General features: G+C 70.4%; 51 protein-coding genes (2 of these 51 only partly in view). 27 read left to right on the forward strand and 24 right to left on the reverse strand.

The window, feature by feature from the left end; genetic code table 11:
• Both AX018_RS06565 and AX018_RS06570 read left to right on the forward strand, forming a co-directional pair.
• Window positions 1-981: the 3' portion of a tannase/feruloyl esterase family alpha/beta hydrolase gene (locus AX018_RS06565; protein ID WP_111876503.1), read on the forward strand. It extends 789 nt beyond the left edge of the window; only the last 981 of its 1,770 coding nucleotides appear in the window; its start codon lies off the left edge, out of view; the stop codon is at window positions 979-981.
• A gap of 26 nt (window positions 982-1,007) precedes the next feature.
• Window positions 1,008-1,583, forward strand: coding sequence for a DUF3237 domain-containing protein (locus tag AX018_RS06570; protein WP_245951459.1), 576 nt, complete (start codon window positions 1,008-1,010; stop codon window positions 1,581-1,583).
• A 64-nt stretch (window positions 1,584-1,647) separates the two neighbouring features.
• Here AX018_RS06570 and AX018_RS06575 read toward each other — a convergent pair whose 3' ends face one another.
• From AX018_RS06575 to AX018_RS06590, 4 genes are read right to left on the reverse strand one after another with little or no spacing between them, the layout of a single operon-like run.
• A complete protein-coding gene (locus AX018_RS06575) occupies window positions 1,648-2,811 on the reverse strand; it encodes a BMP family ABC transporter substrate-binding protein (RefSeq protein WP_111876505.1) in 1,164 nt (387 codons plus the stop codon).
• Window positions 2,812-2,863: 52 nt separating this feature from the next.
• A complete protein-coding gene (locus AX018_RS06580) occupies window positions 2,864-3,784 on the reverse strand; it encodes an ABC transporter permease (RefSeq protein WP_111876506.1) in 921 nt (306 codons plus the stop codon).
• Window positions 3,784-4,863 (reverse strand): ABC transporter permease, encoded by a 1,080-nt coding sequence (locus AX018_RS06585; protein WP_111876507.1) that lies wholly within the window; start codon window positions 4,861-4,863, stop codon window positions 3,784-3,786. Before AX018_RS06585 ends, AX018_RS06580 begins: the two co-directional genes overlap by 1 nt.
• Entirely contained in the window at window positions 4,850-6,442 is a 1,593-nt protein-coding gene (locus tag AX018_RS06590; RefSeq protein ID WP_111876508.1) for an ABC transporter ATP-binding protein, read from the reverse strand. Before AX018_RS06590 ends, AX018_RS06585 begins: the two co-directional genes overlap by 14 nt.
• 218 nt (window positions 6,443-6,660) lie before the next feature.
• Between AX018_RS06590 and xdhA the strand changes: the two genes are divergently transcribed.
• The gene (gene xdhA / locus AX018_RS06595; RefSeq protein WP_111876509.1) at window positions 6,661-8,199 is read left to right on the forward strand and encodes a xanthine dehydrogenase small subunit; all 1,539 of its coding nucleotides are present in this window, start codon (window positions 6,661-6,663) and stop codon (window positions 8,197-8,199) included.
• Window positions 8,196-10,559, forward strand: coding sequence for a xanthine dehydrogenase molybdopterin binding subunit (xdhB, locus tag AX018_RS06600; protein WP_111876510.1), 2,364 nt, complete (start codon window positions 8,196-8,198; stop codon window positions 10,557-10,559). Before xdhA ends, xdhB begins: the two co-directional genes overlap by 4 nt.
• Window positions 10,560-10,998: 439 nt before the next feature.
• Here xdhB and AX018_RS06605 read toward each other — a convergent pair whose 3' ends face one another.
• The 3 genes from AX018_RS06605 to AX018_RS24670 all read right to left on the reverse strand — a co-directional run bounded on the left by AX018_RS06605 (window position 10,999) and on the right by AX018_RS24670 (window position 12,188).
• Complete coding sequence (locus AX018_RS06605) at window positions 10,999-11,598, reverse strand: TetR/AcrR family transcriptional regulator (RefSeq protein ID WP_245951460.1); 600 nt, start codon at window positions 11,596-11,598, stop codon at window positions 10,999-11,001.
• A gap of 30 nt (window positions 11,599-11,628) precedes the next feature.
• Complete coding sequence (locus tag AX018_RS24665) at window positions 11,629-11,913, reverse strand: hypothetical protein (protein WP_146749244.1); 285 nt, start codon at window positions 11,911-11,913, stop codon at window positions 11,629-11,631.
• 83 nt (window positions 11,914-11,996) lie between these two features.
• Complete coding sequence (locus tag AX018_RS24670; protein ID WP_146749245.1) at window positions 11,997-12,188, reverse strand: hypothetical protein; 192 nt, start codon at window positions 12,186-12,188, stop codon at window positions 11,997-11,999.
• A 50-nt stretch (window positions 12,189-12,238) separates the two neighbouring features.
• On the opposite strand from AX018_RS24670, the gene AX018_RS06610 reads away from it, so the two are divergent.
• Window positions 12,239-12,988, forward strand: coding sequence for an SDR family NAD(P)-dependent oxidoreductase (locus AX018_RS06610; RefSeq protein WP_111876566.1), 750 nt, complete (start codon window positions 12,239-12,241; stop codon window positions 12,986-12,988).
• Window positions 12,989-13,154: 166 nt separating this feature from the next.
• Here the strand turns inward: AX018_RS06610 and AX018_RS06615 are convergent, their stop codons facing one another.
• The 3 genes from AX018_RS06615 to AX018_RS06625 form a co-directional block, all read right to left on the reverse strand.
• Window positions 13,155-13,445 (reverse strand): hypothetical protein, encoded by a 291-nt coding sequence (locus AX018_RS06615; protein WP_211322384.1) that lies wholly within the window; start codon window positions 13,443-13,445, stop codon window positions 13,155-13,157.
• Window positions 13,446-13,717: 272 nt separating this feature from the next.
• Window positions 13,718-15,898 carry a sensor domain-containing diguanylate cyclase gene (locus AX018_RS06620; protein ID WP_111876512.1) on the reverse strand — a complete coding sequence of 727 codons (2,181 nt, stop codon included), beginning with the start codon at window positions 15,896-15,898 and terminating at the stop codon, window positions 13,718-13,720.
• 442 nt (window positions 15,899-16,340) lie between these two features.
• Window positions 16,341-16,964 carry a Crp/Fnr family transcriptional regulator gene (locus AX018_RS06625; protein ID WP_111876567.1) on the reverse strand — a complete coding sequence of 208 codons (624 nt, stop codon included), beginning with the start codon at window positions 16,962-16,964 and terminating at the stop codon, window positions 16,341-16,343.
• 261 nt (window positions 16,965-17,225) lie between these two features.
• Between AX018_RS06625 and AX018_RS06630 the strand changes: the two genes are divergently transcribed.
• Together AX018_RS06630 and AX018_RS06635 are read left to right on the forward strand one after the other, a co-directional pair.
• Window positions 17,226-18,251 (forward strand): porin, encoded by a 1,026-nt coding sequence (locus AX018_RS06630; protein WP_111876513.1) that lies wholly within the window; start codon window positions 17,226-17,228, stop codon window positions 18,249-18,251.
• Window positions 18,252-18,342: 91 nt separating this feature from the next.
• Window positions 18,343-20,253 (forward strand): EAL domain-containing protein, encoded by a 1,911-nt coding sequence (locus tag AX018_RS06635; protein ID WP_111876514.1) that lies wholly within the window; start codon window positions 18,343-18,345, stop codon window positions 20,251-20,253.
• A gap of 17 nt (window positions 20,254-20,270) precedes the next feature.
• On the opposite strand, the gene AX018_RS06640 is transcribed toward AX018_RS06635, so the two are convergent.
• Both AX018_RS06640 and xdhC read right to left on the reverse strand, forming a co-directional pair.
• Complete coding sequence (locus AX018_RS06640) at window positions 20,271-21,506, reverse strand: urate hydroxylase PuuD (protein ID WP_111876515.1); 1,236 nt, start codon at window positions 21,504-21,506, stop codon at window positions 20,271-20,273.
• Between the two features lie 240 nt (window positions 21,507-21,746).
• Window positions 21,747-22,574: a xanthine dehydrogenase accessory protein XdhC gene (xdhC, locus tag AX018_RS06645; RefSeq protein ID WP_111876516.1), complete on the reverse strand. Its 828-nt coding sequence runs from the start codon at window positions 22,572-22,574 to the stop codon at window positions 21,747-21,749.
• A gap of 143 nt (window positions 22,575-22,717) precedes the next feature.
• Between xdhC and AX018_RS06650 the strand changes: the two genes are divergently transcribed.
• Window positions 22,718-23,194 (forward strand): hypothetical protein, encoded by a 477-nt coding sequence (locus AX018_RS06650; protein ID WP_111876568.1) that lies wholly within the window; start codon window positions 22,718-22,720, stop codon window positions 23,192-23,194.
• Between the two features lie 40 nt (window positions 23,195-23,234).
• Here AX018_RS06650 and uraH read toward each other — a convergent pair whose 3' ends face one another.
• Window positions 23,235-23,585 (reverse strand): hydroxyisourate hydrolase, encoded by a 351-nt coding sequence (gene uraH, locus AX018_RS06655; protein ID WP_111876517.1) that lies wholly within the window; start codon window positions 23,583-23,585, stop codon window positions 23,235-23,237.
• 239 nt (window positions 23,586-23,824) lie between these two features.
• Between uraH and ggt the strand changes: the two genes are divergently transcribed.
• Window positions 23,825-25,642 carry a gamma-glutamyltransferase gene (gene ggt, locus AX018_RS06660; RefSeq protein WP_111876518.1) on the forward strand — a complete coding sequence of 606 codons (1,818 nt, stop codon included), beginning with the start codon at window positions 23,825-23,827 and terminating at the stop codon, window positions 25,640-25,642.
• A 254-nt stretch (window positions 25,643-25,896) separates the two neighbouring features.
• On the opposite strand, the gene AX018_RS06665 is transcribed toward ggt, so the two are convergent.
• Window positions 25,897-27,249: a glycerate kinase type-2 family protein gene (locus AX018_RS06665; protein ID WP_111876519.1), complete on the reverse strand. Its 1,353-nt coding sequence runs from the start codon at window positions 27,247-27,249 to the stop codon at window positions 25,897-25,899.
• Between the two features lie 230 nt (window positions 27,250-27,479).
• On the opposite strand from AX018_RS06665, the gene AX018_RS06670 reads away from it, so the two are divergent.
• From AX018_RS06670 to AX018_RS06710, 9 genes are all read left to right on the forward strand, one after another.
• Entirely contained in the window at window positions 27,480-27,950 is a 471-nt protein-coding gene (locus tag AX018_RS06670) for a hypothetical protein (RefSeq protein ID WP_245951461.1), read from the forward strand.
• On the forward strand, window positions 27,947-28,135 hold the full coding sequence (locus AX018_RS06675) for a hypothetical protein (protein WP_111876520.1): 189 nt from the start codon (window positions 27,947-27,949) through the stop codon (window positions 28,133-28,135). Before AX018_RS06670 ends, AX018_RS06675 begins: the two co-directional genes overlap by 4 nt.
• 109 nt (window positions 28,136-28,244) lie before the next feature.
• The gene (locus AX018_RS06680; RefSeq protein WP_111876521.1) at window positions 28,245-28,910 is read left to right on the forward strand and encodes a GntR family transcriptional regulator; all 666 of its coding nucleotides are present in this window, start codon (window positions 28,245-28,247) and stop codon (window positions 28,908-28,910) included.
• 25 nt (window positions 28,911-28,935) lie between these two features.
• Entirely contained in the window at window positions 28,936-29,895 is a 960-nt protein-coding gene (gene puuE / locus AX018_RS06685; RefSeq protein ID WP_111876522.1) for an allantoinase PuuE, read from the forward strand.
• A gap of 4 nt (window positions 29,896-29,899) precedes the next feature.
• Window positions 29,900-31,678, forward strand: coding sequence for a 2-oxo-4-hydroxy-4-carboxy-5-ureidoimidazoline decarboxylase (uraD, locus tag AX018_RS06690; protein WP_111876523.1), 1,779 nt, complete (start codon window positions 29,900-29,902; stop codon window positions 31,676-31,678).
• Entirely contained in the window at window positions 31,675-32,901 is a 1,227-nt protein-coding gene (locus AX018_RS06695) for a M20 family metallopeptidase (RefSeq protein ID WP_111876524.1), read from the forward strand. The genes uraD and AX018_RS06695 overlap by 4 nt, the downstream gene beginning before the upstream one ends.
• 156 nt (window positions 32,902-33,057) lie before the next feature.
• Window positions 33,058-34,335, forward strand: coding sequence for a C4-dicarboxylate transporter DctA (locus AX018_RS06700; protein WP_111876525.1), 1,278 nt, complete (start codon window positions 33,058-33,060; stop codon window positions 34,333-34,335).
• Window positions 34,336-34,420: 85 nt separating this feature from the next.
• A complete protein-coding gene (locus AX018_RS06705) occupies window positions 34,421-36,262 on the forward strand; it encodes a methyl-accepting chemotaxis protein (protein WP_111876526.1) in 1,842 nt (613 codons plus the stop codon).
• A 330-nt stretch (window positions 36,263-36,592) separates the two neighbouring features.
• On the forward strand, window positions 36,593-38,890 hold the full coding sequence (locus AX018_RS06710; RefSeq protein ID WP_111876527.1) for an NADP-dependent malic enzyme: 2,298 nt from the start codon (window positions 36,593-36,595) through the stop codon (window positions 38,888-38,890).
• A gap of 389 nt (window positions 38,891-39,279) precedes the next feature.
• Here the strand turns inward: AX018_RS06710 and AX018_RS06715 are convergent, their stop codons facing one another.
• From AX018_RS06715 to AX018_RS06745, 7 genes are all read right to left on the reverse strand, one after another.
• Window positions 39,280-40,110, reverse strand: a complete 831-nt coding sequence (locus tag AX018_RS06715) for an oxidoreductase (protein ID WP_111876528.1) — start codon at window positions 40,108-40,110, stop codon at window positions 39,280-39,282.
• A 115-nt stretch (window positions 40,111-40,225) separates the two neighbouring features.
• Complete coding sequence (locus AX018_RS06720) at window positions 40,226-40,840, reverse strand: START domain-containing protein (RefSeq protein ID WP_111876529.1); 615 nt, start codon at window positions 40,838-40,840, stop codon at window positions 40,226-40,228.
• Between the two features lie 378 nt (window positions 40,841-41,218).
• Window positions 41,219-41,755: a hypothetical protein gene (locus tag AX018_RS06730; protein WP_211322385.1), complete on the reverse strand. Its 537-nt coding sequence runs from the start codon at window positions 41,753-41,755 to the stop codon at window positions 41,219-41,221.
• An 84-nt stretch (window positions 41,756-41,839) separates the two neighbouring features.
• Window positions 41,840-42,814 carry a patatin-like phospholipase family protein gene (locus tag AX018_RS06735; RefSeq protein WP_111876531.1) on the reverse strand — a complete coding sequence of 325 codons (975 nt, stop codon included), beginning with the start codon at window positions 42,812-42,814 and terminating at the stop codon, window positions 41,840-41,842.
• Window position 42,815: 1 nt separating this feature from the next.
• Entirely contained in the window at window positions 42,816-42,965 is a 150-nt protein-coding gene (locus AX018_RS25170; RefSeq protein WP_170146198.1) for a hypothetical protein, read from the reverse strand.
• A gap of 12 nt (window positions 42,966-42,977) precedes the next feature.
• Window positions 42,978-43,988 (reverse strand): AraC family transcriptional regulator, encoded by a 1,011-nt coding sequence (locus AX018_RS06740; RefSeq protein ID WP_111876532.1) that lies wholly within the window; start codon window positions 43,986-43,988, stop codon window positions 42,978-42,980.
• A gap of 405 nt (window positions 43,989-44,393) precedes the next feature.
• A complete protein-coding gene (locus tag AX018_RS06745; RefSeq protein WP_111876533.1) occupies window positions 44,394-45,212 on the reverse strand; it encodes an HDOD domain-containing protein in 819 nt (272 codons plus the stop codon).
• A gap of 229 nt (window positions 45,213-45,441) precedes the next feature.
• Here AX018_RS06745 and AX018_RS06750 point away from each other — a divergent pair, with 229 nt between their 5' ends.
• The 7 genes from AX018_RS06750 to AX018_RS06780 all read left to right on the forward strand — a co-directional run bounded on the left by AX018_RS06750 (window position 45,442) and on the right by AX018_RS06780 (window position 51,810).
• Window positions 45,442-46,626, forward strand: a complete 1,185-nt coding sequence (locus tag AX018_RS06750) for an L-dopachrome tautomerase-related protein (RefSeq protein ID WP_111876534.1) — start codon at window positions 45,442-45,444, stop codon at window positions 46,624-46,626.
• 239 nt (window positions 46,627-46,865) lie between these two features.
• Window positions 46,866-47,909 carry an ABC transporter substrate-binding protein gene (locus tag AX018_RS06755; protein ID WP_111876535.1) on the forward strand — a complete coding sequence of 348 codons (1,044 nt, stop codon included), beginning with the start codon at window positions 46,866-46,868 and terminating at the stop codon, window positions 47,907-47,909.
• Window positions 47,910-48,034: 125 nt separating this feature from the next.
• Window positions 48,035-48,859: an ABC transporter ATP-binding protein gene (locus AX018_RS06760; RefSeq protein ID WP_111876536.1), complete on the forward strand. Its 825-nt coding sequence runs from the start codon at window positions 48,035-48,037 to the stop codon at window positions 48,857-48,859.
• Window positions 48,856-49,632: an ABC transporter permease gene (locus AX018_RS06765; protein WP_111876537.1), complete on the forward strand. Its 777-nt coding sequence runs from the start codon at window positions 48,856-48,858 to the stop codon at window positions 49,630-49,632. The genes AX018_RS06760 and AX018_RS06765 overlap by 4 nt, the downstream gene beginning before the upstream one ends.
• Before the next feature lie 61 nt (window positions 49,633-49,693).
• Window positions 49,694-50,506 (forward strand): 2-oxo-tetronate isomerase, encoded by an 813-nt coding sequence (gene otnI, locus AX018_RS06770; RefSeq protein ID WP_111876538.1) that lies wholly within the window; start codon window positions 49,694-49,696, stop codon window positions 50,504-50,506.
• A gap of 91 nt (window positions 50,507-50,597) precedes the next feature.
• Window positions 50,598-51,221, forward strand: coding sequence for a helix-turn-helix domain-containing protein (locus AX018_RS06775; RefSeq protein WP_415842114.1), 624 nt, complete (start codon window positions 50,598-50,600; stop codon window positions 51,219-51,221).
• A gap of 37 nt (window positions 51,222-51,258) precedes the next feature.
• Window positions 51,259-51,810 (forward strand): GNAT family N-acetyltransferase, encoded by a 552-nt coding sequence (locus AX018_RS06780; protein WP_111876540.1) that lies wholly within the window; start codon window positions 51,259-51,261, stop codon window positions 51,808-51,810.
• Window positions 51,811-51,879: 69 nt separating this feature from the next.
• Here the strand turns inward: AX018_RS06780 and AX018_RS06785 are convergent, their stop codons facing one another.
• Window positions 51,880-52,092 (reverse strand): hypothetical protein, encoded by a 213-nt coding sequence (locus AX018_RS06785; protein ID WP_111876541.1) that lies wholly within the window; start codon window positions 52,090-52,092, stop codon window positions 51,880-51,882.
• Window positions 52,093-52,457: 365 nt separating this feature from the next.
• Here AX018_RS06785 and AX018_RS06790 point away from each other — a divergent pair, with 365 nt between their 5' ends.
• Both AX018_RS06790 and AX018_RS06795 read left to right on the forward strand, forming a co-directional pair.
• The gene (locus AX018_RS06790) at window positions 52,458-53,288 is read left to right on the forward strand and encodes an urease accessory protein UreD (RefSeq protein WP_111876542.1); all 831 of its coding nucleotides are present in this window, start codon (window positions 52,458-52,460) and stop codon (window positions 53,286-53,288) included.
• A 360-nt stretch (window positions 53,289-53,648) separates the two neighbouring features.
• Window positions 53,649-54,728, forward strand: coding sequence for a 2-oxoglutarate and iron-dependent oxygenase domain-containing protein (locus AX018_RS06795; RefSeq protein ID WP_111876543.1), 1,080 nt, complete (start codon window positions 53,649-53,651; stop codon window positions 54,726-54,728).
• A gap of 60 nt (window positions 54,729-54,788) precedes the next feature.
• Here the strand turns inward: AX018_RS06795 and AX018_RS06800 are convergent, their stop codons facing one another.
• Window positions 54,789-55,619, reverse strand: coding sequence for an SDR family oxidoreductase (locus AX018_RS06800; RefSeq protein ID WP_111876544.1), 831 nt, complete (start codon window positions 55,617-55,619; stop codon window positions 54,789-54,791).
• 167 nt (window positions 55,620-55,786) lie between these two features.
• On the reverse strand, window positions 55,787-56,373 hold the 3' portion of the coding sequence (locus AX018_RS06805) for a DMT family transporter (protein WP_245951462.1). Its footprint extends 346 nt past the window's final position; only the last 587 of its 933 coding nucleotides appear in the window; the start codon falls outside the window, past its right edge; it ends in the stop codon at window positions 55,787-55,789.

Raw genomic sequence — 56,373 nt, forward strand, 5'->3', positions numbered from 1 at the left:
GCGCGCATCGCCCCGCTCGGCGCGCAGCAGCGGCCCGACCTGCAGGCCGCCCTGCCGCCGGCCGCGCTGGCCGCCGTGGCCGAGCGGGTGCTGGAGCGCTGCGATGCCCTCGACGGCCTGCGCGATGGCCTGGTGCACGACGTGGCGGGCTGCCAGCAGGCCTTCGATCCGCGGCGCGACCTGCCCGTGTGCGGCCCCTCCACGCAGGGCGCCTGCGTGAGCGCCGCGCAGCGCGACACGCTGGCCGCGCTGTTCGCCGGGCCCGCCACCCGCGACGGGCGGCGCTTCTACAGCGACTGGGCCTGGGACGCGGGCGTGCGCGGCAACGACTGGCGCACCTGGCGCTTCGTGCACAGCGTGGGCCAGCGCGACGCCGTGGCCGTGGCCTTCGTGTTCCAGACGCCGCCGGCCTCCCCCGCCGTGCTCACGGGCGAGGGCACCAGCCTCCTGGACTTCGCGCTGGGGTTCGACCTGGACCGCGACGGCCCGCGCATCGGCGCCCGCGACGGCACCTACCGCGAGTCGGCCCTGGAATTCATGCTGCCGCCGGACGCCGACCGCATGGACGCGTTCACGGCCCGGGGCGGCAAGCTGCTGCTGGCCCACGGCACGAGCGACCCGGTCTTCTCGGCCCTGGACACGGTGCGCTGGCTGGACGCCTTCCGCGCCCGCCACGGGCCGCAGACCGACGACATCGCGCGCCTGTACCTCGTGCCCGGCATGAACCACAGCTGGGGCGGCCCGGCCACCGACCAGTTCGATCTGGTCGATGCGATGGTGCGGTGGGTGGAACAGGGGCAGCGGCCCGAAGGGATCGTGGCCGCCGCGCGCGGCCCCGGCAGCAACCTGCCCAACCCCGAGGTGCCCGCCGACTGGTCGCCCCGCCGCACGCGGCTGCTGTGCCCGCACCCGCAGGTGGCCCGCTACGCCGGCCAGGGCGACCCCGAACAGGCCGCGAGCTTCCGCTGCACCGCCCCATGACCCCCCAGGACACGGAGACCCCCGCCATGCCACGCCTCGCCCGCCGCCGCCTGCTCGCCGCCCTACCGGCGGCCCTGGCCCTGGACCCGCTGCGGGCCTGGGCGGACAGCCCCGCCGCCGCTGCCGCTGCCGACGCCCCTCCCGCCAGCGCGGCCGCCGCGGCGGCCGCGGGCGCGCCCCGCACCGAATGGGTGTACGACGCCACCGTGGACATCGACCCCTCGCAGCGGCTGGGCGACGGCCCCCTGGGTGAGCGGCGCATCGTGCCCATCACGGGCGGCACGTTCGAGGGCCCCCGGCTCAAGGGCACGGTGCTGGCCGGCGGCGCCGACCGCCAGACCGTGCGCAAGGACGGCATCGTGCAGCTAGACGCCCTCTACGAGATGAAGACGCACGACGGCGCGGTGATCACCGTCCACAACCAGGTGCTGGTGGACAACAGCCCGCCCGGCGGCGGGCCGCGCTATGCGTTCTCGCACATCCGCCTCGTCGCGCCCACCGGCCCCTACGACTGGCTGAACCGCGCCGTGTTCGTGGGCACACTCACCAGCCTGCGCCCGCAGCGGCAGGCCGTGCTGATCCGCGCCTACCGGCTGGGCTGAAGCAAGCGGCGCCATGAAAAAGGGCCGCGCGGTGCGGCCCTGCCGAAACGATCGCGGGGGAGGCTTACTTGCCGCCGCCCGGCACCGTGCCCTCCACGCCCTTGACGTAGAAGCTGATGCCCGAGAGGAACTTGTCGTCGGCCACCACGTCCTTGGCGAGCACCTCCTTGCCGTCCTGGCCGACGATGGGGCCCTTCCAGATCGAGAACGAGCCGTCGCGCAGCCCGGCCTTGACCTGCTCGACCTTCGCCTTGGTCTCGGCGGGCACGTCCTCGGCGATGGAGACGAGGTCGATCGCGCCCTCCTTCACGCCCCACCAGCTCTGGCCGGTGGTCCACTTGCCTTCGAGCACGTCGCGCGTGGCCTTGACGTAGTACGGGCCCCAGTGGATGACGGCCGAGGCCAGGTGGGCCTTGGGGCCGTAGGCGGTCATGTCGGAATCCCAGCCGAAGGCGCGCTTGCCCTTTTCTTCCGCGGTCTTGAGCACGGCCGCCGAGTCGGTGTTCTGGAACAGCACGTCGGCCCCGCCGTTGATCAGCGAGGTGGCGGCCTCGGTCTCCTTGGGCGGGCTGAACCACTCGTTCACCCACACCACCTTGGTCTTGATCTTCGGATTGACCGACTGCGCGCCCAGCGTGAAGCTGTTGATGTTGCGGATCACCTCGGGGATCGGCACCGAGCCCACCACGCCCAGCGTATGGGTCTTGGTCATGGCGCCCGCGATGACGCCGGCCATGTAGGCGCCTTCGTAGGTGCGGCTGTCGTAGGTGCGCACGTTCTCGGCGGTCTTGTAGCCGGTGGCGTGCTCGAACTTCACGTCCTTGAACTCGGGCGCGAGCTTCTGGAGGGTCTCCATGTAGCCGAAGGTGGTGCCGAAGATCAGCTTGTTGCCCTGGGCCGCCATGTCGCGCAGCACGCGCTCGGCGTCGGCCGATTCGGGCACGCTCTCGACGAAGCTGGTCTGCACCTTGTCGCCGAACTCCTTCTCGATGGCCTTGCGGCCGTTGTCGTGCGCGAAGGACCAGCCACCGTCGCCCACCGGGCCCACGTAGGCGAACGCGATCTTCAACGGCTCGGGCTTGGGCGCCGGGGCCACGGCGGCGGGTGCCGGGGCCGGTGCCGGGGCGGGCGCGGGCTCGTCCTTCTTGCCGCAGCCCGCGAGCGCGGCGGCGGCCATGGCGGAGAGCGCGGCCGCCTTCAGCAGCGAGCGTTTGTGCAGATCGGTCATGTCGGGATTCCTTCCTGGGAAAGGGTGGGTGGGGGTCGAAACGGAGATGATGTCACGCGCCGGGGTGGAACGGCTTGCCCAGCGAGGCCGGCATGTTCGCGCGGATCCACGCCGGATTGCGCGAGATCAGCGCCAGCACCACGATGGTGGCCACGTAGGGCAGCATGCTGAGCAACTGGCTGGCCACCTGCACGCCCGTGGCCTGCAGGTGGAACTGCAGCATCGTCACGCCGCCGAACAGGTAGGCCCCAAGCAACACCCGTGCCGGCCGCCACGTGGCGAAGGTGGTGAGCGCCAGCGCGATCCAGCCGCGCCCGGCCACCATGCCCTCGACCCAGAGCGGCGTATAGACGGTGGAGATGTAGGCGCCCGAGAGCCCGCACAGCGCCCCGCCCACCACCACGGCCGCGAGGCGGATGCGGCGCACCGGATATCCGAGCGCATGCGCCGAGTCGGGCGATTCGCCCACCGAGCGCAGCACCAGGCCCGCGCGCGAGCGGTAGAGGAACCATGACAGCCAGCCCGTGAGCAGCATCGCCAGGTACACCAGCGGGTGCTGGCGGAACAGCGCCGGCCCGAGCAGCGGCAGCTCGCCCAGCACCGGCACGGCGTATTGCGGCAGCGCGGGCAGCTTGGCCTGCACGTACTGGATGCCCGCGAAGGCCGAGAAGCCCGCGCCGAAGAGGCTCAAAGCGAGGCCGGTGGCGTACTGGTTGGTGTTCAGCCAGATCACCAGCACGCCGAACACGGCCGCCAGCAGCGCGCCGGCCCCCATGCCGGCCGCGAAGCCCAGCCAGGTGCTGCCCGTGTGCACGGTGGTGGCGAAGCCCGCGATGGCCGCGCAGAGCATCATGCCCTCGGCGCCCAGGTTCACCACCCCGGCCTTTTCGTTGATGAGCAGCCCCAGCGCGGCCAGCGCCAGCACGGTGCCGGCGCTCAGCGTGGAGCCCAGGAGCAGTGCGTACGACTCCATCACGCGGCCTCCTTGCGCGGCACCGCGCCCGTCCAGCGCACGCGGTAGGCGATCAGCGTGTCGCAGGCCAGCAGCGTGAAGAGCAGCAGCCCCTGGAACACGCCCGTGAGCGACTTGGGCAGCCCCAGGCGCGACTGCGCCAGCTCGCCGCCGATGTAGAACATGCTCATGAGAACGGCCGAGAACACCATGCCCACGGGATGCAGCCGCCCCACGAAGGCCACGATGATGGCCGCGAAGCCGTAGCCCGCCGGCACGTAGGGCGTGAGCTGGCCCAGGGGCCCGGCCACTTCCAGCGCGCCCGCGAGGCCCGCCGCGCCGCCCGAGACCAGCAGCGCCGTCCACAGCGCGCGCCGCGACGAGAAGCCCGCATAGCGCGCCGCCGCCGGCGCGAGGCCGCCCACCTGCTGCGCGAAGCCCGCGCGCGTGCGGAACAGGAACACCCAGAGCGCCGCCGCCGCCGCGAGCGCGATCGGCAGCCCGATGGTCATGCGCGAGCCCTGCACCAGGCGCGGGATCTGCGTCACGCGCTCGAAGGTCCGCGTCTGCGGGAAGTTGTAGCCCATCGGGTCCTTCCAGGGGCCGTAGACGAGGTAGCCCAGCACCAGCGTGGCCACGTAGACCAGCATCAGGCTCACCAGGATCTCGTTGGCGTTGAAGCGGTCGCGCAGCAGCGCCGTGATGCCGGCCCAGCACATGCCGCCCAGCATGCCGGCCAGCAGGATGGCGGGCACGATCCACGGCCCCGTGCCCGGGCCGGCCAGCAGCGCGGTGCCGCCGGCAGCCACCGCGCCGATGACGAACTGGCCCTCCGCGCCGATGTTCCACACGTTGGAGCGGAAGCACACGGCCAGCCCCAGTGCGATCAGCAGCAGCGGCGTGGCCTTGACCATGAGTTCGCCCAGCGCGTAGGCGCTCTTGACGGGCTCCCAGAAGAAGACCTGCAGGCCGCGCACGGGGTCCTTGCCCATGGCGCCGAACAGCAGCACGCCGAGCAGCACGGTGATGGCCAGCGCGAGCAGCGGCGAGCCGAAGGTCCACAGGCGCGAGGCCTGCGGACGGGGTTCAAGCTTGAGCATGCGCGCCCTCCGGGTGGTCCTGGCGGCCCAGATGGGCCTGCACGCCGGCATGCCAGAGGCCGCTCATCCATTCGCCGATGCGCTCCACGGTGGCATCGGCCCGGTCGATGGCGGGCGAGAGGTGCCCCCGGGCGATCACGTGCAGGCGGTCGGCGATCTCGAACAGCTCGTCCAGCTCCTCGCTGAGCACCAGCACCGCGCAGCCCGCGTCGCGCAGCGCGAGGATCTCGCCGCGGATCTGCGCGGCCGCGCCCACGTCCACGCCCCAGGTGGGCTGCGAGACGATGAGCAGCTTCGGGCGCGCGTCGATCTCGCGGCCCACGATGAACTTCTGCAGGTTGCCGCCCGAGAGCGAGCGCGCGGCCGCGTGCGGCCCGCCGGCCTTCACCTGGAAGCGCTCGATGATGCGCCGCGCCTGCGCGGCCAGCGCGCCGGTGCGCACCCAGCCGCCCGCGCCCACGCAGTCCGAGCGCGTGAGCAGCAGGTTGTGCGCCAGCCCCATGGAGGGCACGGCGCCGCGCCCCAGGCGCTCCTCGGGCACGAAATGCAGGCCCAGCGCGCGGCGCCCGCGCGGGCCCAGGCGGCCGGCCTCGCGCCCCGCCACGCGCACCATGGCGGGCGCGGCGCGCGTGTCCTCGCCCGAGAGCGCGTAGAGCAGCTCCTTCTGGCCGTTGCCCGACACGCCCGCGATGCCCACCACCTCGCCCGCGCGCACCTCGAAGCCGACATCGGCCAGGTCCACGCCGAACGGCTCGGCGCGCGGCAGGCTCAGCGCCTCCACCCGCAGCACGGCATCGCCCGTGCGCGCGGGGCGGTGCTCCAGGGCCGGCGGCTCCGCGCCGATCATGAGGCGCGAGAGCGAGGCGTTCGACTCCTCGGCCGGGTTGCACACGCCCGTCACCTCGCCGCCGCGCAGCACCGTGCAGGCGGTGCACAGCGCGCGGATCTCGTGCAGCTTGTGGCTGATGTAGAGGATGCTGCAGCCCTCGGCACTGAGCTGGCGCAGCACCACGAAAAGCTTCTCGACCGCCTGGGGCGTGAGCACCGAGGTGGGCTCGTCCAGGATCAGCAGGCGCGGCGCGGTGAGCAGCGCGCGGATGATCTCCACGCGCTGCATCTCGCCCACCGAGAGCGTGTGCACGGGGCGCTGCGGATCGATGTCCAGCCCGTACCGCGCGGCGGTGCCCTGGATGCGGCGCGCGACCTCGGCGAGCGCCAGGCCCTTGTCCAGCCCCAGCCACACGTTCTCGGCCACGGTGAGCGTGTCGAACAGGCTGAAATGCTGGAACACCATGGCGATGCCGAGCTGGCGCGCCTCCTGCGGGTTGCGGATGTGCACGGGCCGGCCGTCGAACCACAGGGCGCCCTCGTCGGGCTTGACCGATCCGTAGATGATCTTCATCAGCGTGGACTTGCCGGCACCGTTCTCGCCGAGCACCGCGTGCACCTCGCCGGGCTGCACGGAGAGCGACACGCCGCGGTTGGCCACCACGGACGGATAGCGCTTGGTGATGCCCGCGAGCCGCAGGCGCGGCGGCGCGCCGGCGGGGGCTGGGCGGGTGGGAGGGGCCTCATTCATGCGGGCAATTGTCCATGGGTTTGGAAGGCCGGCGCCGGAGGGCGCCCGCCGCGCGCAGCCGCATGCAAGCCCCGTGCCGTGCCCTCGGCCACCGCCACGGCGCATGGCACCGAATTTGCGATGGCAAAGGGCAGGTGGACGCGATACCCTCATGTCCACGGCGCCCCGCCCGCCCCTCCTCCCGGAGGCCGGGCCCAGCCCCCACGAAAGCCCCACGCATGACCCCTTCCCGCCCGATCCGCTTCATCCGCCGGGGCCAGCCCGTGGCGCTGGACTCCGTGCCGCCCGACCGCATGCTGCTGGAGGTGCTGCGCGAGGACCTGGGCGACTGCGGCACCAAGGAAGGGTGCGGCGAGGGCGACTGCGGCGCGTGCACGGTGGTGCTGGGCTCGGCCGGCGAGGACGGCCGCGTGCGCTTCCAGGCCGTGAACAGCTGCATCCGCCTCGCGCACTCCATCGACGGCATGGCGCTGTGGACCGTGGAAGACCTGGCGCACGACCCGCTCATCGCCCCCGCCCCCGCGCCGGACGCGGGCCTGCACCCGGCGCAGGAGGCCCTGGTGCGCTGCCATGGCTCGCAGTGCGGCTTCTGCACGCCGGGCTTCGTCATGAGCCTCTTCGGCATGTACCAGAACCACGCCTGCCGGGGCCGCGCCATCACGCGCGAGCTGGCGGCCGAGGAGCTGTCGGGCAACCTCTGCCGCTGCACCGGCTACCGGCCCATCCTGGAGGCCGCCCAGCGCATGGCCGAGCTGCCGCCACGGCCGGTGGACGAACCCCTTCTGCTACAAAAACTAGAGCAAATTGCCCAGAAAACACGGCGACCTGGGGCCGATTCACCCCCGGAAACCGACGAAGAGGGTTACTGGGCGCCCCCCACGCTGGCCGGGTTGCTGGCCGCCCGCGCCGCCCTCCCCGGCGCGCAGGTGGTGGCCGGCGCCACCGACGTGGGCCTGTGGATCACCAAGCAGCACCGCCGCTTCGCGCAGGTACTGGACGTGACCCGCGCGCAAGAGCTGCGCCGCATCGCCACCGAGCCCGGCCACCTCGCGATCGGCGCGGCCGCCACGCTCGCCGATGCCTTCGCGGCGCTCGCCGCGCACTGGCCGGTGCTGCGGCGCTTCGCGGCGCGCTTCGCGGGCCTGCCGGTGCGCAACTCGGGCACGCTGGGCGGCAACATCGCCAACGGCTCGCCCATCGGCGATTCGATGCCGGTGCTGATCGCGCTGGGCGCGCGCCTCGTGCTGGCCAGCGTGCGCGGCGAGCGCACGCTGGCGCTGGAGGATTTCTACACCGGCTACCGCCGCAACCTGCTGGCGCCCGACGAGATCGTGGCGGGCGTGCGGGTGCCGCTGCCCGCGCCCGGCGGGCGGCTGGCGGCCTGGAAGGTGTCCAAGCGCTTCGACGACGACATCTCGGCCGTGTGCCTGGCCGTGCACCTGTCGCTGCGGGACGGCGTGGTGCAGTCGGCGCGCATCGGCGCGGGCGGCGTGGCCGCCGTGCCGGCGCGCGCGCGGGCCGCCGAGGCCGCCCTGGCCGGCCAGCCCTGGAGCGAGGCCACGGCGCTGCGCGCGGGCGAGGCGCTGCAGGCGGAGTTCTCGCCCATCTCGGACATGCGCGCGAGCGGCGCCTACCGCCGCGAGGTGCTGGCCGCGCTGCTGCGCCGCTGCTGGCTCGAAAGCCCCGAGGCGGGCGACGACCGGCCCACCCCGCTCGACCAGCTGGCCCCGCTGTCCTGGGCGGAGGTCCGGCCATGAACCAGCGCGACGACCTCCCCCCGGTCCGCGCTGCGGAGGCCCCCGTGGCCGACCGGGGCGCGCCGCGCGCCGTGGGCGCATCGCACGCCCACGAGAGCGCCCGCGCCCAGGTGACCGGCACGGCCCACTACATCGACGACCTGCCCGAGGCACGGGGCACGCTGCACGCCGCGCCCATCCTCTCGCCCGTGGCCCACGGGCGCCTGCGGGGCGTGGATGCCGATGCCGCGCTCGCCCTGCCCGGCGTGCGCGCCGTGGTGCTCGCGCGGGACGTGCCCGGCGACCCGGTGCTGGCGGCCTTCGCGCGCGACGAGCCGGTGTTCGCGCAGGACACGGTGCAGTTCGCGGGCCAGGTGGTCGGCCTCGTGGTGGCCGGCACCGCGATGCAGGCGCGGCGCGCGGCGCGGCAGGTGCGGCTGGACATCGAGCCGCTGCCGCCCGTGCTCACCGTGGAGGACGCGCTCGCGCAAGAAAGCTACGTGCTGCCGCCGGTCTTCGTGCGCCGGGGCGATGCGGCCGCCGCCCTCGCCGCCGCGCCGCACCGGCTGCGCGGCACGCTGGAGGTGGGCGGCCAGGAGCACTTCTACCTCGAAGGCCAGATCGCCTACGCCCTGCCGCAGGAGCAGCGCCAGTGGCTCATCCATTCGAGCACCCAGCACCCCGGCGAGGTGCAGCACTGGGTGGCGCACGCGCTCGGCATCGACAGCCACGCCGTCACCGTGGCCTGCCGGCGCATGGGCGGCGGCTTCGGCGGCAAGGAGACGCAGGCCGGCCACCTCGCGGTATGGGCCGCCGTGGCCGCGCACAAGACCGGCCGGCCGGTGAAACTGCGCCTGGACCGCGACGACGACTTTCTCATCACCGGCAAGCGCCACCCCTTCGCCTACGACTGGGAGGTGGGCTTCGACGGCGCGGGCCGCCTCCACGGGCTGCGGCTGCGCATGGCCGTGAACTGCGGCTTCTCGGCGGACCTCTCGGGCCCCGTGGCCGACCGCGCGGTGTTCCACTGCGACAACGCCTACTTCCTGGAAGACGTCGAGATCGCCTCGTACCGCTGCCGCACGAACACGCAGAGCCACACCGCGTTCCGGGGCTTCGGCGGGCCGCAGGGCGTGATCGCCATCGAAACCATCCTGGGCGACATCGCCCGCGCGCTGGGCCGCGACCCGCTGGACGTGCGCCTGGCCAACCTCTACGGCACCACGGAGCGCAACACCACCCACTACCAGATGGCGGTGGAGGACAACATCCTCCACGATTTGCTACCAAAACTAGAGCAAACTTCGCAGTATCGACGGCGACATGCGGCCATTTCTGCCTGGAATTCGGCCCACGCGACGCTCAAGCGCGGCCTGGCGCTCACGCCCGTGAAGTTCGGCATCAGCTTCACCGCCACGCTGTTCAACCAGGCCGGCGCGCTGGTGCACGTCTATACCGATGGCAGCGTGCAGGTGAACCACGGCGGCACCGAGATGGGCCAGGGCCTGCACACCAAGGTGGCGCAGATCGTGGCCGACGAGCTGGGCGTGCCGCTGGCGCGCGTGCTGGTCACCGCCAGCGACACCAGCAAGGTGCCCAACGCCAGCGCCACGGCGGCCTCCAGCGGCACCGACCTCAACGGCCGCGCCGCGCAGTTCGCCGCGCGCCACGTGCGCGACAACCTCGCCGCCTTCGTCGGCGGCCTGGACGGCTGCGGCGCGGGCGCGGTCCGCTTCGAGGATGGCGAGGTCGTCTCCCCGAAGGCCACGCGCCCCTGGGCCGAGGTGGTGAGGGCGGCCTACGCCAACCGCATCCAGCTCTGGAGCGACGGCTTCTACCGCACGCCCAAGATCCACTACGACAAGGCCACGCTCACGGGCCGGCCGTTCTACTACTTCGCCTACGGCGCGGCCTGCACCGAGGTGGCCATCGACACCCTGACCGGCGAGAGCCGCGTGCTGGCCGTGGACATCCTCCACGACGTGGGCCGCAGCATCAACCCGGCCATCGACGTGGGCCAGATCGAGGGCGGCTTCGTGCAGGGCATGGGCTGGCTCACCACCGAGCAGCTCGTGTGGGACGGCCAGGGCCGGCTCGCCACCCACGCGCCCAGCACCTACAAGATCCCGGCCACGGGCGACATCCCCGCGCACTTCCGCGTGGCGCTCTGGCACGAGGCCAATCGCGAGGACAACGTGGGCGGCAGCAAGGCCGTGGGCGAGCCGCCGTTCATGCTGGCGATCAGCGTGTACGAGGCGCTGCGCGATGCCGTGGCGGCGGCGCGGCCGGATGGCGGGGCCAGCGGCCCGGTCCGCCTCGCCGCCCCGGCCACGGCCGAGAACGTGCTGCGCGCACTGGGTCGCGTGCGCGAGAGCCCGTAGCCGGCGCGGGACCCGAGCCCTGATGGGCCGCGGGGCCGCGCTATGGGTTCAGGCTCCGGGAGAGCGCTTCCAGATCATTTTGCTGTACCGGGAATGCGTCTCCAACGGCGCTGCCCGGTGGAGGCGGGTTCAGCAGTTCCTGCCTGCACAGATCCATGTTGCGCAAGATGGCCGTACGGGGGGCAGCGGGAACCGGATGCCGGTCTTCCTGCGCGAAACAGAGGCAGTTGGACAGCGTGAAATGCGCGCACTGCGTCAGCCGGGGAAGCCGTGCTCCGGCCTTGTCGATCTGGATGTGCAGATTCCAGTCCTCTTGAACGTGCGATGACGCGCTGGGCGGTCATGTGCCCCGTGCATCGGGGCTTTGCAGCCCCAATGGATTACCACAAGCACCGGACCTGTTCCATCAGCGGCCACAGGATCGTGCGGGATGCGGCAGCTAGCGACTCGCGCCGTAGCGTAGTCCGTCGATGAAGAGAGCCACCATCCTGCGGGGGTCGGGCTGTTCAGCATATTCAGAAGGAGTGCAGAGGGCCCCCACACCGCATAGGAGTTCCTCCGACTTGATCCCCTCACGAATTTGGCCCGAAGCCATCGCCGCATCCAAAAGGTCTTGAACGACAGGGCGGAGCCTTTCCTGGAAATGTGGGGCCAACGCTTTGAAAGCAGGATCGTCCGAACTCAGGGAGGCTGCAAGCCCGCGCCTGGCTGTTACAAATTCAACATAGCATTCGACCCATTGAACCAGTGCCTCACCCGGCTTGTACTGGGCGGCAAGTTCAATTCCAGCGTTTGCACAGGCATCCACCTCGTTGCAGAGTACCGCCGCGATCAAATCCGAACGTCTTGGGAAGTGGCGATAAATCGTACCGACCCCCACGCCCGCTTTCTGAGCGATCTCACGTACCGGCGCATCCACTCCAGAAGCGTCAAACACCTCTAGCGCGGTTCGCAAAAGCGTATCGAGGTTGCGTTGTGCATCGGCTCGCATGGGACGGGGAGCATTTTCCTTGATGGTCTTGTTGTTCTTGCTATTCAATTCGACTCCTCTCTGAGATCCAATTTCCAATCATTTGGATTCCATGAACACCCTGTCACGCCCCCGGCCTGGTATGCAATCAGCCTGAAGCGGGGCCGGCGATCGAAGCAGCAGACGGGGTCGTGCAGAACTTGCCCCGGCACCCCGCACGCCGCCCCAGGCGCGCTGGTTGCACTCGCCTTCAACATCATTGATCTCCCACGCCTGCGCCGCGAAGTCCACAGGATCGGCCACGTTGCACAGCGCTTCACCGATCTTGTCGAGCCCGCTTTCGGGTGACTGCGCTGCAAACAGGCGGGCCTTGATCACCACCATGCTCTCGCCACGTCATGCACCCAGGTCATGCCCCGCGGCTGGCTGGGCCTCGGGCCGTTCGAGGGCCCCCTGACCAACCAACCTCAGAACGTGTTCACGATCTCAGGGCCCTCGACGTTGTCTTTTTTTGACAGCGCACCCCAGGAACCCGCGAGCACGGTCAGCGATAGGGCTTGAAAAACGGAACAACGTTCCGCATAATTCAAAAGCGGATCGATGTTCCAGTTAAATTCTAGCCTGAGCACGCTGGTTCCATCTACCGCTTCAAGGGCCACTTGTCGCTCACCAGTTCACATCAAACACGCTCACCGCGTTGGAGAAGATTATGGGTAAATTGGATGGTAAGGTCGCTGTCATCACTGGCGGCAGCGATGGAATGGGGCTGGCAACAGCCAGGCTGTTCGCCCGCGAAGGCGCCAAGGTCGTCATCACCGGCCGCGATCAGGCAAGGCTGGATGCCGCAGTTCAAAGCATCGGAAATGGTGTCGACGCGATCGGCTGCGATATTTCCAAGATGGCGGATATTGAGAGACTGCGCGAATTCGCCAAGCGAAAATACGGCCGCGTCGATATCCTTTTTGCCAATGCGGGTGCGGCGCGACCGAACATGTTCGAATACATGTCGGAGGAAGAATTCGACTTCACGATCGCTTGCACATTCAAGGGAACGTACTTCACGGTGCAAAAGCTCCTGCCGCTGATGGCTTCTGGCGGCTCGATCATCCTCAATACCACGACGCTGACAACAAAAGGTCTTCCCTATGTCAGCGTTTATTCGGCGGGGAAAGCGGCCATTCGCTCGCTGGCCCGATCACTCGCGGCGGAACTCACCCACAAGGGCATCAGGGTGAACGCCATGGCACCCGGCTACATCGATACGGACCAAGCGCGCAAATCGGGCGTAAGCGAGGAAATGATCGAGCAGACGAAGGCCCATGTACACACCCAAATTCCGATGCACCGCAGCGGCACCGTCGATGAAATCGCGAGTGTCGTCCTATTTCTCGCCTCCGACGATTCGTCCTACATGACGGGTAGCGAACTGTGCGTCGATGGTGGCTGGAATCAGGTCTAGCATGCAGAACGCTTCTCGTGAGTGAGATAGCCCGCTGATTCCCCGGCCCCGTCCTGTCACTTTTATCTTTAGAGATAGGAACAGGGCCGTGCACATGGCCAGGCATGCAGAGTCAATAGGGGCACCTCTCAAAATCCCGAACTCGGCCGTTCGGCATCCTTGGGAATCAATAGGTTATGGTGCCGAGAAGTGCGAATCCGGAGGTTTTGAGAGGTTCCCAGATATCCGGGAATCCCTTTTTTCTTAGGCCGGAAAGGTATGGCACCTTGTCTCCAGGCTGAATCAGGATGGTCTTTTTTCGAACCGGATCGACCGTGGCGATCTTGCCGACGGGTCTTTGGAGTTCATCCCGCCCCGGGAAAACCAGCTTCGGCCACCCTTTCCCCGGCCCGTATTGAATCCGCCCATCCTCGATGGGCTCCGCAGATCCCTCCCGGAACCAGGGGGCAAGTGGCATTTTTCTTTTCTTCCTGAGCCATGCACGGGATGGCGGCCTCGTTGCCGCCCGCCTCGGGCGCCGGTCCGCAGGGGCCCGGCGCGGCACGCACTGTGCATGAAGCGGCCGGCTTTTCGGGCCCACCCGCCGCCTCCGCTCCATCGAACAGCATGTTTCCATGCAGCCTGTGGACAAGAGCGGCTTTGCTGTTCGCTTCCCATGCCCGCGGCCATTGCCGGCCCCGTTGCGGGCGGGGGCCTCCGTCAGACCTCCGGGATGTTCCCGCCACCCCCTCACGGCGTGCCGGAGCCCTCGCCGCGCGCCAGCGCGCGCACCTCGACCCGGTCGCGGCCAGCGCGCTTGGCCTCGTAGCAGGCCATGTCGGCCGCGTGCAGCACGGCCGTGACGTCGTACACGTGGCCGTCGAGCGGCACCATACCGATGCTCACGCCCAGCGTGTAGCTGCGTCCCTGGTACCACGGCTCCCAGGCGCGGATGGCGGCGCACAGCTGCTCGGCGATGGCCCGGCCGCGCGCGATCGTGCAACTGGGCAGCACCACGGCGAACTCGTCCCCGCCCAGCCGCGCCGCCCAGCCCACATGGCGGACCTGGTTCTCGATGAGCCGCCCCACGTGGCGCAGCACGTCGTCGCCCGCGTCGTGCCCGGCGATGGCATTCACCACCGTGAAATGGTCGAGGTCGAGGAACAGCATCACGCCCTCGGCGGGCTCGCCGGCATGGGCCGGGTCCTGCGCGTCCGGCGCCGGCGCGGGCGCCCCGTCCTGGTGCCCCGGCGGCGCCCCGAAGGGGCGCTGCGCGCGGTCCGCGAGCAGCGTGTGCAACCGCTGCTGGAAGGCCTCGCGGTTGGCCAGCTGGGTGAGCGGGTCGTGCCCGGCCGGCCAGTTCTGCTGCCGCCGCGCCTCGCGCGCGGCCGTGAGGTCCTCCAGCATCCAGACCGTGCTCGCCGCGTCCGGCGGCGCGCCGTCGCGCAGCGCGCGGCCCAGCACCCGCGCCCAGATGGCACCGCCGTCCTTGCGCACGAAGCACACGTCGCCGTCGAAGGCACCATGGGCCTCGAACTCCGCGCGCACGCGGCGGCCCACGTGCGCATAGGCCGCGTCGCTCGCGTAGAGCATGCGCGCGGGCTGACCCAGCAGCTCGTGAGGCTCGTAGCCCAGCATGCGGCAGGCCTCCAGCCCCACCACCTCCAGGCCGCCGGCGCGCGTAATGACGATGCCCGCAGGCGCATGGTCGAGCACGGCCTGGAAGTGGTCCTGCAGCACGTCGGCGCGCCGCTGGACGCGGCGGCGCTCATCGATGAGGCTGCGGCAGGCGTGGGCGAGCGCATCCACCTCGCCCCGGCCGCTCGGCCAGGGTGCGTCGTCGGGCATGCCCGGGCCGGCGGCGCGGGCCGCGCGGCGGCACAGCCGCGCCAGGGGCTGCGCCAGCAGCGCGATCCCGGCGGCGGCCAGCAGCGCCACCAGCGTGGCGGCGGCGGCGGCTCGCCATGCGCCGACCTGCCGCGCGCCCGCGAGCGGCTGCAGCGCCGAGCGCGAATCGCTCACCCGCGCCACCAGCCACTGCGGCAGCGGCAGGCCCGCCACGCTGACCACGTGCTCCGGCAGCACCTCCGAGAACCCGCGCCCCGCCACCACGGCCTGCCCGCCCTGCAACGCGCGCTCATAGACCTGCGCCAGCCCCGGCTCGTCGCGCACCTGGCCCAGCACCCGCGACGGATCGGGGTGAGAGAGGATGGTGCCGTCGCGCGCGAAGACCACCAGCCGCGAATCGGCGCGCGCGGGCAGCGCCATCGAAGGCGGCAGCAGCCCCTGCGACTGCAGCCGCAGCGTGCCCGCGAGCGCGCCGGCCACGCTGCCCCCGTCCGCGCGGTGCAGCGGCAGGGTGAACATCACGCGGCCGTCGGACGGGCCGCTGCCGATCACGCCCGACACCAGCGGCTTGCCCTCCAGCAGCGTGCGGCGCAGCTGGTCGCGCTCCTGCGGCTCCAGCTCCCCGCCCTGCTGCGGTCGGCCGTTCTGCCACTGCAGGCTGAGCCGCCCGTCCTGCCGCGCGATCTGCATGGCGTCGAAGAAACGCGCGCCCGGCAGCCCCTGGCGCAGCAGCCCGTCCAGCGGCTCGGGCGATTCGAGCATCGCGGGCGTGATGCCCTCGGCCACGGTGGCCAGCACGCGCTGGCTCTGCTCGATCTTGCTGGAGAGCAGCCGCGCGATCGCCTCGACCTCGTCGGTCTGCCGGTCCACCAGCCGGTGCAGCGTGTCCTGCTGGGCCGCGCGCGCCACCAGCCAGGCCGACAACCCGCCCGCCAGCAGCACGGCCAGCACGGCGATGGCGATGGTGCGCAGCACGAGCGTGCCGGGCAGCGCCCATCGGCCCTCGTGCCCTTCGTCGTGCACGGTGGCAAAGGCACGCAGGCGCGTGCGCGCGTCCGGTGGGGCGATGGGTGGCGCGGTCATGCGCGCTCCGCGCGGAGCGCGCCTGCAAAACCGGGGAAACAGGTGTCGCGGAGCATGCGGGGGCGTACGTCGTCGTTGGCAGGCGGATGCCCCGTGGGTGCGGGGGCCTGTCAGCCAATATACGCAGCGCCTCCCGGACCGGCGTTGGGTGGAACCCGGGGAGGCCGCCCCGGGAGAACCCGGATGGCGGAGCGCCCCGCGGACCGATCCCCGAATGCCCCAATGCCCACGCCCGATGGCCCGCCGCGCCCACACCCGCGACCCCATGCAAACAGGTATTTATTGCAAGCCGATACGGAAACCACATCCGTCGGCAGCCACGGACGTGGCGACGGCCGATGGCTGGATCAAGGGGCTGCGCATTTCCGTCAGCGGCAACACCATCGCCGTGCGCCCCGAAAAGCCGGAGGGCGACCGATGCCGCCTGCCGGGCTGCGGGCGGTCAGCCACCCGCCACCATGCGCAGCTCCACGGGCTGCGGCAGCGTGAGCACGTTGCCCGTGCCCGCGATGAGCCCGTGCTCGCGCAGGTGGCGCAGCACGCGCGACAGGGTTTCCGGCGCGATGCCGAGCTGCGCCGCGATGAGGCGCTTGCGCTGGCTCAGGGTGACGCGCAGGGCGCCCGCGCCGTCCTGCTCCGCGTGGCGCAGCAGCCACTGCGCGCAGCGGGCCTCGGCATCCTGGGCCAGCCGGCTCACGGCCAGTTCGGTCTGCTGGAGATAGCCCGAGGCCATGTCGCGCACCAGGCCCTGGGCCGGCGACGGCAGGGCCGACACCCCGCGCAGAAACGCGGCCAGCGGCACGCGGCGCAACTGCACGCGGGAATCCGCCACCATGTCCACCGGACACGGCTGGCCGAGCAGCGCCGAGGCCGCGTCGAGCCAGAACGGCCCCTCCGCCACCCCGAGCTGGTGCCGCAGTTGCCCTTCCTCGCGCACGCCGAACACCACGCGGCCACTGTCGAGGTACAGCACCGAGGCGGACTGCTCGTGGCGCTGGCGCAGCACCTGGCCGGCGGCGGCCACTTCGCAGGGCGTGGAGGGGTCGCTGGAAGGGATGGGGAACATGGGCCGCACTGTGGCGCCACGCCGGCGCGCGCGTGTTGAGCAAGGTCAAAGGCGCCACGTGGCCCAGCCGTGCCTGCGAGTCGCGGGCGCGCGGCATCACGCTCCGCGCCGGGGTCGGCAGTCTTCGGCACGCTAGTTGCTTGCCAAGCCTGGGCCTCCTCAGGCACCCTCCGCCCCGCAGCCCCGATGCCTCGCGGTGGTGCATGGCGGCCCCTTCCGCCGTTCCTTTTTTCTTTTTGTGTCGTTGTGGACAGGAGTCTTATGAAAAAAAACCTGATCGCTCTGGGCGCCGCGCTGCTGTGCGCCGCCGGAGCCCACGCCCAGAGCACGGTTCAGCTCACGGGGCTGGCCGACCTCTATGTCGGCTCCATGAAGATGGCCGGCGACGCGGGCCGACAGTCCGTGGTCAACAGCGGCGGCATGACCACGTCCTGGTTCGGCTTCAAGGGCTCGGAGGACCTGGGCGGCGGCCTCAAGGCCGAGTTCCAGCTGACCTCGTTCTTCCAGGCCGACACGGGCACGCCCGGCCGCTTCACGAACGACACCTTCTTCTCGCGCGATGCCAACGTGAGCCTCGCGGGCGATTTCGGCTCGGTGCTCGTCGGCCGCTGGATGGCGCCCAACTTCCTGCCCTCCGTGGTGGGCAACCCGCTGGGCGACTCGTTCACCTTCTCGCCGCTGATCCTGCACATGAACGTGCCGCTCTTCAACGGCACCGGCTGGGCCGCGACCACGCCCGCCGACACGGGCTGGAGCAACCAGATCGTCTACAGCACGCCCAAGATCGGCGGCTTCTCGGCCAACCTGCAGTACCAGTTCGGCGAACAGGCGGGCAACAACGGCCGCAAGAACGTGGGCGCGAACTTCTTCTACTTCGGCGGCCCGCTCACGCTGACCGGCTTCTATGAACGCGACCAGATCGGCAACCCCGGCCAGGGCGCCTACCTGGGCACCACCCGCAAGGACTGGATGCTCCTGGGCGCCTACGACTTCCAGGTGGTCAAGCCCTTCCTGAGCTACGGCGAGGCCAAGGCCGACAACACCACCAACAAGGCCAAGACGGTGCAGTTGGGCGCGTCCATCCCCACCGGCCCGTCGGGCAAGGTGCTGGTGGAATGGGTCAAGACCGAGATGTCGCAGACCGACATCGACCGCAAGACCTTCACCGTGGGTTACGACTATTTCCTCTCCAAGCGCACCGACGTGTACGCCATGCTGATGAACGACCGCATCACCGCGCAGACCAAGGGCAACAGCTTCGGCGTGGGCATCCGCCACCGCTTCTGAAACCGGCCCGGAGCACGGGAGGCGCCCGCCGGTGTCATTCCGTTGTCACATCCACCTTCTACCGTGTGCGGGTTTGTATGGGGATGTAACGATGAATGATGCGCCGTATCCGGCCCTGCGGGAGGGCGTGCTCGCCGCCCTGTCGCCGGCGGTTCGCGAGAGCGACAGCCCGCTGGCGCAGCTGATGCGCGGCGATGGGTTGCATTGCGTCTTCCAGCCCCTGGCCGATCTGCGCGAGGGCGGCATCTACGCGCACGAGGCGCTCATCCGCGGCCCCGCGGACTCGCCCCTGCACACGCCCGACGCCCTGCTGGCAGCCGCGCGGCAGGAGGGCATCCTGCAGGATTTCGAGCTGCTGTGCGCCTTTGTCGCGCTGCGGCAGTGGGGCGGGCTCGGCGCGCCCGGGCGCCTCTTCATCAACATCAGCGCGGACGCCCTGGTGCAGGGCGTGGCGCTGTGCGCCGGCATGCCGGTGGGGGCCTCCATGCAGGCCACGGGGGTGCCCGCCGACCTCGTGGTGCTGGAGATCACCGAGCACGAGCGCGTGACCGACATGGCCTCGCTGCGCGACGCGCTGCGGCAGGTGCACGCCAGCGGCGCGCGGCTGGCGCTGGACGATTTCGGCGACGGGCGCTCCAGCCTGCGGCTGTGGTCCGAGGTCAAGCCCGACTTCGTGAAGATCGACAAGTTCTTCGTGCGCGACATCAGCGCCCAGCCCGGCAACCTGCAGATGCTGCAGGCCATCAAGGGCATCGCCGACGTGTTCGGCACCACCCTCATCGCCGAGGGCATCGAGACCCGCGAGGACCTGCGCGCGGTGCGCGACCTCGACATCCCCTTCGGCCAGGGCTACCTGCTGGGCCGCCCCGCGCCCGCGCCGCGCGAGGCCATCGAGGCGCCGGCGCTCGACGTGCTGCGCGACCGCCGCGTGGCCGTGCTGCCGCACCGGGGCCAGAACGCACGCCCGGGCATCCTGCGCAACCTGCTGGTGGCGCACGCGCCCACCGCCGCGCCCGACACCCACAACGACGAGGTGGCGGGCTTCTTCAAGACGCATCCCGAACTGCACGCGATCGCCGTGGTGGACGGCACCCGCCCCCTGGCGCTCATCAACCGCCAGCAGTTCATGAACCACTACGCCACGCTCTACTTCCGCGAGGTGCACGGGCGCAAGCCCTGCATGGCCTTCGCCAACCACGCCCCGCGCGTGGTCGAGCTCGATTGCGACGTGGACCAGCTCGTGGGCATCCTGACCTCGCAGGACCAGCGCTACCTGAGCGACGGCTTCATCGTCACCGACAACGGCCGCTACGCCGGCCTAGGCACGGGCGAGCAGCTCGTGCGCAGCGTGACCGAGGCGCGCATCGAGGCCGCGCGCCACGCCAACCCCCTCACCTTCCTGCCCGGCAACATCCCCATCAGCCTGCACATGCAGCGGCTGATCGACAGCGGCACCGGGTTCGTCGCCTGCTATGCCGACCTGAACCACTTCAAGCCCTTCAACGACTACTACGGCTACTGGCGCGGCGACCAGATGATCCGCCTCGTGGCGCGCCTGGCCGTGGCCCACTGCGACGCGCAGCGCGACTTCATGGGCCACGTGGGCGGCGACGATTTCATGCTGCTGTTCCAGAGCGACGACTGGCTGCAGCGCTGCCAGCGCATCGTGGACGACTTCGGCCGCGAGGCGCTGAACCTCTTCGACGACGCCGCGCGCAAGGCCGGCGGCATCTGGGCCGAGGACCGCCACGGGGTGAAGCGGTTCTTTCCGTGCACCACCCTCGCCATCGGGGCGGCCCGCATCGCGCCCGGCTCGATCCGCCGCGCCGAGGAGGTGGCCAATTTCGCGGCCCTGGCCAAGCACGACGCCAAGCGCTCGGCCAACGGGCTGGCCTGGCGCACGGCCGAGCCGCCCACGGCGTCCGCATCCGGGCATGCCGCCGGCCGCGCCGGCCCCTGGAGCCCGCAGCGCCACGCCGTGACGGGCAGCGCCATGCGCTAGCACCGGGTCGGTCGGTCTCAGGGCACCGGCGCGCCGCCCTCGAACCAGCGCCGCACCAGCGCGCGCTCCTCGTCCGTCATGCCGGTGGCGTTGTTCATGGGCATGAGCTTGAGCACGGCGGCCTGCTGGTAGATGGCCTGCGCGTGCTGCTTCACCGACTCGGCGGAATCCAGGCGCAGGTTCTTCATCTGCACCGTCTCGCCGTGGCACAGCGTGCAGCGCTGCGCCAACACGGGCTGCAGCGCCGCGTAGCCGATGGGCATCGGCGCTCCTGAAACAGGAGCACCTTTCGCAGCATCCACGCCGACATGGAGCGCTTTTTCAGGCATGGGACGCATCCAGGCGATGGTGCCGGCGATCACCGCCACCCCGGCGAGCGCATAGGGCAGCGGATGGCGGTTGCGCCCGAGCTTCCAGCCGTGGCGCATCACGAAGAACTGCCGGACGGCCGCGCCCGCAAACATCATGAGGATGAGCACCAGCCAGTTCTGCGGGTGGCTCCAGGTGAAGCTGTAGTGGTTGGACAGCATCGCGAACAGCACCGGCAGCGTGAAGTACGTGTTGTGCACGCTGCGCTGCTTGCCGCGCTGGCCGTGGACGGGGTCCACCGGCTGCCCGGCGCGGATGGCCGCCACCATCTTCCGCTGGCCCGGGATGATCCAGAAGAGCACGTTGGCGCTCATGGTGGTGGCGATCATCGCGCCCACCAGCAGGAAGGCCGCGCGGCCCGCGAACCAGTGGCAGGCCAGCCACGAGGCCACGCACACCAGCCCGAACACCAGCGCCCCCACGATGGCGTCGCCGTGCCGGCGCGGCCCGAAGGCGCGGCAGACGGCGTCGTAGAGCAGCCAGAACACCACCAGGAAGCCCAGCGCCGCCGCGATGGCGGCGGCGGGCGCCCAGTCCATGCGCGACTTGTCGATGAGGTAGGTGCTCGCGCTCCACAGGTAGGAGACCGTGAAGAGCGCGAAGCCGCTCAGCCAGGTGCTGTAGCTCTCCCAGTAGAACCAGTGCAGGTGCGCGGGCAGCTTCGGCGGCGAGACGGCGAACTTGACCGGGTGGTAGAAGCCCCCGCCGTGCACGGCCCACAGCTCGCCGCTCACGCCCTGGCGCTTCAGGTCCTCGTCCTGCGGCGGCGTGAGGCTGGAGTCGAGGAAGACGAAGTAGAACGACGACCCCACCCAGGCGATCGCGGTGATGACGTGGACCCAGCGCAGCAGCAGGTTGGCCCAGTCGAGGAGATAGCTTTCCATGAATGCTCTCGGCCCGGGCGGCCCGCGCTGGCCGCGCGCCGCCCCGGCAAGCTGCTCACCACTGCGGGCGCTTTGAGCAGTCGGAAAAAAGGCCGCGCACCTGGGCGCGCCCCGGCCCCGGCGAGGGGGCGTGGCGCGCGGGAGCACCGCTGCGGCCCGTGGATGCAGGCCAGTGTATGCACGTTCCGTTCCCGCCGACAGCGGGTTTCACCCACGCCGGGGCGGCCCCGCTCCCGGCGCTCATGCGGGATCCGGCGGCGCCAGCGTGGCCAGCAGCTGCGCGGCCACCGAGACCGCGATCACCTCCGGCTCCTTGCCCGCGATGCCGGGCATGCCGATCGGGCAGGTCACCTGCCGCAGCTCGTCCCGCGAAAAGCCCCGCGCCTCCAGGCGGTGCGAGAAGGTCGCCCATTTGGTGCGGCTGCCGATGAGGCCGATGAAGGGCAGGTCGGCCCGCGCCCGCTGCCGCGCGAGGCAGGCGGCCACCACGTCGAGGTCTTCCGCGTGGCTGAAGCTCATGACCAGCACGCGCGAGCCCGGCGCCAGCCCCGGCACCGCCGCCTGCACGGGCTCGGAATGCTCGCAGCGGGCCTGCGCGCCGGCCTCCTGCGGGAACACGCTGTCGCGGCTGTCGATCCAGGTGAGCGCGAACGGCAGCGGCGCCAGCACCCGTGCCAGGGCATGCCCCACGTGGCCCGCGCCGAACAGCGCGACCGGCGCGAGCGCGGGGGCGAGCCGCCGCGCCAGGGCCTCGCGGTCCTGCGGGCCGGCGAGCGTGAAGCGCAGGTGCACCACGCCGCCGCAGCACTGCCCCAGGCTGGGGCCCAGCGCGAAGCGCGCCACCGCCGGCCCCTCGCCGCCCGCGAGGCGCCGCAGCGCCTCGCGGTGGGCATCCCATTCGAGCCGCCCCCCGCCGATCGTGCCCACCAGCGCCCCGCCGGGAAAGACGGCCATCCACGCGCCGCGCCCGCGCGGCACGGAGCCTTCGGTAGACTCCACCTCCACCACGCAGGCCGGCCCGGCGGCCAGGCCTTCGAGCAGCGCGCGCCACGCCGGCGTCAACCCCATGGCGTGCCCCAGCGTTTCGCAACCCACCGCCCGGCACATGCCGGCCCCCCGCTTCCGTACCCAGCCCACGCCCCTCCATGCACCCCTCTCCCACCCCCCGAAAAGGCGCGGCGCGCGGCCGCCACTGGTTCCTGGCCGGCCTGATGGCGGCCGTGGCCTCGCTGATCGCGGCCTGCAAGTCGGCCCCCGAATCGGCCACGGCGCCGGACGGCGGCACCTCCGTGCCGGCCAGCACGGGCGTGGCGGGGCCCGAGCCCGCCGCGCGCGGCTCGGCACGCGCCTCGGCCGCCGACAGCCCGCGCGCCTACCGCCAGGACGCGGCCACGCACCTCTATGGCCTGAACCAGTCGCGCATCTACCCCGGCAAGCTGCCGCCCATGCTCTATGCCATCGGCACGCTGCAGGTGGACATCGACCGCAACGGCCAGGTCACGCGCCTGCACTGGATGCGCGCGCCGCGCCACGCGCCCGAGGTCGTCGCCGAGATCGAGCGCACCGTGCGCGCCGCAGCGCCCTACCCCGTGCCCACGCGCCTGGGCCGCGTCACCTACACCGACACCTGGCTGTGGGATAAATCCGGGCGCTTCCAGCTCGACACGCTGACCGAGGGCCAGCTCTGAGAACGTATTCACGGTCCCGCAGGGGTCGCCCTGAACGTGCTCAGGAGCCACGGTAGGTCGAATAGCTCCACGGGCTGACCAGCAGCGGCACGTGGTAGTGCTGGTCGGCGTGGGCGATGCCGAAATCCAGGCTCACGCAATCCAGGAAGTTCGGCTCGGGCAGCGCCACGCCGCGCGCCCGGAAATACGCCCCCACCTCGAACGCGAGCCGGTAGGTGCCCCGGCGCACGCCGGCGTGGTCGAAGAGCGGCGCATCGGGGCGGCCGTCGGCGTTGAGCACCAGCGCCTTGAGCAGCCGGGCCTGGCTGCCGTCCGTGGCGTAGAGCGACACGGCCATGCCCGCCGCGGGGCATCCGTGCATGGTGTCGAGAACGTGGGTGCTGAGGCCCATGGGCACATCTCCTTCGCAAACAGCGGGGCACGCGGCCCTGCGCAGCAGTGTATTCAGCGCCGCGCAGGCGCAGCACGCAGGGTCCGTGCCCGCGGGCGGGCGGGCCCGGGAATGTCCCGCGCCTGTAACGAACCGTGACGCCCTGTTTCACGGTACGTTCTACACTGGCCGCCCCTCCGGTGGCGCCCGGCGCACCGGCTCGACAGATCCGACAGGAAGAAAGGAAAGGGCTTCGACCGATGACCACCCCCCGTCTCCACCGCCCCTGGCTGCTCGCTGGAAGCAGCGCGCTCGCGCTGCTGACCATCGCGGGATGCGCGAACCTCCCGGACGGCTCGCCCGTGGCCGCGGGCACCGCCCCGGCCGCGGCCAGCGCGCCCGCGCAGACCCCCGCCGCGCGCGCGGCGGGCGCCGCCTACGACATGGACATGGACGTCTTCCACCCGGTGGTGGCGCGCAACGGCATGGTGGCCTCGGAGCAGGAACTGGCCTCCAAGGTGGGCCTGGACATCCTGCGCGCGGGCGGCAACGCGGTCGATGCCGCCGTGGGCGTGGGCTTCGCGCTCGCGGTGGTGCTGCCCAACGCGGGCAACCTGGGCGGCGGCGGCTTCATGATGCTGTACGACGCCAAGAGCGGCAAGAGCATCGCGCTCGACTTCCGCGAGGTCGCGCCGCGCCAGGCACGGCGCGACATGTACCTCGACGAGAAAGGCAACGTCGTGGACGGCAAGTCGCTCTACACGCACTACGCGGTGGGCGTGCCCGGCACCGTGGCCGGGCTGGAGCACGCGCTCAAGACCTGGGGCACGATGCCGCTGGCCAAGGTGATCGCCCCGGCCGTCGCGCTCGCGGACAAGGGCTTTCCCGTGAGCCTCACGCTGGCCAAGACGCTGGCGCAGGAGCGCGAGACCATGGGCCGCTGGCCCGCCACGCGCCAGATCTTCTGGCGCGGCGACGCGCCGCTCAAGATCGGCGACCGGCTGGTGCAGAAAGACCTCGCCCAGTCGCTGCGCCTCATCTCGCAGCAGGGCGCCAAGGCCTTCTACCAGGGCCCGATCGCGCGCCGCATCGCCGCCGAGATGGCGCCCTACCCCGGCGCCATCACGCTGCAGGACCTGCGCGACTACGAGGTGGTGGAGCGCAATCCCGTGCGCGGCACCTACCGCGACCACGAGATCGTGACCATGCCACCGCCCTCCTCCGGCGGCGCGCACCTGGTGCAGATCCTCAACATGCTCGAGCCCCAGCCGCTCGCCCAGTGGGGCCCGGGCAGCGCGCAGACCATCCACACCATGGCCGAGAGCATGAAGCTCGCCTACGCCGACCGCTCCGAATACCTGGGCGACCCCGACTTCGTGAAGGTGCCGCTCAAGGGCCTGACCTCCAAGGCCTACGCCGCCTCGCTCGCGAAGACCATCGACCCCAACAGGGCCCGCCCCGCCAAGGACATCAAGCCCGGCCAGCCCCAGCCCTACGAAAGCGACCAGACCACGCACTTCTCGGTGGTGGACAAGGCCGGCAACGCCGTGGCCGTGACCTACACGCTCAACACCAACTTCGGCAGCGGCATCGTCGCCAAGGGCACGGGCATCCTGCTCAACAACGAGATGGACGATTTCGCCGCCAAGCCCGGCGTGGCCAATGCCTACGGCCTCGTGGGCGGCGACGCCAACGCGGTGGCCGGCGGCAAGCGCCCGCTCTCGTCGATGACGCCCACCATCGTGCTCAAGAACGGCAAGCCCATGCTGGTCACGGGCAGCCCGGGCGGCGCACGCATCATCACCACCGTGCTGCAGACCGTGGTCAACGTGGTGGACTTCGGCATGAACCCCGCCGAGGCCGCCGCCGCGCCCCGCGTGCACCACCAGTGGACGCCGGACGAACTGCGCATCGAGAACGGCTTCTCGCCCGACACGCTGGCGCTGCTCCAGGCGCGCGGCCACCACCTGGCCCTCAAGCCCTCAATGGGCCGCACGCAGACCATCCAGGTCAAGGACGGCATCCTCTACGGCTACTCCGACCCGCGCAACCCGGACGGCCGCACGCTGGGCTATTGACCCTGCGCGGCGTCCACCGCCGCCCCGGGCCCGCGCAGCCGCCTTCGGGCGGCTTTTTTCATCGTCGGGCCGCCCCAAGATGAAAAACGTCTCCTTGGGGGGCAGCGACCCCGCGCAGCGAGGGAGCGTGGGGCCCTTTTTCATCGCCAGGCCGCCCCAGGATGAAAAGCGCCCCCTTGGGGGCAGCGAGGGAGCGTGAGGCCCCTCTTTCATGCCTTTCGCGCTCCATGTCGCCGTATTTATTACCTCTCCAGCTACAAAATCAATAGCGCACGGAAGTCGTTCACGTTCGTGTGCGTGGGGCCGGTGACGACGAGGTCGCCCAGCGCGGCGAAGAAGCCGTAGGCGTCGTTGCGTGCGAGGTGGTCGTCCACGCGCAGGCCGGCGGCGGCGGCGCGCGCCAGGGTGTCGGGCGCCACGGCGGCGCCCGCGTTGTCCTCCACGCCGTCGATGCCGTCGGTGTCGGCCGCCAGCGCCCAGACGCCTTCCTGCCCCTGCAGCGCCTGCGCGAGGCCCAGGCAGAATTCGCCCGCGCGCCCGCCCCGGCCGCGCGGCGCGCCCGGGGGGCGCTCGCGCACCGTCACCGTGGTCTCGCCGCCCGAGAGGATCACGCAGGGCCGCGCGAACGGCTCGCCGTGCCGGGCCACGGCGCGCGCCAGCGCTGCATGCACCTTGCCCACCTCGCGCGATTCGCCCTCAATCTCGTCGGAGAGCACGTGCGCCGCCAGCCCCGCGGCCCGCGCGGCGCGCGCCGCCGCCTCCAGGGACTGCCGCGGCGTGGCGATGAGCCGCACGGCCTCCCCGTCCGCGCCGGCGCCGGGCTTGGGCGTCTCCAGCGTGCCGGCCTCCAGCGCCGCGCGCACCGCCGGGGGCACGGCGATGCGGTGGCGGTCGAGGATGCGCAGGGCATCGGCGCAGGTGGTGGCATCGGGCACCGTGGGGCCGCTGGCGATCACCGCCGGGTCGTCGCCCGGCACGTCGCTGATGGCCAGCGTCACCACCCGCGCCGGCGCGCACGCCGCCGCGAGCCGCCCGCCCTTGATGCGCGAGAGGTGCTTGCGCACGCAGTTCATCTCCGCGATGCCCGCGCCGCTCTCCAGCAGGGCCTGGTGGATGCGCTGCTTGTCCGCCAGCGCCAGGCCCTCGGCGGGAAGCGCCAGCAGCGCGGAACCGCCCCCCGAGATCAGGCAGATCACGAGGTCGTCGGCCGTGAGCCCCCCGGCCAGCGCCAGCATGCGCCGCGCCGCCGCCTCGCCCGCCGCGTCGGGCACGGGATGGGCCGCCTCCACGATCTCGATGCGCGGCGGCACCCCCTCGGGCCGGGGCGGCACGTGGCCGTAGCGCGTGACCACGAGGCCCGAGAGCGGAGCCTGCGCCGGCCACAGCGCCTCCAGCGCGTGCACCATCGAGCCGCCCGCCTTGCCCGCGCCCAGCACCAGCGTGCGGCCCCGGGGCGGCGACGGCAGGTGCTCCGCCATGCGCTCCAGCGGCAGCGCGGCCCGCACGGCGGTGTCGTAGAGGTGGCGCAGGAAGCGCACGGGCTCGGCGGCCGGATCGGGCGCGGCGAGGGGGGAGGGAGCGTGGTGGCGGGAATCGGCGGCGGTCATGCGCGGATTCTGGCGCAGGGCCCGCCCCTGGGCGTTGCCATCCGATACAACCTGCCTCCCCACCGCACACACCGTCCCCCCGACAATCCGTCGCCACCAGCGGGAGGGCTGGCGTGCCGCAGCTTCGGCAGCGTCTCCCATTCAAACCCCGAGTCTTCGATGACCCCAACCACCCTGACCTGCCGCCGGGAAGGCAACGGCACGCCGATACGGGCACGATCAGCCATCTGATGTTCAAGCTGCGGCAGCTCTACCGCGCATCCACCCTCGCGGCCCACGACGCCGCGCAGTACTGGGCCGACGTGGCCGCCACATCGAAACACCCCCTGGCACCCCTGGCGCACGTACCGGGCATGATGGCCGTGCTGTGGACACCGGACGTCGCCCCGACAACGGCCACCGTTCTGGGCGCCGCGGGTTACGGGTTTGCGGCATTGCCCAGACAACTCATCCACTTCACCACGAAAGCAGGCGCGGCGGGAATAACTCGCAGCGGAGTGATCCATGCCAGTTCTTACGGCCTCGACGGCATTTTCGGCGCCGGGGTGTACATGGCTCGGATCGGGCGGCCCTTGAACGGCTTCATCGACAAGGTGTCACGCATCCCCATACACATACCGACTCCAGCGGGAACAGTGCGGATCGTTCCCTACCTCGTCTATGTCCGCTGGGGCACCCATGGACTGAAGATTGCGCCATGACCAAACCACCACCGTCCCGGATTCTCCGCAGGGCGTCCGTACTGTTCGCCTGGATCTGCTGGGCCATCGCCTACTGGCAATCGCTCTGGTGGCTGGTGCCCGTCTCGTTCATCCCCTACTTCCTCAGCAATAGCTACGGACACCTGCTGGACAAGGACCGGGACGAAGACCGCGGCGGACAGTGACAGGCACGGCATCCGCACCACTGCAGTGCGGGCATGCCCCAATCCGGGCCGCATTTTTGGCGCACAAAAACTGCATACAAAACAGCGGATCGCCGGCTATCATGCGCCGATGGAAACCTCCACCACCAGCGCCATCGTCGCGAGCCTGACCAAGGCCATCGTGGAGCATCGGCTGCTGCCGGGCGCCAAGCTGGCCGAGCAGAAGCTCGCGGACCACTTCGGCGTCTCCCGCACGCTGGTGCGGCAGGCGCTGTTCCAGCTCTCGCAGAACCGCCTCGTCACGCTGGAGCCGGCACGCGGCGCCTTCGTGGCCGCGCCCTCGGCCGAGGAGGCGCGCCAGGTGTTCGCCGTGCGCCGCATGCTGGAGGCCGAGATGACGCGCGCCTTCGTGCGCGAGGTCACGCCCGCGCGCATCCGCGCCCTGCGCGAGCACGTCGCGCGCGAGAAGCAGGCGGTGGAGCAGGCCGACGTGCCGGGCCGCACCGAGCTGCTGGGCGACTTCCACGTGCGCATGGCCGAGCTGATGGGCAACGAGGTGCTCGCGCAGCTGCTGGGCGAGCTGATCTCGCGCTGCGCGCTCATCACCCTGATGTACCAGAGCGCCGACGAGGCCGCGCATTCGCACGACGAGCACGGCCAGATCGTGAAGGCCCTGGCGGCCAAGGATGCGGAGCTGGCCGTGCGCCTGATGGACGAGCACCTGCGCCATGTGGAGGCCAGCCTCGCTTTCGACCGCGAGCACCCGCCCAACGAACTCTCGCGCGCCCTGTCCTGAACCTCCTCCGCCCAAGGCCATCGCCATGACCGCACCGCCGCTCTACGACGCCACCCTGCCCTACCCGCGCGACCTCGTGGGCTACGGCCGCAACCCGCCCCACGCGCGCTGGCCCGGCGGCGCGCGCATCGCCGTGCAGTTCGTGCTGAACTACGAGGAAGGCGGCGAGAACGCCACGCTGCATGGCGACGCGGGCAGCGAGCAGTTCCTCTCCGAGATGTTCAACCCGGCGAGCTATCCCGACCGGCACATGAGCATGGAGGGCATCTACGAATACGGCTCCCGCGCGGGGGTGTGGCGCATCCTGCGCGAGTTCGAGCGGCGCGGCCTGCCGCTCACCGTCTTCGGCGTGGCCACGGCCTTGCAGCGCCACCCCGACGTGGCCACCGCCTTCCGCGAGCTGGGCCACGAGACCGCCTGCCACGGGCTCAAGTGGATCCACTACCAGAACGTGCCCGAGGACGTGGAGCGCGCCCACATGGCCGAGGCCATGGACATCATCGAAAAGCTCACGGGCGATCGGCCGCTGGGCTGGTACACCGGCCGCGACAGCCCGAACACCCGCCGCCTCGTGGCCGACCACGGCGGCTTCGCCTACGACAGCGACTACTACGGCGACGACCTGCCCTTCTGGATGAAGGTGAGGAAGACCGACGGCACCGACGCCACGCAGCTCATCGTGCCCTACACGCTGGACTGCAACGACATGCGCTTCGCGCTGCCCCAGGGCTACTCGCACGCCGACCCGTTCTTCCAGTACCTGAAGGACACCTTCGACGCGCTCTATGCCGAGGGCGACCCGGCCAGCGACGATAGGCCCCGGATGATGAGCATCGGCATGCACTGCCGCCTGCTGGGCCGGCCCGGCCGCATCACGGCGCTGCAGCGCTTTCTCGACCACATCCAGCGGCACGAGCGCGTCTGGGTGTGCCGCCGCATCGACATCGCGCGCCACTGGGCCGCGACACACCCCTGCCCGGAATGACGCCATGGCCCTGACCCTCGACCACCTCAACGCCGCGCCATTGGACGAGGCCGCGCGCCTGCTGGACGGCCTCTACGAGCATTCGCCCTGGATCGCCGGGGCGGCGCTGCAGGAGCGCCCGTTCCGCACGCTGGCGCAGCTCCGGCAGGCGATGGTGCGCACGCTGGCCCAGGCGCCGCGCGAGGCGCAGCTCGCGCTCATCCGCGCCCACCCCGAGCTGGCCGGCAAGGCGATGGTGGCGCAATCGCTCACGGCGGAATCCACCGGCGAGCAGTCGCGCGCCGGGCTCACGCACTGCACGCCCGAGGAGTTCGAGCGGCTGCAGCGGCTCAACGCCGACTACACCGCGCGCTTCGGCTTCCCGTTCATCCTCGCGGTGCGCGGCCCGCGCGGCACCGGCCTCTCGCGCCAGGAGATCATCGAGACCTTCGCGCGCCGCCTGGACAGCCACCCGGAGGCCGAGCTGGCCGAGGCGCTGCGCAACATCCACCGCATCGCGGAGATCCGCCTGAACGACAAGTTCGGCGTGGAGCCCACCCTCGGCAACGGCGTGTGGGACTGGCAGGAAAAGCTCGCGCAGCACAGCGACCCGGGCTTCGCCGAGAAAGGCCAGCTCACCGTGACCTACCTCACCGACGCGCACCGCGCCTGCGCGCAGCGCATCAGCCACTGGATGCGCGACTGCGGCTTCGACGAGGTGGAAGTGGACGCCGTGGGCAACGTGGTGGGCCGCTACCACGCCGCCGCGCCGGATACCCGCTGGCTCATGACCGGCAGCCACTACGACACCGTGCGCAACGGCGGCAAGTACGACGGGCGGCTGGGCATCTTCGTGCCCATGGCCTGCGTGCGCGAGCTGCACCGCGCCGGGCGGCGCCTGCCCTTCGGCATCGAGGTGGTGGGCTTCGCCGAAGAAGAAGGCCAGCGCTACAAGGCCACCTTCCTGGGCTCGGGCGCGCTGATCGGCGACTTCGATCCCGCGTGGCTCGACCAGCGCGACGCCGATGGCGTGACGATGCGCGAGGCCATGCAGCACGCCGGCCTGTGCATCGACGACATCCCCAGGCTGCGGCGCGACCCGGCCGACTATCTGGGCTTCGTGGAGGTGCACATCGAGCAGGGCCCGGTGCTGAATGAACAGGGCCTGCCGCTGGGCGTGGTCACCTCGATCAACGGCAGCGCGCGCTACGTGTGCGAGATGGTCGGCGTGGCCAGCCATGCCGGCACCACGCCCATGGACCGCCGCCGCGACGCGGCCACGGCCGTGGCCGAGCTGGCGCTCTACGTGGAGCGCCGCGCCGCGCAGGACGGCGATTCGGTGGGCACCATCGGGCAGCTGCAGGTGCCCGGCGGCTCGATCAACGTCGTGCCCGGCCGCTGCACATTCAGCCTGGACCTGCGCGCGCCCACCAACGCGCAGCGCGATGCGCTGGTGGACGACGTGCTGGCCGAGATGGCCGCCATCGCGGACCGGCGCGGGCTGCGCGCCACGGCCGAGCGCGCCATGCTGGCCGCCGCCGCGCCCAGCCACCCGGACTGGCAGCGGCGCTGGGAACGCGCCGTGGAGGCCTCGGGCCTGCCGGTCCTGCGCATGCCCAGCGGCGCCGGCCACGACGCCATGAAGCTCCACGAGATCCTGCCCCAGGCCATGCTCTTCGTGCGCGGCCAGAACGGCGGCATCAGCCACAACCCGCTGGAGAGCACCACGAGCGACGACATGCAGCTCGCCGTGGAAGCCTTCTCCCACCTCTTGAACCAACTCGCCACCGAGCACGCCCCATGAGCACCTACGCCCACATCGACGCCTGGATCGACCAGCATTTCGACGAGGAGGTGCGGTTCCTGCAGGCCCTCGTGCGCGTGCCCACCGACACGCCCCCGGGCAACAACGCGCCGCACGCCGAGCGCACCGCCGAGCTGCTGGAAGAATTCGGCTACACGGCAGAAAAGCACCCCGTGCCCGAGAGCGAGGTACGCGCCTGCGGCATGGAGTCGATCACCAACCTCATCGTGCGCCGGCCCTACGGCGACGGCGGCCGCACCATCGCCCTCAACGCGCACGGCGACGTGGTGCCCCCCGGCGAGGGCTGGACGCACGACCCCTACGGCGCCACGATCGACGGCGGCCGCATGTACGGCCGCGCCACGGCCGTGAGCAAGAGCGACTTCGCCTCGTTCACCTTCGCCGTGCGCGCGCTCGAAGCGGTGGCCCGCCCCGCGCGCGGCGCGGTGGAACTGCACTTCACCTACGACGAGGAGTTCGGCGGCGAGCTCGGCCCCGGCTGGCTGCTGCGCCAGGGCCTCACCCGGCCCGACCTGCTGATCGCCGCCGGCTTCAGCTACGAGGTGGTCACCGCCCACAACGGCTGCCTGCAGATGGAGGTGACCGTGCACGGCAAGATGGCCCACGCCGCCGTGCCGCACACGGGCGTGGACGCGCTGCAGGGCGCGGTGCGCATCCTGAACGCGCTCTACGCCCAGAACGCGCTCTACCAGGGCATCACCTCGCAGGTGGCGGGCATCCGGCACCCGTACCTCAACGTGGGCCGCATCGAAGGCGGCACCAACACCAACGTCGTGCCGGGCAAGGTGGCCTTCAAGCTCGACCGCCGCATGATCCCCGAGGAGAACCCCGCCGAGGTCGAGGCCGCGATCCGCCGCGTGATCGACGAGGCCGCCGCGGGCTGCGAGGGCCTTCGCGTGGAGGTGCGCAGGCTGCTGCTGGCCAATGCGATGACGCCGCTCGCGGGCAACCGCCCGCTCGTGGACGCCCTGCAGCACCATGCCGAAGCGGTGTTCGGCGAGCGCCCACCGGCCGTGGGCACGCCGCTCTATACCGACGTGCGCCTCTACGTGGAGCGCGGCATTCCCGGCGTGATCTACGGCGCCGGCCCGCGCACCGTGCTCGACTCGCACGCCAAGCGCGCCGACGAGCGCCTCGAACTCGAAGACCTGCGGCGGGCCACCAAAGTGGTCGCGCGGGCGCTGCACGACCTGCTCACCTGACGAACGCATTCCAAGCCGGGCCTCGACGACCCGGCTTTTTTTTTCGTCCGCCCGCGCCACGACCAGGGATAACCCGCAAGGTATCCGGCCATTTCGTGCCTACATTTTTTGTATGCAAGTTTGGCGTACAAGTTTGCTTTCAGAGAGGACTCTCCCATGCAACGTCTCTTCCGCTCCCTCTTCGGCCGCGTGGTGCTGGCCCTCGTCGCCGGCGTCATCGTGGGGCTGGTCTGGCCCCAGTGGGCCGTGCAGCTCAAGCCCCTGGGCGATGGCTTCATCAAGCTGATCAAGATGCTGATCCCGCTCATCGTGTTCTGCGTGGTGGTGCACGGCATCGCGGGCACGGGCGATCTCAAGCGGGTGGGCCGCGTGGGCATCAAGTCGCTGGTGTATTTCGAGGTCGTCACCTCCATCGCCCTGCTCCTGGGCCTGGTGCTGGCCTTCGTGTTCGAGCCGGGCACGGGCATGAACGTGGACCCGCGCGCGCTCGATGCCTCGGCGCTGGGCGCCTATGCCGACAACGCGAACAAGCTCGCCGGGGGCGGCTTCAGCGACTTCCTGCTCAAGCTCATGCCCGCCACCGCCGTCAGCGCGTTCGCCTCGGGCGACGTGCTGCAGGTGCTGCTGTTCTCGATCCTCTTCGGCTGCGCGCTGGCGCTGGTGGGCGAGCGCGGCGCGCGCGTGGTGGGCCTGATCGACGATTTCTCGGTGGTGCTGTTCCGGGCCATGGGCCTCATCATCCAGCTCGCGCCGCTGGGCGTGCTGGGCGCCATCGCCTTCACGGTGGGCAAGTACGGCATCGGCTCGCTCAAGCAACTGGGCATGCTGGTGGGGCTGTTCTACGTCGCCGTGGCGCTGTTCGTGGCGGTGGTGCTCGGGCTCATCATGCGGCTGTCGGGCTTCAGCCTCTTCAAGCTGCTGCGCTATTTGCGCGAGGAACTGGCCGTGGTCTTCGCCACCACGTCGTCGGACAGCGTGCTGCCCCAGGTGATGGCCAAGCTCAAGCACCTGGGCGTGCGCGACTCCACCGTCGGGCTGGTGATCCCCACGGGCTACTCGTTCAACCTCGACGCCTTCTCGATCTACATCACGCTGGCGGCCGTGTTCATCGCCCAGGCCACCAACACGCCCATCGGCATGGCCGACCTGCTGACGATCCTGGCGATCTCGCTGGTCACCTCCAAAGGCGCGCACGGCGTGCCCGGCTCGGCCATCGTGGTGCTGGCGGCCACGCTGCACGCCATTCCCGCCATCCCGGCCATCGGCCTCGTGCTGGTGCTGTCGGTGGACTGGTTCATGGGCATCGCGCGCGCCCTGGGCAACCTGATCGGCAACTGCGTGGCCACCGTGGCGATCGCCGCCTGGGAGGGCGACATCGACCGGGAGCGGGCCCGGGCGGTGCTGGACGGCCGCGACGTTCCGCCGGCCGCATAGCAGGTTTGCAACATTTCTCCCTATACGTAAACAAAAGAAACAAGCTTGCGGTGTAATGGCCGGGTCCGTTGCACGAAGGTTCCCGATGATCCAGACCCTGCGCTCCAAAATCCTCGTCATCAGCACCGCCACGGTGGTCTGCGCCCTGGCGGTGACGGGGGCCGCCACCTACACCATCACCCGCGCCAGCACGTTCCAGACGATCGAACAGGATCTGGACGCCATCACGGCCGGCAACACCATGGCCATCGACCAGTGGGTGGCCGCCAAGGGCACGGCCGTGAACGCCACCGCGGCCGTGGTGGAACATGGCGACCCGCAGGGCTTCGTGCTCCAGCTCAGCAAGTCGGGCGGCTTTCCCATCACCAGCGTGGGCTGGGAGGACAAGACCTTCTTCTCCACCACCAAGACCGCGCCGGGCTACGACCCCACGGCCCGCCCCTGGTACAAGACCGGCGTGCAGGCCGGCAAGCTGGCCGTCACCAAGCCCTACGGCGACTCCACCACCGGCGTGCCCTACGTGGCCTTCGTCGCGCCGATGCTGCGCGGCGGCAAGCTCGAAGGCGTGGTGAGCGGCGCGGTGCCGCTGGACGGCGTGCGCGAGGTGGTCTCGGCGATCCGCCCCACGCCGAGCAGCCTGGGCTTCGTGGTCAACAGCGACGGCCAGGTGCTGGCCCACGCCGACGCGAAGCTGGCGCTCAAGCCCGCCACCGACCTCTCGCCCCTGCTCACGCCCGCCGCCATGGCCTCGCTCGGCAAGGCCTCCAAGCCGCTGGAAGTGGAGCTTGCCGGCTCCGCCAAGCTCCTCAAGGGCCGCCCCGTGCAGGGCACGGACTGGACCCTGGTGGTGGCGCTGGACAAGGCCGAGGCCACGGCCGGCCTGCGCAGCGTGCTGCAGACGCTGGCCATCGCCATCGTGCTGCTGGCCCTCGCCGCCGCCGGCGTGGCCGCGCTGCTCACGGCCACCTCGTTCCGCCGCCTCTCGCAGGTGCGCGACGCCATGGACAAGATCGGCTCGGGCGGCGGCGACCTCACGCAGCGCCTGCCCGTCTCGGGCCGCGACGAGGTGGCGCAGATCGCCTCCTCGTTCAATGCCTTCGTGGACCAGATCGGCACCGTGCTCAAGGACGTGCGCCACGGCGTGGAGTCGATGAAGACGGCCACCGACGAGATCAAGGCCGGCAACCAGGACCTCTCCAACCGCACCGAAGGTTCGGCCAGCAGCCTGCAGGAGACCTCGGCATCGCTGTCGCAGCTGACGGTGACCGTCAAGCAGTCCGCCGACGCCGCGGCCCAGGCCACGCGCCTGGCCAACGCGGCCAGTGCCTCGGCGCTCAAGGGCGGCGAGGTGGTGGCCAGCGCCGTGAGCACCATGGACGACATCTCCAAGGCCTCGTCCAAGATCGGCGAGATCATCGGCGTGATCGACTCTATCGCCTTCCAGACCAACATCCTGGCGCTCAATGCCGCCGTGGAGGCCGCCCGTGCGGGCGAGCAGGGTCGGGGCTTCGCGGTGGTGGCCGGCGAGGTGCGCAGCCTCGCGCAGCGCAGCGCCGAGGCCGCCAAGGAGATCAAGTCCCTGATCGATGCCTCCGGCGCCAGCGTGGTCGCGGGCACCCAGCGCGTGCGCGCGGCCGGCGAGACCATGGGCGAGATCGTCGATGGCATCCAGCGCGTGACGCAGATCATCGGCGAGATCAACGGCTCCATGGCCGAGCAGAGCGCCGGCATCGGCCAGATCAACCAGGCCGTGACCGAGATGGACCGCGCCACGCAGCAGAACGCGGCGCTGGTGGAGGAATCCACCGCCGCCTCTTCCGTGCTCAACGACCAGGCCCACAACCTCTCGCGCACCGTGGCCGGCTTCACGCTGGACGCACACGGCGCCTCGGACGGCGGCGGCTCCCTGATCGCGCTGCCTCGCTGAACCCGGGGCCGGCGCGCGCGGCCCCGGAAGGCGCCGCGCCCCGCGCCCGGCCCCACGGCGGGGCGAATCCGGTATCCTGCGCCCCTCGTTCACTGCCGTGGCACTCCACGTTTTTCTTCCAATGGCGCCCGTCGCCCTCCTTCCGCGGCCCGCCCGGCCCGCCCCCACCGCACCGTCCGCGCCGCCCGCCATCCGGGGCCGGCTCCACGGCCTGCCGCCACCGTGGCGGAAAGCGGTGCCCCCATGCACACAACGCATGGTGCGCGAGGCCCGGCGGCCAGGGGCTTGCAGTAAGCTCGGCGGGCTTTTCTCCGCACACTCGTCCCTCTTATGACCCAGAACCTGTCCGCCGCGGAAGCGGCCCTGCGCGAAGCAGCGCTCGAATACCACCGCAACCCCAGCCGCGGCAAGATCGCGGTCACGCCGACGAAGCCGCTGTCGAACCAGCGCGACCTCTCGCTGGCCTATTCGCCCGGCGTGGCCTACCCGTGCCTGGACATCCAGGCCGACCCCTCGCTGGCGGCCGAGTACACCTCGCGCGGCAACCTCGTGGGCGTGATCACCAACGGCACGGCCGTTCTGGGCCTGGGCGACATCGGCCCGCTGGCCGGCAAGCCGGTGATGGAGGGCAAGGGGTGCCTCTTCAAGAAGTTCGCGGGCGTGGACGTGTTCGACATCGAACTCGCCGAACGCGACCCCGACAAGCTCGTAGAGATCATCGCCAGCCTGGAGCCCACGCTGGGCGGCATCAACCTCGAAGACATCAAGGCGCCCGAGTGCTTCTACATCGAGCGCGAGCTGTCCAAGCGCATGAACATCCCGGTGTTCCATGACGACCAGCACGGCACGGCCATCATCTCCAGCGCCGCGCTGCTCAACGGCCTGGAGCTGGTGGGCAAGGCCATCGGCGCCGTGAAGGTGGCCGTCTCCGGCGCCGGCGCCGCCGCCATCGCCTGCCTGGACGTGATGGTGGGCCTGGGCGTGAAGCGCGAGAACATCTTCGTGTGCGACTCCAAGGGCGTCATCTACGAAGGCCGCGGCCCGCTGGACGAATCCAAGGCCCGCTACGCCCAGAAGACCGAGGCCCGCACCCTGGCCGACGTGGTGAACGGCGCCGACGTGTTCCTGGGCTGCTCGGCCGCGGGCACGCTCACGGCCGACATGGTCAAGACCATGGCCGACAAGCCCATCATCCTGGCCCTCGCCAACCCCGAGCCCGAGATCCGCCCCGAGCTCGCCAAGGCCGTGCGCCCGGACTGCATCATCGCCACGGGCCGCTCCGACTACCCGAACCAGGTCAACAACGTCCTGTGCTTCCCCTACATCTTCCGCGGCGCGCTCGATTGCGGCGCCACGAAGATCACGCAGGAGATGAAGCTCGCCTGCGTGCGCGAGATCGCCGACCTCGCCAAGGCCGAGATGAGCGACGAGGTGGCCGCCGCCTACGCGGGCAAGGAACTCTCCTTCGGCCCCGACTACCTGATCCCCACGCCGTTCGACGTGCGCCTGATCCTGCGCATCGCGCCCGCCGTGGCCAAGGCCGCCGAGGAATCCGGCGTGGCCACGCGCCCCATCCAGGACTACGCGGCCTACCGCGAAAGCCTCACGCGCTTCGTCTACCAGACCAGCATGTTCATGCGGCCGGTGTTCGCCGCCGCCAAGGCCAACCTGCAGCGCGTGGCCTACGCCGAGGGCGAGGACGAACGCGTGCTGCGCGCCGCGCAGGTGGCGCTGGACGACGGCCTCGCCAAGCCCATCCTGATCGGCCGCCCCGCCGTGATCGAGGCGCGCATCCAGAAGGCCGGCCTGCGCCTGCAGCCCGGCCGCGACGTGGAGATCGTGAACCCCGAGGACGACCCGCGCTTCCGCCAGTACTGGGAGGCCTACCACCGCCTCATGGGCCGCGACGGCATCACGCCCGAGACCGCCAAGGCCGCCGTGCGCCGTTCCAACACGCTCATCGGCGCGCTGATGGTGCACCTGGGCGACGCCGACGCGCTGCTGTGCGGCCTCGTGGGCCGCTTCGACCACCACCTGGAGCACGTGCGCACGGTGATCGGCCTCAAGGACGGCGCCGCCGGCCTCGCCACGGTGAACGCGCTCACGCTGGACCAGCACACGCTCTTCATCGCCGACACCTACATCCACGAGGACCCGAGCGCCGAGCAGCTCGCGCACATCGCGCAGATGGCGGCCGATGAAGTGCAGCGCTTCGGCCTGCCGCCCAAGGTGGCCTTCCTCTCGCACTCCAACTACGGCTCCTCCACGCGCCCCTCGGCGCGCAAGATGCGCGCGGCGCGCGACCTGTTCGCGCAGGCCGCGCCCCACATCGAGAGCGACGGCGAGTTGCACGGCGACTCGGCCCTGTCGGAAAAGATCCGCCAGAACGCGCTGCTGGACAGCACGCTCACCGGCTCGGCCAACGTGCTGATCTGCCCCAACCTCGACGCGGCGAACATCCTGTTCAACGTGCTCAAGACCACAGGCAGCCACGGCACCACCATCGGCCCGATCCTGCTGGGCGCGGCCGCCTCGGCCCACGTGCTCACGCCGTCGTCCACCGTGCGCCGCGTGGTCAACATGACGGCGCTGGCCGCCGCCAACGCCGCAGCGGCCAAGACCCGCTGACCTCCGGCGCGCGGCAGGCGCCGCCAGCCTCGCACCGCAAGCCCGGCCATGCCGGGCTTTTTTCATCGCCGGGCCGCCCCAAGATGGAAAACGCCCCCTTGGGGGGCAGCGACCCCGCGCAGCGAGGGAGCGTGGGGGCCTTTTTCCATCGCCGGGCCGCCCCAAGATGAAAAACATCCCCTTGGGGGACAGCGACCCCGCGCAGCGAGGGAGCGTGGGGGCCCTTTTTCATTTCACCATGGCAGTTGGGTTATCAATCACTTAGGCGAGTCCAACATATGACGGTGCGTTCCGACACCTGACCCGGCTTTCCTTCTGCGGGCCCCCATGAAACCAGACTTTGGATGCCATGCGATTACCTCAGTGCTGGGAAAAGGACCGTGGGCCTGTCAGCGGGTCTGGCTCAGGATGATGCGGTCGAACATGCGGTCGCCCAGCCAGACGCGCATGCGGATCAGCATCTTGGCGAACTTGCCTGCGGCATAGCGCGTGCGCGGGTGGCTGCTGGACACCGCCTGGGAGACCACATCCGCGATCACGCCCGGGTCACTGCCCGTGCCATGCCCGTACGTGTTCTTGATCGACTGGGCCACCCTCTGCATCAGCCGGCCATACGGGCCGCTGGCCGAGCGCCTGACGATGGTGTCGCTGGCAGCGTCGCCAAAGCCCGTCTCGATCACGCCGGGCTCGACGATCACGACCTGGATGCCGAACCCGGCGACCTCCAGGCGCAAGCAGTCCGACCAGCCTTCCAGCGCATGCTTGGTTGCGTGGTACCAGGCGCCGAGGATGCTGTACATCTTGCCGCCCATCGAGGTGATGTTGACGATGTGCCCGGAGCGCTTGGCGCGCATGGCGGGCAGCAGCAATTGCGTGAGCCGCGCGGCGCCGAAGAGGTTGACCTCGAACTGGTAGCGCGCCTCGTCAATGCCGATCTCTTCGACCGGCCCGTACAGCCCGAAGCCTGCGTTGTTGACCAGCACGTCCACGCCGCCCGTCTGGGCAAGAATGGTTTCGACGCCGGCCACGATCTCCTCGTCCCTGGAGACATCCATGCGCAGGGGATGGGCACCCAGCCGGGCCAGATCGGCCATCTTCTCGACGCCGCGTGCGGCCACATAAACCTGGTAGCCGTCCTTGATCAGACGCTGGGCAATCGCTTTGCCCATGCCCGACGATGCGCCGGTGACCAAGGCGGTTTTCTTTCCTTTGACGAACATGCTGAACCTCGTTTGTTTGGTAGCCCCCAGCTTCTTTGGAAAAGCCGGAGCATTGGCTAGCGCCATGCGCCAGGTGGCTTGCAATTTGCGCCACTTTCGCAAACCGCTGTGCCGGTCAGCGGGCATCCTGCAGGTGGTTTCTCAGCGCCTTGAGCGTTCCGTAAGGCGTGTCCACCACCGTCTGGTTGGCCAGCCAGCTGGGAATGGCGCCACCGGGGGACGCATGCATCTGGTAGGTGACGTTCACGCCATCCGTGCCGGGCACCAGCGTCCATTGGCCTTGGGCCTGCGGGATGCGGACCTTGCCCTCGCGCCGCGGCAGGTAATCGGGAACGGCCTCCACGCGCACGGTGACCGCACCGTCGCCCGCCTTCGCATAGGTGAAGTGGTAGATGCCGTCGCGGTGGGACACCGGCCACGGCGCCTTGTTGTCCAGGTAGTGGTACTGCTCGGTATCGGTGGCCTTGAGCAATTCCGAAGCGGCCACGTCGGGCATCCATTGGCGGAAGGCATCGGCGTCGCGCAGCACCTTGACCACGTCGTCCGGAGTCGCCTTGATCTGCACTTCGCCCCGGAATTCACGCAGGGGCGAGCCCTCGACGGCGCGCACATAGACCTTGATGCCTTCGGACTCCTTGGCCAGTGACCAGCCGTCCTGCGCGAAGGTCGCTTGGCTGGCCAGCAGCGCCGTCAGCAGGGAGAGGGAAAGAAGATGTCGTTGAGCGATCATGGTGAAACCTCAGGGAGTGAAGAGGCTTTCACGATAGAAGGCCAGGCCCTGCGACGAACTCGCCACGCGCGCCAGCGGGGCGGCGATCCGCGCCAGCCCCAACACGTCTCAGAACGTGTTCAATGTCTTTTTGGAGATCGCGTTGGAGCGCAATCGGGATGAGTGGATGCTTCGGATGCGCCGCATGGGCTCGCGCCCATGCAAGCAGCCGGGGCGTCCCATCGCCCGATTTCGCTCCCACCCGAAGGGCAAGTGCCTTTTCGGGCGGTCTGCGGCGTTGCGGCGTTTGCCGATAGCCGAGCTATCGGCGGCACCCCGCGCCTTGCATCCCCTCCCGAAAACACACTTGCGCGACTCGAAAAAGACATTGAACACGTTCTAAGGTCGCCCTGCGGAGGTATTGACAGGCTGTTGACCTGCGTCGAGCTGCATGAGGGCGGCCATGTAGGGCTCTGCGCGGCGCTGCGCAAATCCATCGATCAACAGGCCAATGGCTCCCAGCAAGATCAAGGTCGAACCCAGGCCGCGCCCCCACCCCGGGCCGCCCAGGTAGTGGATCAACAATCCCAGAGCCGACACGAGGCCCAGCACATAGTAGGTGGTACGGAAAGTCGCATTCACTTTTTCCATGCGCGGCAGCTCTTCCTGCACCAGCGCGGCAGGGCTTCGCTGAAAGCTGCGCTCGAGCTCCGCGACCTGTCTGTCGGTACGCAAGCCCACGCCGGCGCCAACGCCGATCAGCACGAGCCCGAACAGGATCGAAGGGATGCCCACACCCCAGGCATACCCGCCGCGCTCGGCCTTCAGTGCCGTGATCCCGAAGATGACCAGCGCCAGTCCGGTGGTGGCGATGAAGAAGAGGGCTTCGATCTTTTCGCCCCGAAAGTACGTATGCATGACGTCGATGAATGGCATGGTTATCTCCTTGGGTTTCAAAAAAATGAGTTCACCGGCGTTGGGGCGTTCGGCGGGAGCACGCCACGCCAGCCACGACAGTCGTCAGGGTGGTGCCGACCCCGTTGTGCGGATCGCAATGCCACGGTGCAGCAACACGGACGACAGCTCCGGTAATTGCGCTGCAGCGGCCTCGTAGCCCCGTCGCCGGGCCGTTTCGCGGCCCTCGGCATCGTTCACGCCGGTCAGCGCTATCGCCGGGGCGATCAGCACGTCGGCCGACGACGTCTCGGGGCCGGAGAGCAGGCAGCTCTGCGCCTGCGACACACGCAGCCACATCGATACGGAAGAGTTCGACGGGTACCGCGGGCCGTGGCAGTAGATGTCCACCGCGATCACAACGTCGGCGCCCAGCGCGCGGGCGGCCCGCACCGGCACCAGGGCGGCCACGCCGCCATCGACCAGCGTGAGGCCGTTGGCCTGCACCGGCAGGAACACGCCCGGGATCGCGGCCGAGGCGCGCAATGCCTGGCCGGCGTCGCCCTGCGTGATCACGTAGGGCCGGGAATGGTCCAGGTCCGTGGCCACGGCGGCGAAACGCACCGGAAAGCGCTCGATGGCTTGCCCACCGACCAGGCCGTCGGCCCAGCGCGCCAGTGCCTCGCCCTTGACGAAGCCTGGGCCGCTGAGCGTGACGTCGGCCAGCGAGCGCACCCGCAAGGTGCTGGCCTGCTGCCAGAGCTGCCCGGGCGTACGGCCCGACGCATAGGCCGCGCCGATGATGGCGCCGATGGACGTGCCAACGACCAGGTCCGGGCGGATGCCAGCCTCGTCCAGCGCCTGCAGGACGCCGATGTGCGCGAAGCCGCGCAGGCCGCCACCGCCCAGGACGAGGGCCACCCGCGGTCGGACGGCAGGCGACGGGACAAGCGGCAGGGCTGCTGGTGCCTGCAAGGCCCCGTCGACCAGCCTGCCGCCCTCGAAGCCGCGTTGCGCCGGTTCGGGCACGCCTGCGCAGGCCGCCAGGAGGCCGGCCAGCAGCAGCATGGGCAGGCATCGGCGCAGGACACTCGCGCTCATCTCACACCCGCACGGCACCGATGCGGGCCAGCACACCGGATGGGAGGATGACCATGCCCTCGGCTGCGGGCACGGTGCACCAGTGCCGGGGCGACGGCCGGGTTGGCATCGAAATCACCGCGCGGAAGGCCGCCTTGCTGTCCGCCATCATGGGTCGCCGTCCTCAGTTCATGCGCATGGCGCTGCGGGCGGTGTCCGGCGTCTGGCCCGTCCATTCCAGGAAGGCGCGGTAGAAGGAGTTGGGGTCCTCGAAGCCCAGCAGAAAGGCGATCTCGCCGCCGGTCATCGTGGTGCTGCCGAGGTAGTGGCGCGCAAGGCTTTCCCGGGTGGTGTTGACGAGGGCGCGGAAGTTTTCTCCCTCGTCCTCAAGACGGCGCTGCAGGGTGCGCTTGCTCATCCCCAGGCGCTCGGCGGCTCTCTCGATGGTGGCCGTGTTGCTGGGCAGGAGTTCCAGCAGCACGGCGCGCACGCGCTCGGCCGTGGTCGCCGCCGCATCCAGCTCGCTGAGCCGGCGGCGCAGATCGGGCTCGAACACGCGCCACATGCCCTCGTTCACGGTAAGGAAGGGGCGCAGCGCGTCGGCTGCGGCAAAGCTGATGCTGGGGACATCCCCCCGTTGCACGGGTACGCCGAAGAAGTTCTCATAGCGCCGCGCGCAGGCGTGGGGCGGAAGCTGTGGCAAGGCCACCCGTAGCGCCTGGACCGGCTCGCGCGTCGCCAACCGGGCGAGGCGCAGGAAGAACGCCACCTCGGCCACCTGCAGCGAGCAGGGCAGCTCGGTCTGCACCGACAGCCAGCGCGGCGACACCGTCAGCTCCCCCTCGTCGCCGACGTCCACTTCCAGGCCCATGGGCGCCACAAGTTGCTTGTATTTGGCCAGGCGTTGCACCGCCTGCATCAGGTTGGCGCTGCACAGGGCGGCGAACAGGGGCGGATCGAACACCTCGGCCGACACCTTGTCGACCAGGTGCAGCGCAAACATGGGATCTCCCGCTTCCTGCTCCAGTGCGCGCCAGAAGCGGAAATACGCGTCCGTGTCGAGACCCCGCTCAGAGCGGGACAACAGGTCTTCGGGCAGCCCGGCCTTGCGCAGCACGTGTTCGATTTTCAGGCCGAAGTCCGTCAGCAGCGTGCGCCAGCCGATGTCCAATGAAAAGGTGAGGTTGCGTGCCATGCGAGTGCCCCTGGGTCGATGATGACCAGACTTGGGTCCAGTGCGTGGAGACAGCTTAGCGAGCAACCACGACCGGCGGCATGCAATGCGCGCCACTTCAATAGCGATACGTGCCAAGCGATGCGGCCCGCGATGTGCAAAGGGGTCAGAACGTGTTCACGATCTCCCAGGCGCCGCGATGGTCTCGTATTGGCCTCGTATTTCGTGGCCCGTTGCCGCTCGCCCTGGTCCGCTTCGTCGAGCCTCCCATGCGGCTTCTGGTCGAGCGCACGCGCAGTCAACGGCGCGTAGAAGACAGCGGACATTTAGACAGCAAACATTTCTCATCGCCGGGCCGCCCCAAGATGAAAAACGCTCCCTTGGGGGCAGCGACCCCGCGCAGCGCGGGAGCGCGGGCGCCGCCCGTCAGCGCATCGACACGTCCACGAACCCCGCCACCGGCGGCAGGTGCGTCTCCACCCAGGCCGGGTCGAGCTGCAGCGCGGACAGCAGGTCGGCGGGCAGGGCGCGCACCGTGTCGGCCGCGCTCATGGGCTCCTCCAGGCCGATCTCGGCGAGCAGCGTGGCCACGTGCAGGATGGCGCCCAGCCGGCAGAACGGCGTGGCGGCGAGCGGGTCGCCCGCCGTGTCGAGCGCGCGCACGATGCCCTCGGGGAAGTTCCAGCGCCGTGCCAGCTCGGCCGTCACCTGCGCCTCGGTGAAGCCCAGCAGGGCCTGCTCGCGCTCCCAGCGGCCGCCGGCATGGTGCGGCAGGCGCTCGATCGCGGGGATCTGCTCGGGCGCCTTCTGCGCGATGATGAATTCGCCCAGGCGCACCAGGAAGCCGGCCAGCCAGGACTGCGGCAGGTCCGTGCCCAGCGTGCGCGCCAGCCACTGCGCATAGCCGGCGGTGGCCATGCTCTCCTTCCAGAACGCGGTGGCGTCCAGGCCCGGCGCGTCCTTGAACAGGCCCACCGTGCAGGCCGCCAGCGCCAGGGTGCGCACCTGGTTGAGGCCCACCATGGTGATGGCATCGTCCAGCGAGGACACGCTGCGCGGCAGCCCGAAGCGCGCGCTGTTGGCCAGGCGGATCAGCTTGGCCGTGAGCGCCGGATCGCGCGCGATCGCGTTGCGCACTTTCTCGAAGGGGATGTCGTCGTCGTGCATGGTGGCGATCAGTTCGCGCGCCACGTTCGGCATCGTGGGCAGTTGCACGTTCTCGAAGAAGGCGGTCAGATGGGGCATCGCAGGCCTTTCTCCAGCCGATATGAAGAGTGGGCTGGCGATTGCTTTTTAGCATGGGGTCCACGCGCTCCGCGTACGCGTTAGCACTACCGAAGCCCGGCTTCGCGCGACTGTCTGCGCAGGTTCCGCGCAGCGGTTTGAGCTTATGCAGATTCGCATCGAAGCCGGTTCCTAAGATGCGCCGCGGCGCCCGCCGTCCGGGCGCGTTTTCCCCCCAAGGAGACCCCCCATGACACCACGCTCGCGCCCCGGCTGCGGCCGCCGCCCGGCGCTTCTCCCCCACCGGCTCGCCGCCCCGCTGACCCTGTGCGCCGCGGCCCTGCTCGCGGGCTGCGCGGGCGCGCCGCCCGCCACCACGCCCGCGCAGGTCCATGCCCGCCTGCCCGGCGCCGTGGGCGGCATCACCACGCTGCCGGACGGGCGGCTGGTCATCAACTACCACCCCTTCTACGACCCGGCGGAGAAGGTAGGCCTGCTCAACGCCACGCGCGACGGCACCACGCCCTACCCCGACGCGCAGTGGCAGACCTGCCAGCGCCCCGACGGCACGCGCAAGGACCCGCTCACCTGCCTCAACTGGGTGCTGGGCCTGCACACCGACGCGAACGGCATCCTCTGGCTGCTGGACTCGGGCCAGGCCGAGCCGCGCATCACCCCCAAGCTCGTGGGCTGGGACACGCGCGCCCATGCGCTGCACCGGGTGATCCCGATCCCCGCGCCCGCATCGCTGCCCGAGTCGCAGCACAACGACTTCGCGGTGGACCTGCGGCGCCAGGTGATCGTGATCGCCGACGAGGGCATCGCCACCACGCCGCGCGGCGACAAGGCCGCCCTGGTGGTGGTGGACCTCGCCACCGGCCGCAGCCGCCGCGTGCTGCAGGGCCACGACAGCGTGCTGCCCGACTTCACGCGGCCGATCACCGTGGACCAGGGCCTGCCCACGGCCCGGAGCATCCCGGTCTTCGTGGGCGTGGACGGCATCGCGCTCGACAAGAACGCCGAATGGCTCTACTACGCGCCGCTCAACAAGGCCCACGTGTACCGCGTGCGCATGGACGACCTGCTCGACGAGCGCCTGGACACGGCGCAGCTCGGCGCGCGCGTGCAGACCTACGCGGCCAAGCCCAACACCGGGGGCCTGAGCATCGACACCGCCGGCAACCTCTACCTGACGGAAGTGGGCGAGCGCGCCGTGGGCGTGATCCCGGCCGACACGCGCACCTACCGGCGCCTGGCCAGCGACCCCGGCATGGTCTGGCCCGACGGCGTGGTCTATGCGCAGGATGGCTACCTCTACACCGGCGCCGCGCAACTGCCGCTGGCCGCGCCCCTGAACGGCGGCAAGGCCGAGAACGCCCCGCCCTACCTGCTCTACCGCCTCAAGCCCCTGGCGCCGGGGCTGCCCGGATTCTGAGAACGTGTTCACGATCTGATCCCTCCCGGTGCCCCCCGGGTGCACCACCCTGGACAAACCGGGCCGGGCCGCCGCACCATCGCGGTGATCGCCCCCACGCCCCGGCGGCCCGCCACCGGCGAAACGGGCATCGTTTTTGCTGAAGTCCGGTGGCGGATACTCCCCGGCTTCCACCGCGCCGCGCCTCGCCGGCCCGGCGGCCCCGAACCGCCCCCTCTTTTGCCATGACTGGAGCCCCCATGACGAAACGAACCCTCCTGCGCGCCGCGCTGCTGCTGGCGGCCTCGGGCCTCCTCCTGCCGGCCGCGCGGGCCCAGGCCGCCGCCGCGCCCACGCCCATCAAGTTCCAGCTCGACTGGCGCTTCGAGGGGCCGTCCGCGTTCTTCCTGCTGCCCGTGGCCAAGGGCTACTTCAAGGAAGCGGGGCTCGGCGTGGTGGTGGACGCGGGCAACGGCTCGGGCGGCGCGGTGCAGCGCGTGGCCTCGGGCTCCTACGACATGGGCTTCGCCGACCTCGCGGCGGTGATGGAGTTCCATGCCAACAACCCCGACGCGCAGAACAAGCCCGTGGCAGTGATGATGGTCTACAACAACACGCCGGCCTCCGTGATGGCGCTCAGGAAGAGCGGCATCGCCAGGCCGGCCGACCTCGCGGGCCGCAAGCTCGGCGCGCCGGTGTTCGACGCGGGCCGCCGCGCCTTCCCGATCTTCGCCAAGGCCAACCACGTGGGCAGCGTGCAGTGGACGGCCATGGACCCGCCGCTGCGCGAGACCATGCTGGTGCGCGGCGACGTGGACGCCATCACCGGCTTCACCTTCACCTCGCTGCTCAACCTGGAGGCGCGCGGCGCCAAGGCCGCCGACGTGGTGGTGATGCCCTACGCCGACCACGGCGTGAAGCTCTACGGCAACGCGATCATCGCCAGCCCCCGGCTCCTCAAGGAGAACCCCGAGGCCGTGAAAGCCTTCCTGAAGGCCTTCGCCCGGGGCGCGAAGGAGGTCATCGCCCACCCGGCCGCCGCCATCGCCTTCGTGAAGGAGCGCGACGGCATCGCGAACGCGCAGCTCGAAACCCGCCGCCTGCAGCTGGCCATCGACACGGTGGTCAACAGCGCCGACGCGCGCGCCGAGGGCTTCGGGCAGGTCCGGCCCCAGCGGCTCGCGCTGATGGCCTCGCAGGTCTCCGACGCCTACGGCACCAAGACCCGCGTGGACCCCGCCGCCGTGTGGAACGGCAGCTTCCTGCCGGGCGCGGCCGACCTGAACGTGCTGCCGCGCAAATAGGCGTGCATGCGGCGCGGCCGGCGTGGCCGCAGCACACGCCGCATCGCTATGCTTTTAATAGCTGATCAGCCAGTATTTCCGGCGACATCCGGCCCATTTCGCTCCGAAAGAGACGCTTCACCCCCATGCAGGCCACCGAATCCCCCTTCGTGGACTTCCGCGACGTCTGGCTCGCCTACAACGACGAGCTGCTGCGCGCCAACCACTTCGCGGTGGAGGCCATCGACCTGCAGGTGCGCCGGGGCGAGTTCATCGCCATCGTCGGCCCCTCGGGCTGCGGCAAGTCCACCTTCATGAAGCTGGCCACGGGCCTGCGCATGCCCTCCATGGGCAAGATCCGCATCGCCGGCGAGCCCGTGACCGGCCCGCTCAAGATCTCGGGCATGGCTTTCCAGGCGCCCTCGCTGCTGCCCTGGCGCACGGCGGTGGACAACGTGCTGCTGCCGCTGGAGATCGTGGAGCCGCACCGCTCGCGGTTCAAGGCGCGGCGCAAGGAATACGAGGCGCGCGCCCGCGCCCTGCTGCAGAAGGTGGGCTTGGCCGGCTACGAGGACAAATACCCCTGGCAGCTCTCAGGCGGTATGCAGCAGCGCGCGAGCCTCTGCCGCGCCCTCGTCCACGAGCCGCAGATGCTGCTGCTCGACGAGCCCTTCGGCGCGCTCGACGCGTTCACGCGCGAGGAGCTGTGGTGCATCCTGCGCGACCTGCAGGCCGAGCAGCGGTTCAACGTGATCCTCGTCACGCACGACCTGCGCGAGAGCGTGTTCCTGGCCGACACGGTGTACGTGATGAGCAAGAGCCCCGGCCGCTTCGTCGTGCGCCGCGAGATCGGCCTGCCGCGCCCGCGCGAGCTGGAGGTCACCTACACCAAGGAATTCACCGACGTCGTGCTGGAGCTGCGCGGCCACATCGGCGCGCTGCGCAAAGCCGGCGGGGAGGTCGCGCAATGAACGCCCGGCACCGCAAGCGGATGGAGCGCTGGTCGCCCTGGGTGCTGCTCTTCGCCGTCATCGTGGTCTGGCAGGTGGTGTGCTCGGGCTTCGGTGTCTCGGAGTTCATCTTCCCCAGCCCCTGGGCCATCGGGACGCAGCTCGTCGAGTTCCGGGAGGTCATCGCCGGGCACGCCTGGCGCACCTTCTGGGTCACGATGGCGGGTTTCGGCCTCGCCATCGTGGTGGGTGTGCTGCTGGGCTTCGTGATCGGCTCCTCGCGCCTCGCCTACGCGGCCATCTATCCGCTGATGACCGCCTTCAACGCGCTGCCCAAGGCCGCCTTCGTGCCCATCCTGGTGGTGTGGTTCGGCATCGGCGCGGGGCCGGCGATCCTCACCGCCTTCCTCATCAGCTTCTTCCCGATCATGGTGAACATCGCCACGGGCCTCGCCACGCTGGAGCCCGAGCTGGAGGACGTGCTGCGCGTGCTGGGCGCGCGGCGCTGGGACGTGCTCACCAAGGTGGGGCTGCCGCGCTCGCTGCCCTACTTCTACGGCTCGCTCAAGGTGGCCATCACCCTCGCCTTCGTGGGCACCACGGTGAGCGAGATGACGGCCGCCAACGAGGGCATCGGCTACCTGCTCATCTCCGCGGGCTCGTCCATGCAGATGGGGCTGGCCTTCGCGGGCCTGATGGTGGTGGGCGCCATGGCGATGGCGATGTACGAGCTGTTCAGCGTGCTGGAGAAGCACACCACCGCCTGGGCGCGGCGCGGATCGCAGGGCGAGTAGGCCCCGGGCCGGCCCGGCGCGGGCGGCACAATGGCGCGCCCCTTCCGCAGCGCCCACCGCCATGCCCCGATTCGCCGCCAACCTGTCCATGCTCTACGGCGAGCTGGACTTCTCCGACCGCTTCGCCGCCGCCGCCCAGGACGGCTTCGAGGGGGTCGAATACCTCTTCCCCTACGACCACGCGCCCGACAGGCTCGCCGGCCTGCTGCGGCGCCACGGCCTGCGGCAGGTGCTGTTCAACGCCCCGCCGGGCGACTGGGACGCGGGCGAGCGCGGCCTCGCCTGCCTGCCGGGCCGCGAGGCCGAGTTCCGCGAGGGCATCGGGCGCGCCATCGCCTACGCGCAGGCCCTGCAATGCCCGCGCATCCACGTGATGGCCGGCGTGGTGCCCCCGGGCGCGGAGGCCACCGCCGTGCACGCCACCTACGTCGCCAACGTGCGCCATGCCGCCGCGCAGGCCGCACCGCACGGCATCCGCATCCTGCTGGAGCCCATCAACGGCCGCGACATGCCCGGCTTCTTCCTGAACCGGCAGGCGCAGGCGCATGCGCTCGTGGCGGAGATCGACCGGCCCGGCGTGCAGGTCCAGATGGACCTCTACCACTGCCAGATCACCGAGGGCGACCTCGCCACCCGGCTCCGCCAGTACGTGCCCACCGGCCGCGTCGGCCACATCCAGATCGCCGGCGTGCCCGAGCGCCACGAGCCCGACGTCGGCGAGGTGCATTACCCCTACCTCTTGCGCCTGCTCGACAGCCTGGGCTACGCCGGCTGGGTCGGCTGCGAATACCGCCCCGCGCGCGGCACGGCAGCGGGCGCCACCCGCCAGGGGCTGGGGTGGATAGCGCCCTGGCGCGCCGCCCCGGGGGACTGACCGCCGCCCGGGCGGGCGGGCACTCCCGGCAGCGGGCATGCACTTTCCTCTGGATTGATTTTCCAATTTATTGGAAAATCAATCCATCATGATGGACGAAGACAGCACCCCCTCCCCGGATGACTCGGGCATCAACGAGCGCATCGCCCGGCGCGTGCGCGAGCTGCGGGCGATGCGCGACTACACGCTCGACGCGCTCGCCGCGCGCTGCGGCGTCAGCCGGTCCATGATCTCCCTGATCGAGCGCGGTGCGACCAGCCCCACGGCGGTCGTGCTGGACAAGCTCGCCGGCGGGCTCGGCGTGCCGCTGGCGAGCCTGTTCGGTGGCGAGCGCGAGGGCGAGCCCGCCCAGCCGCTGGTGCGGCGCGCCCGGCAGTCCCTGTGGCGCGATCCCGAATCCGGCTACGTGCGGCGCGCCCTCTCCCCGCCGGGCTGGCCCTCGCCCCTCCAGCTGGTCGAGGTGAGCTTCCCGCCCGGCGCGCGCGTGGCCTACGAGACCGGCGGGCGGGAGAAGGCGGTACAGCAGCAGATCTGGGTCCTCCAGGGGCGCATCGACATCACGCTCGGCGCGCAGCTCCACGAGCTGCACAAGGGCGACTGCCTGGCCCTGCGGCTGGACCAGCCCCTGCTCTACCACAACCCCACCGCCCAGCCCGCCCGCTACATCGTGGCCCTGTGCGACGCGCCCGCCCCGGCCGGCGCGGGAAGCGCCTGACTTCTTTCCTTTTTTCCTTCAGCCCACGGGAGCTTTCATGACTTCTTGCGCACCGCACGGCGGCATCCGCCTGATCGACTGCAACGAGGCCGACCACGCCCAGTCCATCCTGGACATCCTGAACGAGGCCATCGCCCATTCCACGGCCCTCTACGACTACGCGCCCCGGCCCCCGGAGGCCATGGCGGCCTGGTTCGCCACCAAGCGCGCCAACGGCTTTCCCGTCGTCGGGGCCATCGATGAGGCCTCGGGCGCGCTGCTGGGCTTCGCCAGCTGGGGCACGTTCCGCGCGTTCCCGGCCTACAAGTACACGGTGGAGCACAGCGTGTACGTGCACCACGGGCACCGTGGCCGCGGGCTGGGCCGGCTCCTGCTGTCCGAGATGGTCCGCCGCGCGCGCGAGGCGCAGCTGCATGTGCTGGTGGGCTGCATCGACGCCTCCAACAGCGCCAGCATCGGGCTGCATGCCCGGCTGGGATTCAGCCATACGGGCACCTTCATGCAGGTCGGGTTCAAGTTCGGCCGCTGGCTGGACGCCGCGTTCTACCAGCTCAACCTGGAGACGCCCCTGCAGCCGCGGGACGGCTGAGGCAGCGCCGCGGGTGCGATCGCCGCCGGCGCGGGGTGGCGGAGCGATGGGGCGGCGGAGCGGCGCGCCTCAGCGGCCCTGCGCCTGCCGGCAGATGTTGAGCCCCGTGGCGGTCAGCCGCAGCGCGCCGCCGTTCCACTCCATCCAGAAGCACCGCACGAGGTCGTCGATGACGTCCTCGCCGATCTCACCGGCACGGTTGCTGCGCAGCAGGGTCTCGATGCGGGGCAAAGCCTCGCGCAATTCACCCAGTCGGGCAGAGGAGATGGACGCGGTAGGCATGCGGAATTCCTTGATTGGCGGCTCCGGGTCACACACTAGCACGGCGGGGGAACGGCGTCCTCCCGCCAAAAATCCATCCTATGGAACGCTATTCAATCAATAGCGAACTGTTCAATGGATATGCCGACCACCTGCCAGGAGGCTATCGGTAGCGATTGGAAAAATTGACACCGAGGCGTTGCTTTGGGCCCTCATCCACCGAAAGAGGCCGGTGTTTTCCATGGGACCGGCGGTCAACGCCTCCCTGCGGGCCCGGTGGGGCCCTCCGTCTGCCGATCAGAGCGTGTTCACGATCTCAGACGCTGGGCGCACGGACGTCGGCGACTATCATGCGCGACTAGCTCACGAAACGATAGCAACACCCGATGACCTGGCACGCCCGCCTGCAACTGGATTACCGGCGGGAAGGCCCGCGCACCGTGGCCCGCTTCCACCACGACGGGCCGCTGCGCATCCTGCAGAGCCTCTACCCCGAGGGCGACGGCATCTGCCACAACGTGCTCGTGCACCCGCCCGGCGGCCTGGTGGGCGGCGACACGCTGGACATCGCCGCCACCGTGGCGGAGGGCGCCCACGGCCTGGTCACCACCCCCGGCGCCACGCGCTTTTACCGCTCCACCGGCGCGCCGGCGCTGCAGCGCGCGCAGGCCACGCTGGAGGCCGGCGCGCGGCTCGAATGGCTGCCGCTCGAAGCCCTCTGCTACAGCGCCTGCCAGGCCGAGAACCGGCTCACGCTCTCGCTCGCCCCCGGGGCCGAATGCATCGCCTGGGACGTGACCGCGCTGGGTCTGCCCCATTCCGATCAGCCCTTCGCGGCGGGCCGCTTCACACAGCACATCGAGGTGCCGGGCGTGTGGCTGGAGCGCGGCGCCATCGACGCCGCCGACGCGCTCCTGATGGACGGCCGCCTCGGCCTCGCGGGGCACCGCTGCCTGGCCTCGGTGTTCCTCGTGGCCGGCACGGCGCTGCCGCGCGGGCGGCGCGAGGCGGCGCTGGATGCCGCGCGCGCCGCGATCGACGCGCACGCGCTGCGGGCCACGGCAGGGGCCACCAGCCCGCACCCGCAGGTGGTGACGGTGCGCGTGCTGGCCCCCGTCGTGGAACCCGCCATGGACCTGCTGCGACAGGTATGGAGCGCATGGCGCCAGCATCTCTGGGATCTTCCGGCCCGGCAGCCACGCATCTGGGCGATGTGAGCCGCGCGCGGCGGCCGCCCTCCGGCGAATATCTCCGCCGCGCCGCCCTATATTCATTCACGGCATGGAGCCATGCAATGAAAATAGTTTCATCCATATTCCCATAAAGCTTCGTAATCAGAAGAAATAACCGGGCTCCTGCGGCCCGGCACCTTCTTTTCATTTTGATGACAGATCCGTGTCAGATATCAAAATGAATCATTCCACCCATTAGCCTCCCTCGCAGACGCAATGGATGACAAATTCCCCGCGCCGCAGAAGAATTCCGCGAAATTCAACGAGGCGAGGGAGGAAATCCAACACACAGGCCATACCCCATGAAACCCAACGCAATTCCCAAATACTCCATCAATAAAATCCATGACGGAACTCACAACATTCCAAATCCCCTCTGCTGTCGGCGATACCCACTCCGATATTGACCTGGGCCTGGACATCATCCAGGCCTGGCGCAGGGACGGCATCATCCAGATCGCGCTCGACGACGCGCAAGACGCCCGCACCCGGCAAGCCTTCCAGGCCAGCCGCGATTACTTCGCGCTGCCGCCCCAGGAGAAATCCCGCCACCTGAGCGACCTGAACTACGCGGGCTACATCGCCTCGGGCGAGGAGATCACCGCGGGCAAGGCCGACTATTCCGAGATCTACACCGTCTGCAAGGACCTGCCCGAAGACGATCCGCGCGTGCAGCAGCAATGGCCCTGCCACGGCCCCGCCCCCTGGCCCGGTGCCGGGTTCCAGCGCGACATGACCCTCTTCATGGAGCAGCTCGGCGCGATCGGCGAGAAGCTGCTGCACCTGACGGCGCTGGGCCTGCGGTCGCTGGGCCGGCTCGACGACATCCACGCCATCAAGCGCCTGACCCACGACGGCTGGCACCACATGCGGGTACTGCGCTTCCCCTGCGCCACGCCCGGCAACCAGGGCCGGGGCATCAGCTCCCACACGGACTACGGCCTGCTCGTGATCGCGGCGCAGGACGATGTCGGAGGCCTCTACATCCGCCCGCCCGTGGAAGGCGAGGCCCGGCGCCGCAACTGGCTGCCCGGCGAGAGCGCGGCGGGCATGTACGAGAACGAGGACCCCTGGACCTTCGTGCGGCCCACGCCCCGCGTGGTCACGGCGTTTCCCGGCGACATCCTGCAGTTCCTCACGGGGGGATACCTGCTGTCCACGCCCCACAAGGTGAAGCTCAACACGCGCGAGCGCTTCGCTCTGGCGTATTTCCACGAGCCCCACTTCGAGGCCTCCATCCAGCCGCTGCGCCCGCAGCCGGGCGACGGGCAGATCCACTACGGCAGCCACTTCACCAACATGTTCATGCGCTCCTACCCGCAGCGCATCACCACGCAGCGCATCCTGCGCGAAGACCGCCTGAACGCCTGGCTGGCCGCGCGCGCGCCCGCGCCAGCAAATCAGCCGGAAGCCGTGGAGGCCTGAAAAGGTCGTGAACAGGCCCGCACGCGGGCCCTCGGGTACAGCGCGCGGGCCGCGGCCCGGTCAGTACACGCCGGAATACGCCCCGCCGTCGGCCAGCACGTTCTGCCCCGTCATGTAGCCCGCCGGCACGCTGCAGAGGAACGCGCAGATCGCGCCGAACTCCTGCGGCGTGCCGTAGCGGCCGGCGGGGATCGCCGCCTGCTGGGCGCGGCGCACCTCGTCCTCGGCCTTGCCCGATTTCTTCATCGCGGCCTGGATGGTGGCGACGAGCCGGTCGGTGTCGAACTTGCCGGGCAGCAGGTTGTTGATCGTCACACCCCTGGCGGCGATGCCGCTGCGCGCCGCGCCCGCCACGAAGCCCGTGAGGCCGCTGCGCGCCCCGTTGGACAGGCCCAGGATGTCGATGGGCGCCTTCACCGCGCTGGAGGTGATGTTGACGATGCGCCCGAAGCCGCGCGCGGCCATGCCGTCCACGGTGGCCTTGATCAGCTCGATGGGCGTGAGCATGTTGGCGTCCACGGCGCGGATCCAGGCCTCGCGGTCCCAGTCGCGGAAATCGCCCGGCGGCGGGCCGCCCGCGTTGGTGACCACGATGTCGAAATCCCGGCCCGGCCCGCCGGGCGCCGAGAACGCGGCCTCGCGGCCCTCGGGGGTGGTGATGTCGGCGGCCACGGCCACCACCTGCGGCGGCGGGCCCTTCTGCCCGGCGGCGGCCGTGATCTCGGCGCCGGCGGAGGCGAGCCGCGCGGCGGCGAGCCGCAGGTCCTCGGGGTTGCGCGCGTTGATGACCACGTTCACCCCTTCGCGCACGAGCGCCTCGGCGCAGCCGTACCCCAGGCCCTTGCTCGCGCCGCAGACCAATGCCCATTTGCCGGAGATGCCGAGATCCATAGTGCTGTGTCCTTTCGGGCCGCGACGCGCAGCCCCGCAGTGGTGGAGGAAAACGAAAACCAGAAGGCCGGCACGCCGTGCCCGCCGCCGCCCTCCGATGGTACGGAAGGACCGTGCCGCGGGCGGGATGTGGGGATATCGGAGCGCAGCCGCGGCCGCGGGGCAGCTCACGGCACGGGCCGGCGCGCCGCCATGCGCGTGAACACGAAGATGCCCGCGATCACCAGGGCCGTGCCGGCCGCCACCCACGGCGTGAACGGCTCGCCCAGCAGCCACACGCCCATGAGGATGGTGGACAGCGGGCCGATCATGCCGGTCTGCGCCGCCAGGCCCGCGCCGATGCGCTCGATGGCCATCATCACCAGCAGCACCGGCACCGCCGTGCACAGTACGGCGTTCAGCACCGACAGCCAGAGCACCTCGGGCGCCACCACCGCCGCCGACAGGGGCCGCAGCACCACGAACTGCGCGATGCAGCACGCGCAGGCCACCGTGGTGGCCAGCCCCACGAGGCGCAGCGAGCCGATGCGCCGCACCATCTCGCCGCTGTAGACCAGATAGACCGCATAGCTCACGGCCGAGAGGAACACCAGCAGCACGCCCCAGGCCACGTGCGGGCCCTGCAGGCTCGCCTCGCGCCCGAACACCAGCACCACGCCGCAGTAGCTGATCGCCATGCCCAGCACCTGCCCGCGCCGGATGCCGCGCCCGTACAGCATCCAGCCGAGCAGCACCACCAGCGTGGGGTTGAGGT

The organism is Paracidovorax anthurii, assembly GCF_003269065.1.
GTDB classification, from domain to species: domain Bacteria; phylum Pseudomonadota; class Gammaproteobacteria; order Burkholderiales; family Burkholderiaceae_C; genus Paracidovorax; species Paracidovorax anthurii.

Excerpts from the sequence above, each read along its gene's own strand:
- AX018_RS06720 (WP_111876529.1), bottom strand. The coding sequence starts at position 40,840 with ATGATCGCTCAACGACATCTTCTTTCCCTCTCCCTGCTGACGGCGCTG.
- AX018_RS06795 (WP_111876543.1), top strand. The coding sequence starts at position 53,649 with ATGACGGAACTCACAACATTCCAAATCCCCTCTGCTGTCGGCGATACC.
- AX018_RS06710 (WP_111876527.1), top strand. The coding sequence starts at position 36,593 with ATGACCCAGAACCTGTCCGCCGCGGAAGCGGCCCTGCGCGAAGCAGCG.
- xdhB (WP_111876510.1), top strand. The coding sequence starts at position 8,196 with ATGAACCAGCGCGACGACCTCCCCCCGGTCCGCGCTGCGGAGGCCCCC.
- AX018_RS06665 (WP_111876519.1), bottom strand. The coding sequence starts at position 27,249 with ATGACCGCCGCCGATTCCCGCCACCACGCTCCCTCCCCCCTCGCCGCG.
- AX018_RS06615 (WP_211322384.1), bottom strand. The coding sequence starts at position 13,445 with ATGCCACTTGCCCCCTGGTTCCGGGAGGGATCTGCGGAGCCCATCGAG.
- AX018_RS06745 (WP_111876533.1), bottom strand. The coding sequence starts at position 45,212 with ATGCCCCATCTGACCGCCTTCTTCGAGAACGTGCAACTGCCCACGATG.
- AX018_RS06750 (WP_111876534.1), top strand. The coding sequence starts at position 45,442 with ATGACACCACGCTCGCGCCCCGGCTGCGGCCGCCGCCCGGCGCTTCTC.
- uraH (WP_111876517.1), bottom strand. The coding sequence starts at position 23,585 with ATGGGCCTCAGCACCCACGTTCTCGACACCATGCACGGATGCCCCGCG.
- xdhA (WP_111876509.1), top strand. The coding sequence starts at position 6,661 with ATGACCCCTTCCCGCCCGATCCGCTTCATCCGCCGGGGCCAGCCCGTG.
- AX018_RS06785 (WP_111876541.1), bottom strand. The coding sequence starts at position 52,092 with ATGCCTACCGCGTCCATCTCCTCTGCCCGACTGGGTGAATTGCGCGAG.
- AX018_RS06695 (WP_111876524.1), top strand. The coding sequence starts at position 31,675 with ATGAGCACCTACGCCCACATCGACGCCTGGATCGACCAGCATTTCGAC.
- AX018_RS06575 (WP_111876505.1), bottom strand. The coding sequence starts at position 2,811 with ATGACCGATCTGCACAAACGCTCGCTGCTGAAGGCGGCCGCGCTCTCC.
- AX018_RS06585 (WP_111876507.1), bottom strand. The coding sequence starts at position 4,863 with ATGCTCAAGCTTGAACCCCGTCCGCAGGCCTCGCGCCTGTGGACCTTC.
- AX018_RS06735 (WP_111876531.1), bottom strand. The coding sequence starts at position 42,814 with ATGAGCGCGAGTGTCCTGCGCCGATGCCTGCCCATGCTGCTGCTGGCC.
- AX018_RS06610 (WP_111876566.1), top strand. The coding sequence starts at position 12,239 with ATGGGTAAATTGGATGGTAAGGTCGCTGTCATCACTGGCGGCAGCGAT.
- AX018_RS06755 (WP_111876535.1), top strand. The coding sequence starts at position 46,866 with ATGACGAAACGAACCCTCCTGCGCGCCGCGCTGCTGCTGGCGGCCTCG.
- AX018_RS06580 (WP_111876506.1), bottom strand. The coding sequence starts at position 3,784 with ATGGAGTCGTACGCACTGCTCCTGGGCTCCACGCTGAGCGCCGGCACC.
- otnI (WP_111876538.1), top strand. The coding sequence starts at position 49,694 with ATGCCCCGATTCGCCGCCAACCTGTCCATGCTCTACGGCGAGCTGGAC.
- xdhC (WP_111876516.1), bottom strand. The coding sequence starts at position 22,574 with ATGGGGTTGACGCCGGCGTGGCGCGCGCTGCTCGAAGGCCTGGCCGCC.
- AX018_RS06775 (WP_415842114.1), top strand. The coding sequence starts at position 50,598 with ATGGACGAAGACAGCACCCCCTCCCCGGATGACTCGGGCATCAACGAG.
- AX018_RS06570 (WP_245951459.1), top strand. The coding sequence starts at position 1,008 with ATGCCACGCCTCGCCCGCCGCCGCCTGCTCGCCGCCCTACCGGCGGCC.
- AX018_RS06700 (WP_111876525.1), top strand. The coding sequence starts at position 33,058 with ATGCAACGTCTCTTCCGCTCCCTCTTCGGCCGCGTGGTGCTGGCCCTC.
- AX018_RS06630 (WP_111876513.1), top strand. The coding sequence starts at position 17,226 with ATGAAAAAAAACCTGATCGCTCTGGGCGCCGCGCTGCTGTGCGCCGCC.
- AX018_RS06675 (WP_111876520.1), top strand. The coding sequence starts at position 27,947 with ATGACCAAACCACCACCGTCCCGGATTCTCCGCAGGGCGTCCGTACTG.
- ggt (WP_111876518.1), top strand. The coding sequence starts at position 23,825 with ATGACCACCCCCCGTCTCCACCGCCCCTGGCTGCTCGCTGGAAGCAGC.
- AX018_RS06620 (WP_111876512.1), bottom strand. The coding sequence starts at position 15,898 with ATGACCGCGCCACCCATCGCCCCACCGGACGCGCGCACGCGCCTGCGT.
- AX018_RS06780 (WP_111876540.1), top strand. The coding sequence starts at position 51,259 with ATGACTTCTTGCGCACCGCACGGCGGCATCCGCCTGATCGACTGCAAC.
- AX018_RS06740 (WP_111876532.1), bottom strand. The coding sequence starts at position 43,988 with ATGGCACGCAACCTCACCTTTTCATTGGACATCGGCTGGCGCACGCTG.
- AX018_RS06625 (WP_111876567.1), bottom strand. The coding sequence starts at position 16,964 with ATGTTCCCCATCCCTTCCAGCGACCCCTCCACGCCCTGCGAAGTGGCC.
- AX018_RS06590 (WP_111876508.1), bottom strand. The coding sequence starts at position 6,442 with ATGAATGAGGCCCCTCCCACCCGCCCAGCCCCCGCCGGCGCGCCGCCG.
- AX018_RS06760 (WP_111876536.1), top strand. The coding sequence starts at position 48,035 with ATGCAGGCCACCGAATCCCCCTTCGTGGACTTCCGCGACGTCTGGCTC.
- AX018_RS24665 (WP_146749244.1), bottom strand. The coding sequence starts at position 11,913 with ATGGTGGTGATCAAGGCCCGCCTGTTTGCAGCGCAGTCACCCGAAAGC.
- AX018_RS06730 (WP_211322385.1), bottom strand. The coding sequence starts at position 41,755 with ATGCCATTCATCGACGTCATGCATACGTACTTTCGGGGCGAAAAGATC.
- AX018_RS06650 (WP_111876568.1), top strand. The coding sequence starts at position 22,718 with ATGGCGGCCGTGGCCTCGCTGATCGCGGCCTGCAAGTCGGCCCCCGAA.
- AX018_RS06715 (WP_111876528.1), bottom strand. The coding sequence starts at position 40,110 with ATGTTCGTCAAAGGAAAGAAAACCGCCTTGGTCACCGGCGCATCGTCG.
- AX018_RS06705 (WP_111876526.1), top strand. The coding sequence starts at position 34,421 with ATGATCCAGACCCTGCGCTCCAAAATCCTCGTCATCAGCACCGCCACG.
- AX018_RS25170 (WP_170146198.1), bottom strand. The coding sequence starts at position 42,965 with ATGATGGCGGACAGCAAGGCGGCCTTCCGCGCGGTGATTTCGATGCCA.
- AX018_RS06790 (WP_111876542.1), top strand. The coding sequence starts at position 52,458 with ATGACCTGGCACGCCCGCCTGCAACTGGATTACCGGCGGGAAGGCCCG.
- AX018_RS06635 (WP_111876514.1), top strand. The coding sequence starts at position 18,343 with ATGAATGATGCGCCGTATCCGGCCCTGCGGGAGGGCGTGCTCGCCGCC.
- puuE (WP_111876522.1), top strand. The coding sequence starts at position 28,936 with ATGACCGCACCGCCGCTCTACGACGCCACCCTGCCCTACCCGCGCGAC.
- AX018_RS06680 (WP_111876521.1), top strand. The coding sequence starts at position 28,245 with ATGGAAACCTCCACCACCAGCGCCATCGTCGCGAGCCTGACCAAGGCC.
- AX018_RS06765 (WP_111876537.1), top strand. The coding sequence starts at position 48,856 with ATGAACGCCCGGCACCGCAAGCGGATGGAGCGCTGGTCGCCCTGGGTG.
- AX018_RS06800 (WP_111876544.1), bottom strand. The coding sequence starts at position 55,619 with ATGGATCTCGGCATCTCCGGCAAATGGGCATTGGTCTGCGGCGCGAGC.
- AX018_RS06640 (WP_111876515.1), bottom strand. The coding sequence starts at position 21,506 with ATGGAAAGCTATCTCCTCGACTGGGCCAACCTGCTGCTGCGCTGGGTC.
- AX018_RS06670 (WP_245951461.1), top strand. The coding sequence starts at position 27,480 with ATGTTCAAGCTGCGGCAGCTCTACCGCGCATCCACCCTCGCGGCCCAC.
- uraD (WP_111876523.1), top strand. The coding sequence starts at position 29,900 with ATGGCCCTGACCCTCGACCACCTCAACGCCGCGCCATTGGACGAGGCC.